We start from the raw sequence: 56,990 nt of genomic DNA, 5'->3' as shown, positions 1-56,990 counted from the left end.
CCGGCCCGCGCCGCGGCAAGTTCTTCCAGATGCTGCCGGCGCCGCTCATCGGCCTGCCGCTCTTCTTTGCGGTGCAGATGCTGCATACCGCGCCCATCCGCCTCGGGCTGCTGCTGGTGCCCGCCACCTTCATGGCTTTCCTGGCCATGGCCTGGGGCAAGCGGGGCATCCCGATCGCCATCGCGGTGATGTTCTCGATGATCTTCTCCATGGCCACGCAGACCCCGCGCGACATGGCCGACGCCATCGAGCGCACCTGGCATTTCGGGCTGGGCGCGGGCCTCTACGTGATCTGGGCCACGCTCGCCAACCTGCTGCTCAACGGGCGCTTTCGCACCCAGTCGATGGCCGATGTGCTGTATTCGCTGGCCGCGCTGATGCGCACCGAGGCGGGCCAGTTCCTGCCGCACGACGACACCCGCGACGTGCGCGACACCCCCGCGCCGGTGCTCGGCCAGCTGCTGCGCGAACAGGCCGCGCTGGCCGACCAGTTGCAGGCCACGCGCGACATCGTGCTCGAATCGCCCCGCACGCCGCGCCGACAGCGGCTGGCCGCCATGCTGGTGATCGTGCTCGAAATGCGCGACCAGCTGCTCGCGAGCGAGCTCGACCTCGACACCCTGCGCGCCCACCCCGCGCATGCCGCGGCACTCATCGAAATGCGCGAGGTGCTTGAAGAACTCGCCGACGAGACCATCGCGCTGGCCGATGCGCTGCTGATGCGCCGCCACCCCGCCGCGGTGGCGGACCGGCGCCCTCGGCTCGCGGCCATCCATGTGTCGGCCGACGACACCGCCAACACCCACAGGGGCGGCGGCCACATCGGCCCCACCGCCGCCATGCTGGCGCGCGGGCTGGCCAGCCGCATCGGCCACATCAACGACGAGGTGCTGCGCCTGTCGGCCATGGCCCGCGGCGACGTCGAGCCCAACCTTGCCGTGGTGCGCGCCAACTGGCAGATGTTCGTGAGCCCGACCGACTGGTCGTGGCGCCCTTTCTTCACGCTGTGGCGCTGGGACCAGCCGCCGCTGCGCCACGCCATCCGCGCGTCGCTGGCCATCGCGGCCGGCTATGCCATCGCGGTGTCGATGCCGTGGGGCTCGCACGACTATTGGATTCTGCTGACCATCGTGGTCGTGCTGCGCGGCAGCCTCTCGCAGACGCTGGAGCGCCGCAACGCGCGCGTGGCCGGCACGCTGCTGGGCTGCGTGCTCGCGGTGGGGCTGCTGTCGGCGCATCCGTCGGCGCTGGCGCTGCTGGCCATCGTGACCGTGGCGCAGGCCATCGCGCACAGCTTCGCGGTGCGGCGCTACCTCATCACCGCCGTGGCCGCCACCGTGCTGGGCCTGGTGCAGGCCCACATGCTGAACGTGGGCGTGGCGCCCATCTTCGCGCTGTTCGAGCGCATCGCCGACACGCTCATCGGCGCCGCGCTGGCCTGGGGCTTCTGCTACGTGCTGCCGTCATGGGAGCGCACGCAGATTCCGGCGCTGGTGGCGCGCGTGCTCACGGCGCAGGCGCGCCATGCGCGCCTGGCGCTCGGCCTGGGCCAGTTGCAGGCCATCGACAGCAGCCCCGAGCTCGAATGGCGGCTTGCGCGCCGCGAGGCCTACGACAGCCTCTCGGCGCTGGTGCAGGCCACGCAGCGTTCGCTCTCCGAACCGCGCGCGGTGCAGCCGCCGCTGGAGCCGCTCGAACACCTGCAGGCCCACAGCTACCAGTTGCTCGCGCAACTCAGCGCGGTCAAGTCGATGCTCGTGCTGCGGCGCGACCGCCTCACGCCGGGCGAGGTCGAGGGCCCCATCAGCCGCACCTCGCAACGAATCGAGGCCGCCATCGGAACTATGCCGACCACCGGCCCCTCTCACCCCGAGAGCAGCGGTTCCACCGCCGTCGGCGGACCGATTCCCCTGCCCGACCCGTTCGACAACGACATCAGCCCCTGGCTGCTGCGCCGCCTCGATCTGGCCACGGCCCTCGCCACGCAGCTGCGCGACGACGCGGCCCGCATTCTTCAACCACTGAACGAAACCACAGCACAAGCAAAGACGACCACCGCCTGATGATCAAAGAGATACTCGCCCACCCCTGGTTCGGCACATGGGTTGCCGCCCTGATCGCAGTTCCCCTTTCTCTTCTCGCGCACCGTATCGGCGGCCTTGTGTTGAGGCGGGTCACCCGCCCCGCCCCGACGATCCATTCGATGGTGGTCAGTTGCAATTCCGCGGCGCGGTTCGTGCTGCCGCTGCTGGCGCTCAACGTGGTGTGGCAGGGCGCGCCCGACAACCTGCAGTTCATCGGCAACGTGCGCCATCTCACCGGGCTGCTGCTGATCGCCGCGACCACCTGGCTCGCGGTCAGGGCCATCAGCGGCTTCGCCGAAGGCGTGCTGGCCCAGAACCCCTCGGACGTGGCCGACAACCTGCATGCGCGCCGCGTGCTCACGCAGACCCGCGTGCTCGCGCGCACCGCCATGACGGTGGTGCTGGTGGCCGGCGGCGCGATGATGCTCATGACCTTCCCCGGCGCGCGCCAGGTCGGCGCCAGCCTGCTGGCCTCCGCCGGCGTGATCGGCATCGTGGCCGGCCTGGCCGCCAAGCCGGTGTTCAGCAACCTCATCGCCGGCCTGCAGATCGCGCTGGCGCAGCCGATCCGCATCGACGACGTGCTGGTGGTCGAAGGCGAATGGGGCCGTGTCGAGGAGATCACCGGCACCTTCGTCGTCATCAAGATCTGGGACGAACGCCGGCTGATCCTGCCGCTCACCTACTTCATCGAGAAGCCGTTCCAGAACTGGACGCGCCACTCGTCGCAGCTGCTGGGCGCGGTGTTCATCTACGCCGACTACGGCATGCCGTTGGCGCCGCTGCGCGAAGAGGTCGAGCGCATCGTGAAGTCTTCGCCCGAATGGGACGGCCGCTTCTTCAACCTGCGCGTGACCGACGCCACCGAGCGAACCATGCAGATTCGCGTGCTGTGCACCGCCGCCACCTCGGGCCTGGCCTTCGACCTGCGATGCAACGTGCGCGAAGGGCTGATCGACTTCATGCAGCGCGAGTACCCGCAGTTCCTGCCCAAGATGCGCATCGAGAGCGAAGGTGCGCAGGAGCGACAGCAGCAGCCGATGCTGTAAGCCTGTTGCCGTTGTTCAGGGCGCGATCACGCCGACGGGGTACCTTGCTCCGCGAATGTCCCCCGGCCTGCGGCCTCCTCCTTTATTTCGCTGCGCAGGACGGCCATTCAAGCAGCGTGAACGCCCGCAGCAGCCATTCGACCGGGCCATAGGCAAAGCGCTTCATCCACCAGCGGCTCAGCAGCAGTTGCACCGCGAAAATGGAGAACGCAAACCCGAAGCTGGCGAGCGGCCCGACCGAGCCCATCAGCCGCAGTCCGTAAGCCAGGAAGATCCACGCGCACACCAGCGACTGCAGCAGGTAGTTGGACAGCGCCATGCGCCCCGCCGGCGCGAGCCACGCGACCAGCGCCCGCCCGCGCGGCGTCTGGAACAGCAGCACCAGCCCCGACGCATAGGCGGCGGTGAGGAAAGGCGCGGTGAGCAGTCCGAGCGCAAGGCCGACCACCTCGCGGCCGCCGTCGCCGGAGCGCGTGGTCGAGAGGGCATAGAACATGGCGCCCGGCACGCCGATGAGCAGCCCGCAGAAGAACAGGCGCTTGAACAACGTGCGGTGCGCGCCCGCATTCGCCAGCAGGCCGCGCCGCCCGGCGATGAAGCCCGCCAGGAACATCGCCAGCGCCGTCGGTGCCTGCGCGAATGCGAGCACCACCCACACCTGCGCCAGCTCGCGCACATGCTGGGCGATGACCGTGGCAGGGGTGCCCCGGTAGGCGTCCAGCGCCGCGAAGGCCTCGGCATGAAGACTCAGCGTGTCGGCATCGAAGCCCGTGCGCGTCATCAGGTAGCCAAGGCTGGCCCACAGCAGCGATGTGAGCAGCACCAGGCTGACCGCCCAGAACGCCATGACGCCGTCGCCGCGACGCCGCAGCAACAGCAGCACGCCGCCGATCACCGCGTAGGTCGTGAGGATGTCGCCGTGGTACAGCACCACCGCATGCAGCAGGCCCAGCACCCACAGCCCCGCCAGCCGACGCAGCATGCGCGGCGTGAAGGGCCTGCCGTCTCGTTCGGCCGACTGCATCTGCAGCGTGAAGCTGTAGCCGAACAGGAACGAGAACAGCAGGTAGAACTTGGTCTCGAACAGCAAGGAGCGCGCGAACAGCGCCGCACGCTCCACCGCCGACTGGGCCATCGGGTCGGACAGGCCCAGGCCGTAGAACGGCGACGAGAAGCTAGCGATGTTCACCACCAGAATGCCGAGCAGCGCGAAGCCGCGCAGTGCATCGACCAGCGGCTGCCGCTCGTGGGACGGAGGCACCGTGCTCATGCCGCCTCCACCGGGCGCAGGCTCACGACGGGCTTGCGCTTCTGCACGATGCCGTGGATGGTTTCCATCAAGAGCCGCGCGCCCTCGCCCGGCTCGCCGCTGCGCCGCACCGTGAGCCCCACCGGGCCTTCGGTGCTGCTGGTGTCGATGGCCACGCGCTCGAGTTCGCCACGCGCCACAAAACCTTCGACCGCGCCCTGCGGCGCGAACCACACCGCATCGGAGCGCTGCAGCAGCCCGATGGCGAAGCTGGTGTCGGTCGCCTCCACCAGCCGGTTGGGCAGGGCCACGCCCTGCGCAATGAGAAAGGCGTCCGCCGTATGGCGGATCAGCGAGCCCGACACTGGCAGCACCAGCGGATAGCCCGCCAGCGCATCGAGCGCCGGCTTGCGCCGCGAGGCCAGCGGATGCCCCGGCCGCACCACCAGCAGCAAGGGTTCGCTGTAGAGATGCTCGAAGGCGAGGTCGGCCATGGCCGAGGCCTGCGCGAGCCGGCCCAGCACGAGGTCGATTTCACCCTGGCGCAGCTGCGTCATCAGCTGCGCGTTGATGCCGCTCACCACCCGCACGCGCAGCGCCGGATGCGAGGCATGCAGCAACGCGACCGCCTCCGGCAGCAGGTTGGCCACCATGTTGGGCAGCGCGCCGACGGCCACGTGCAGCTGGTCGGCCTCGGGCATGTCCATGGCCAGGCCCAGGCCTTCGCTCAGCCCGCGCAGCGCCGAGACCGCATGGCGCACCAGCACTTCGGCGGCCGGCGTGAGCTCCACACCGCGGCGGCGCCGCAGCAGCAGCGGGCGGCCGATGATTTCTTCCAGCTCCGCCACGGTCTTGGACACCGCCGGTTGCGTGAGCGACAGCGCCTTGGCGGCGCGCACCAGGTTGCGCTCCTGCGCCACCATCACCAGGCATTGCAGGTGGCGCAGCTTCAGGCGCGCAAAGTTCATGGCTGACATCGGTCTTCCCTTGGAGCGACGGGCTTGCAAATATAACCAGCCGGAATACCTGGCAGAAGAGCTTTCAGTTGTGCGGGCCCCGGCGCCGGCCTAGAGTTGCCTCAGACAAGGAGACAAGCCAAGACATGACCACCGTTTTCAAGAACGCCCTGGGCGGCGCGCGCCGCCGTTTCGCAGCAGTTGCCGCCTGCGCGGCGCTGCTGCCGCTGGGCTTCTGCGCCACGGCGGCGCAGGCGGCCGACGCCCCCTACCCCGCCAAGGCGGTGAAGCTGCTCACCAACTTCCCGGCCGGCGGCCCCATCGACATCCTCGCCCGCGCGCTGGCCGACGCGCTGCAGAAAGACCTGAAGCAGCCCTTCATCGTCGACAACCGCCCCGGCGCGGGCGGCAACATCGGCGCCGACCTGGTGGCCAAGAGCCCGGCCGACGGCTACACGGTGCTGCTGGGCATCGACACCACCTTCACCATCAACCCGCACCTGTATGCGTCGATGCCCTTCGCGGCCAAGGACCTGAAGCCGCTGATGATCTTCAGCTCGTCGGGCCTGAGCTTTGGCGTGGCGGGCAACGTGAAGGCGAAGACGCTGCCCGAGTTCATCGCGCAGGCCAAGGCCGAGCCCGCCACCTTCAGCTCGGCCGGCAACGGTAGCCCGGGCCACATCGCCGCCGAGATCTTCGCGAACGAGACCGGCGCCAAGATCACGCACGTGCCCTACAAGGGCAACGCGCCCGCCGTGCTGGCGCTGATGGGCGACGAGGTGCAGGCCGGCATCCTCGCCACGCCGGGGCTGCTGCCGCAGGTGCAGTCGGGCAAGCTGCGCGCCTTGGCCGTGACCGGCCGCCAGCGCTCGCCCCTGCTTCCGCAGGTGCCCACCGTGGGCGAACTGGGTTTGAAGAACCTGGAGTTCGAGGTGCTCTACCTCGCGATGGTGCCGGCCGCCACGCCCGAGCCGGTGATGCAGACGCTGCGCGCGTCGCTGCAGAAGGCGATGGCGCTGCCCGAGGTCAAGTCGCGCCTTGCCACGCTCGACATGGTTGCGCTCGGAGAAACCGGCGCCGCCGCCAGCGACCACCTGACCGCCAGCCTTGCGCGCTACGGCCGCATCGTCAAGGCCACCGGCATGAAGGTCGACTGAACAGGGGCATGAGCGCCACACCTGGGTAAACCAGGGCAATGGTTGATTTGAACAATCGAATGCAGCGTCTTCAGAATCGTCCGCAACCGCGGACCTCGCGGTCACACTCATTGGCCATTGCCTGAACCGAAGAAGACAAGGACCTGCACATCATGCTGCCGACCCACTCCCTCACCCGCCGCGCCACCCACCGCCTCGTCGGCATGCTGGCCGTAGCCGGCTTCACGGCGGCTTTTGCCACCGGTGCCGCCGCCCAGGCCAAGCTGGACACCCCGCTGCACATCGTGGTCGGCTATGCGCCTGGCGGCGCCACCGACCGCGTGGCGCGCGTGGTGGCCGACAAGCTCGGCACCAAGCTGGGCGTGGCGGTCATCGTCGACAACAAGCCCGGCGCGGGCGGCCGCCTCGCGGCGCAGCAGGTGAAAGTCACCCCGGCCAACCAGAACGTGCTGATGCTCGCCAACCCCGCCGTCATGGTGGTGGCGCCGCTGGTCTTCAAGGACAACAACTACGACCCCGACCGCGACTTCGTGCCCGTGTCGCACGTCAACGACTACGACTTCGCGCTCGCCGTGTCGCCCACCCTCCCGGTGCGCGAACTGAGCCACCTGCTCGCATGGATGCGCGCCAACCCCGACCAGGCCAACGTGGGCGTGCCCGCCACCGGCAGCCTGCCGCACTTCTTCGGCCTCATGGTGGGCGAGAAGGCCAAGGTGCAGACCCAGGTGATCGGCTACCGCGGCTCCGCGCCGCTGCTGAACGACCTGATCGGCGGGCAGGTGCCCATTGCCGTCGACACCGAAGACGTGGTGCTGCCGCAGCACACGGCGGGCAAGCTGCGCATCCTGGCGCTGTCGGGCGCCAAGCGCTCGCCGTTCGCGCCGAACATTCCCACCTTCAAGGAAGCCGGCCTCGACCTGGCCGCCACCGGCTGGAACACCTTCTTCGCGCCGACCACCATGCCCAAGGCCAAGGTCGAGCAGCTGGCCACCGCCATCCGCGAAGTCATGCAAGACCCGGACACGCAACGCAAGTTCAAGGACTCCGGCATGACGCCCGTGGTCAGCACCCAGGCGCAGACCGTGGCCATGCTGAAGGCCTACCGCACGCAGTGGGCGCCCGTGGTCCAGAAGTCCGGCTACCAGCCCTGAAGAAAAAGAACTCCAGGAGATATATGACCAGACCCAACATCATCTTCATCGTGGCCGACGACCTCGGCTATGCCGACCTCGGCTGCTACGGCGGGCGCGACGCCGCGTTCGGCCCCGTGTCGCCCGTGCTCGACGGCCTGGCCGCCAACGGCCTGAAGCTCACCCAGGGCTATGCCAATTCGCCCGTGTGCTCGCCCACGCGCTTCGGCATGATCACCGGCCGCTACCAGTACCGCCTGCGCGGCGCGGCCGAAGAGCCCATCAACAGCAGGAGCCGCGGCAGCACCACCCTGGGCCTCCCCACCGACCACCCCACCCTGCCCTCGCTGCTGAAGGCCAGCGGCTACCAGACCGCGCTCATCGGCAAATGGCACCTGGGCTACCCGCCCAGCTTCGGGCCGCTGCGCTCGGGGTACGACGAATTCTTCGGGCCCATGTCGGGCGGCGTCGACTACTTCACGCACTGCGACTCCACCGGCCGCCACGACCTGTGGTTCGGCGAAGAAGACAAGGTCGAAGAGGGCTACCTCACCGACATCCTCTCCAGGCGCGCAGTCGACTACGTCGACCGCATGGCAGAACTCCAGAAGAAAGAGGACGACGCGCCCTTCTTCCTGAGCCTGCACTACACCGCGCCCCACTGGCCGTGGGAAACCCGCGACGACGCCGCCAAGGCGCCGAACATCAAAGACAACCTGTTCGACCTGGCCGGCGGCAACATTCATGTGTACCGCCGCATGATCCATCACATGGACGAAGGCATCGGCTGGATCATGGCCGCGCTGGAAAAGCACGGCATGGCCGACAACACCCTGGTGGTGTTCACCAGCGACAACGGCGGCGAACGCTTCTCCGACAACTGGCCGCTGGTGGGCGGCAAGATGGACCTGACCGAAGGCGGCATCCGCGTGCCATGGATCGCCCACTGGCCCGCCGTGATCGGCAAGGGCGGCGAGAGCCCGCAGCTGTGCATGACCATGGACTGGTCCGCCACCATGCTCGACGCAGCCGGCGTGGCCGCGCACCCGGACTATCCGCTTGACGGCGTTTCGCTGATGCCCGTGCTCAAGGACGCGTCGAAGAGCTTCCGCCGCCCGCTGCACTGGCGCATGAACCATCGCGGCCAGCAAGCGCTGCGCGACGGCGACTGGAAGTACCTGAAGGTGGACGGGAACGAGTACCTGTTCAACATCCCCGGGGATGAACGCGAGCGAGCCAATCTGGCGAAGAAGGAGCCGGAGAGGCTGGCTGCGATGCGGGCGGATTGGGCGGCTTGGAATGCGACTATGCCGGCTATTCCGGAGGATGCGACTGTGAGCCTTGGGTACTCGACCAAAGACATGCCGCAGAGATGAACGACGGCAGCGGCGGCAAGCTGCCCCGCTGCCCTTGCGTCGCGACCACTTGGTGGGAAGTGGTCTACGACCCGGCCTTCCCGCCGGAAGACTGAAGCGGATAGGACGCCAGCACCTCGTGCCACACAGGCCGCGTCTTCAGCCACGACCGCACGAACAGAAACTCGCGCACAGGCCAGCGAACAGGCGGCATGGCCGGCGCGGCGGCGCCTGATGCCTTGCGGGCGATGGTGATGTGCGGCGCCCAGTCATCGTGGCGCCCTGATAGCCACGGTGCGAGCTGACGCACGACGCCTTGTTGCAACCGGTCGAGCGCGGCGTTCGGCTGTGGGCGCACGATGGCAATGCCGTTGTGCGGCCAGACGCCGGACCAGTCCAGCAATAGATCGAAGCCCTCTTCCGTTCGCAACTCGCCCAATGCCTGGCGAATGGCTTCGACGGCGGCATCGCCTTGCGGCGAGATGTGGCACAGCGTCATGTGGAACCGGTTCGGTTTCGGCAAGCTGGGCTTTGGCTGCGTGCGCCAGACCCACTGCGCGCGGTGCTCGGCGATGGCGGCCTGCACCGCCTCGTCGGGCTTGAGCCAGGCGTAGATCATTGGCACTTCCAATCGCGCGCGGCGCGCGGCATCGGCGGGTGTGAAGGGCTCTGTGTGCATAGTGTGTGTGATTGGACATCGGGCAGGGGCACCATGCTTGCCCACACCGCATTCCGCAGAAGTCCATGCACGGTCGTCGGTTCCTGCACGGGCCGCGCGTCATTGCGGCGGCGGCACGCGTACAAGCAATTCGAAATCAATTGACGAAAGCGCTCGGAAGCCAGATTTGCGTTAGGGCTGAGTCGCTGCAATTAGAGCGTCCATGTGCGGCTTGTCCTTTTCCGTGATTGCATCGATCAGGTCTCTGGCCGCATGCTCCAGATCAAAGATCAATTCGTTGTTACCTGCAAGCCGATCAAGCGTATTGCCATGGCTGAAATAGTGAAAGATTTTCAGAATTCGCTTCGCCCGCTCGGCGCCAAATAGAACTTCTGCGCGTTCGTCGACCAACTCTGTATCTTTTGGGCCAGGAAGTCTTGAGTAGGTGTATAGCTCGACGAAACGCCTCATGGCATTCGGAAGCAACATCAGCACGTCGTGAGTAGTTTTGTCAGGTGCTTGATTAAACCGGTGAATGACTTCGAAAAGGAAGTGGTATTCGGATTGATAGCGTGCTAGTGACGCCGGCATGTTCTCCAGCGTTGATGATTTTTCAGCAATTCGCTTGATTAGAAAGAGCCGTGCCCCCTGTTTGCTTGCTATGGGCTTAATTTCCCTAAGTAAATTGAAAAACTCAAAATTGTGCGTGGAAACGAAGAGCTGCTTGCAAGTCGTTTGCCAAGGCGCGTTCTTATCTTGCTGCATAAAGAACAGCGCTCTTATAGAAGCAGTCACCTGAAAAATATGATTGGCATCTAAGCTCGAAATCGGATCGTCGATGTAGACGACAGTCTCTTTAAAATCTGCAGGCTTTATTTCTTGCAGTTTTGTAAGAAAATATGAGAAGGCAATAGCGGTTCGCTCACCCTCGCTCAGATTTTTTGCAATGGTTCCGTCTCTTCGAATCAGTTGAAAACGATCTTGGCCTGTTGACTCTTTGACAACTTTTATTTGAACAGCCTCGCTGCCTAGCATCAAAGCCAAACGTTCATTGATCTTCTCTCTGCCTTGTTGGGCTTGACTAATTTCGGCTTGAAGCCTATCGATTTCTTGCCGAAGCTCAGCCACATAGGCGTTGAGCCGGTCGTGTCGCTTGAGCTGTCGATCCTTTTTCACATCAAGACCAGCGGCATCCTGTTCATTAACGAACTGCTGCACGTAGTGATACTTTGCCCTGCGCAGGGAATCAGCTCTAACTCTCGTGAAGTTTGAGGCTAGTTCATTGTTTTTTTTGATAATTGCATTGACCGCCGCTGCTGAGTCCTTGATCGCACCCTCCAAGCCTTGGGCCAATGGCGTAGGCACCATGGCTTTGCGCGAGTCATTAGCCTTGCACTGAACTTCATCGACAAGTTTCTTGACCGCCTGATTGTAGGCATTGATGGCGATGGGCAATGCCTCGATGGCCTCGCTGTAGCTGTCTCGAAATTGCTGATTGAGTTCGGAAGATTTAGGCCACGCCAGTAGGAATTTCGCTGCCTTCACTCGATCAAGCAGCCCCTCGACCTTTGCGGCATGATCCGCTAAATCTTTTGAGAAATGAGTGCGAAGTGCCTCAAGACGGGCTTGTGATAATTCGCTGCCACAGAACTCACAAATCTCGGCGTGAGCATGCAGATGCAAACCGCTCTGCACCCAGCGCTCAATGGCCGGATTTTCCTCAAGATGCTTCAGGGTATGGGAAAAGCTGGGTGTAGCAGCGAGCACCTTTACAGCTTCTTCGTGCAATTCCTCAATCGCTAGGGAGGCATGAATTTCATCAACAGTGCTTGGTTTTCGTGAGTCAGGGGTTAATGCCAGCTCAATGGCATCAGAGATTTCTTTCTCCGTTAATAACTGAGAGTCGAGAACGCTTACCGCCTGAATATCATGCCCCAAGTGCGCGGCCGTATAAGGATCAACTTTTAGGCGCTGACGGATGAACTTGGCAGTCTCTGTTTTGGCTTGGGAAATGCGGGATTTCAGGCTCTCAAAATCTTCACTCAACTTACGCCGAACTGAATCAGAGCGCTTTATTCGTTCGCTCAACTTTTCTATCTTTCGTTGCGCTTCCTCCGATTCTTTGCCGAGCAGCAGGATTGGGTTGAAACTCCCTCCATCAAAATGCAGATTAGTCCTTACGAAATCGGAATTGAAAACGCGAACTGGGATGCTGCAATGACTGAAGTTTTTTTCAGTGATCGCATCTTTGTCCGTACCTATAGAAAATTCGCATCCTGGTAAGTCGAGGTTGGGCGTCTTTGCCTCAAGCAAAGCGAACAGTCTGGAGAGAGTGGTCTTTCCAGAGTAGTTCCATCCGTAAATCAGATTTTTTAATCCAAACTCTTGGGTGCCCGCAGGTTTGCTGTAGTTTTGATAGACCCCGAGCCCTTTAATCTTTTCAATGCTCTTAAGCATGCATCCTCCGTGATCTTGATACGAGGGGTAGGCCTTGGATGAAGCGCTCGACCTTGCCATGATGGGCATGGTTGTCGAACAGATATCAAAGCGAGATTGCCCACAGCAAACGTTCTGGAGCGAAGCACTGCGTATCAGGGCATCTTGGTGCGCGTGAGAGCAAATTTGCGATCGCCGTGGTAACCATCGTCGGCGCACATTAGCGGGAAGGAAAGTTATAGAGCATCCCGTCTTTGTGGGATGCCCCAGGCCGCTAGTCGATCCGGCCCCTACCCCCTACTACTCAACTCCAACAACACCTCCGCCTCCCGAGCCAGATCAGAGGCAATCCAAAGCATGTGATCCCGATGCTTCTCCCCCGCCTCCTCGAACCACCCGTTGCCATCGCCATAACAGCACCACAGCAGCGAGTTCAGCTGCGCCAGTTTGATTTCAAGCAGGTCTCTTGCCTCGTCGGCTGTCGGGGTGGTGGTCGCCGTGGGCTTGGTGGTGCCGCGTGTGCGGCGGGAAGATTTGGGCGCAGAACGCCCGGCCATAATTCGCTCAGCCATTTGGTGTGCTTTCTCTGAAAAGTAACGCACGTCATGTGGTCAGACGGTCAGGGTGTTTCCGCACCCTGGCCGTCGCCTTTTGTGCCTCACGTTCGCACCGATGCACCAAGGGAGCACCGGCAACCCGCCGTGAGGTGGGCGGTCAATCAGTTCACTTGATCAGTCGTTCGGGGAGTTCCTTTTCACGGTGTTCGTCGCCCACAAGGAGGGGCGTCTTGCGGCAGGGGCATTCACTGTAGAGAAGCGAAGCCGCGCAAGAGAAAAGATTTCGTCGAGGAATTCTCGAATCAACGAGATATCTGCCGGGGCGCTGCGGCAAGACACAAAGCCATGACAGTTGGGCACTGTCACTGACAAAAAAACGGCGCTTCAAGAGCGCCGTTTCGGTCAGATCAAAGAAAAGGGCAACACGGCAGCATCAATCAAGGCCGCGCGCCATCAGCAATCAAGCCGGATCAAACCCCGGCGCCGAATTGATCTCCGTCGGCTTGTAGATCTTGTGCTGCGCCACGCCGCTGCCCGCATCGGTCACCACCAGCAGGCGCCACAGCGGCTCGCGCACGGAGCAGTCGCTTTCTTCCTTGCTGAGCTTGAAGCTGGGCACGCCGGGCGCGGTGCCCTTGACGACCACGCGCAGCAGGGTCTGGCCCTTGGCGTTGGACACTTCGAGGTCGAAGCCCTTGCCGGTCATGTTCTCGGCCTTGTAGCCGTAGCCGGTGAAGTGCTTGGCGACGTATTCGAGGGCCGCTGCCTGCACCTGTTCGGGCGACGCCTTGTTGTCGCCGCCGCCTGCCGCGCCCGCATTGGCCGTGGTCGAGATGGGCTGCGGCACGTTGCCGCGCGCCCTGGCGGCCTGCACTTCGGCGTCGGTGGGCGTCCAGCCGCTCGGGCCGCGCACGAGCACGGCCAGCTTGTGCTCGGGCTCCCAGCTGGCGACGTGCCATTCGTCGTCGTCGCGCACGCGGGTGGACACCTTGGCGTCCTTGTTGCTCTCGACTTCGAGGATGGCGATGCGGTTGGTCTGCACCACGGCGCGGAAGCCGCTGCCGCTGTCATAGCTGCGCTTGAGCAGCGCGAGCCGGTCTTTGGCGCGCTGTATCTGTTGTGCGTTGCGTTCGCCGCCGCCAGCGCGGTGGTGCACGTCGAGCGACTCCAGGTAGAACCAGCGCCCGTTGGCCGCCACGTTCACCCATTCGGCCCAGATGGTGGCGATGATGTTGTCGCCGGTGGCCAGCCAGGCATGCTCGAAGGGCTTGTCGCGAGCGTCGAACACACCCATTTTTGCAACGATCTCGACCGGTGTGAGCCGTGGGCCCGAGAGCCGCATCTCGTCGATCACAGTGAGTACGCGGGGGTCGACTTCCTTGTCCATTCAGTGGAATTCTGGTGAGTTTGAGGGGGTGGGGAGTATGCCGCATCGACCGGCAGGGCAGCCGGTGGATGCGGGCATGGGTGCATCAGGCGCCGCTTCAGCCGGCGAACGGCACGCTGCGGTAGGGGCTGCGCGCATCGCTGAGCAGCATGCGGTTGGTGCGAAGCAGATGCTCTTCGCGCGCATCGGAGTACTTCCAGATGAGCCCGCCCGCTATGTATGCGGCGCTCACCTGCGACCAGCTGGAGTAGGCCTCGCGCACCTTGGTGGCCAGGCCGCCGGCAAAGCCCGCGAACTCGGCGCGCTCGATGTAGCCGAGCTGCACCGCCCAGCGCGAGAGGCTGGCAAGGCGCACGGCGTCCCACGCGACCAGGTCGGGCACGTCGGCCGCGGAGACCTGGAAGTGCTTGCGCAGGGCCTCGACCCAGCTCGGGCTGCCGGTCATCAACGCCGACAGCTCCTGCGTCGACTTGCCGCTCTGCGCGGCGAGCTGGCGATAGTCGAGGCTCTTGCGCGCCTTGATCTGGAAGAACGCCGGGAAGAAGGCCTCCATGGCCATCCGCAGCAGCATGGGCGTTTCCCGCGTGGCGGTGTCGATGGCGGCCACGGCATTCCACAGCGGGCGGTAGGCCGAGCGCTGGCCCTCGTCGACCAGCCAGCGGGCAGTCTGCTCGAAGCTGGCGCGGTCGTGCACGCTCCAGACGTCGGCGATGCCTTCGCGCAGCACGTCGCTGTCTTTGCCGGTAGCCACCGCGTTCACAAAGTCGCCGTTGAAAGCAGACAGCGGCGCACTGAGCGTGACCAGCCATTGCTCTTGCCCCGTGAGCACCTCGGCGGTGTCGAAGTGAAGCTTGTCGTTGTCCATCAGCGCGTGGCCGAGGGTATCCATCATCCCCATTGAAACTCCCTGTGATCGAAGCCAAACGGACCGGGTTGGCGTGGCGGGCACGCCGCAGCCCAACGAGCGGCAGATGTTAACCAGAACGGACTGTCGGACGTCCGATGAATTGTTCGCTCCCGTCCGCCCGGACGAGGCCGCACCTCGGTGTCGGGTATCGATTTGACTTTGCTTTAGATATATCTAAAATAATTTCAGACATACATCGAAAAGGATGCCCACCATGAGACATTTCGACTTCGGCCACCACCACTGCCACACCGCGCGCGGCGAGCATGAAGACGGCCTGTCCGGCGGTCGCGGACACCGTGGCGGGCGCGGCGGCGGCGCCGGCGGCCGCGTCTTCGGCCACGGCGGCCTGCGCTTCGTGCTGCTGCAACTCATCGCCGACAAGCCGGCCCACGGCTACGAATTGATCAAGGCCATTGAAGACCGCCTCGGCGGCAGCTACGCGCCGAGCCCCGGCGTGGTCTACCCCACCCTCACGCTGCTCGAGGAGCTGGGCTACCTGAGCGTGGAAACCGCCGACAACGGCGGCCGCAAGCGCTACAGCATCACCGCCAGCGGGCAGGAATTTCTCGCGGCCAACCGCGAGACGGCCGACGCCATGATGGCCCGCATGAGCGGCGGCGTCGACGGCGCCGGCCCGCGCGGCGGGCGCCCGCCGCAAGTCACGCGCGCCATAGAAAACCTCAAGCTCGCCATGCGCATGCGCCTGTCGGGCACGCCGCTGACCGAACAGCAGGCGCACGACTTTGCCGCCGTGCTCGACAGCGCCGCACAGCAGATCGACAAGATCTGAGCCACCACCACCGAATCTCAACCCGCCCTGTTCCCACAGGATTCATGCAATGACTGACTTCAGTACTTCGCCAACCGCCTCCGCACCCGACCGCACGCCGCGCCGAGTGCGGCATGAACTGCGCTTCCGCCAGCTCACGGTCAAGACCGTGGAGCGCGTGACGCCGCACCTGATCCGCGTGACGCTCACCGGCGACGATCTCGCGGGCTTCCACAGCCCCGGCTTCGACGACCACGCCAAGATCTTTTTTCCCGATGCCGCCACCGGCAAGCTCACGCTGCCGACCGCCGGCCCCGAAGGCCCGGTGTGGCCCGCGAGCGGCCGCCCCACCATGCGCGACTACACGCCGCGCCGCCACGACGCCAAGGCCGGCACGCTGGAAATCGACTTCGCGCTGCACGACGCCGGCCCCGCCACGCAATGGGCGGAGCAGGCCAGGCCCGGCGACATCCTCGGCGTGGGCGGCCCGCGCGGCTCGTTCATCGTGCCGACCGAATTCGACTGGCACCTGCTGATCGGCGACGACACCGCCCTGCCCGCCATCTCGCGCCGCCTGGCCGAACTGCCGGCCGGCGCACGCGCGGTGGTGCTGGCGGAGGTCGACAGCGAAGCCGACGAGCTGCCCTTCGAGACCCGCGCCGAACTCACGCTGCACTGGGTGCACAGGCGCGGCGCCGAGCCGGGCACCAGCCCCGTGCTGCTCGACGCGCTGAAGGCCGCGAAGCTGCCTGCCGGCGACTTCCATGCGTGGGTAGGCTGCGAATCGGCCATCGCCAAGGCGCTGCGCGCGCATCTGGTGGGCGAGCGCGGCGCAAATCCGAAATGGACGCGGGCCTCGGGCTACTGGCGCAAGGGCGCGGCGGCGACGCACGACACCCACGACGAGTGAGTTGCTTTGCTCCTTCCCCCGCTGGGGGAAGGCCGGGATGGGGGCAAGCGGCGTTAGATAAGCCGCTGGCCATTCATAGGCCGCCGAGCCCCCACCCCAACCCTACCCCAGCGGGGGAGGGAGAAAACTCAGAGCGAGTTGCTTTGCTCCTTCCCCCTCTGGGGGAAGGCCGGGATGGGGGCACGCGGCGTTCGACAAGCCGCTGGTAGTTCATAGGCCGCCGAGCCCCCACCCCAACCCTCCCCCAGCGTGGGAGGGAGAAATTCAATGCGGCACTTCCGCCGGGCCCGACGCCGCCGCACTCCGCTTGGGGCTTCGAATCAGCAGCAGCAGCGGAATTGCCAGCACCGTGATGATCATCATGATCGCGAAGTCTTCCAAATAGCCGACCAGCGCCCCCTGCCGCGTCACTTCGGCATTGAGCAGCGCCAGCCCGGTCATCGTGTCCGGCGACATCATCTGCGGCAGCGTGGAAAGCGCCTGGTTGCCGGGCGCCACGGTCGAGGCGATCTGCGCATGCGCCTTGCTGGAGCCTTCGGTCAGCAGCGCCTGCACGATCGAGATGCCCACGCTGCTGCCGATGTTGCGCAGCAGGCTGAAGATGGGCGTGCCCTGGTTGCGCAGCCGCGGAGCCAGCGTGGCGAAGGTGGCGGTCGACAGCGGCACGAAGGTGAAGCCGATGCCCAGCCCCTGGATGAAGCCCGAGACCACGATCAGCGTGCTGTCCATCTGCAGCGTGAGCCGCGTCATCTGGTAGAGCGAAAACGCGGTGAGGCTGAAGCCCACTGCCATGATGGCGCGCACGTCCACCTTCTGCACCAGCCGCCCGACGATGATCATCGCGATCATGGTGCCGACGCCGCGCGGCGCCGTCACCTCGCCGGTGTAGACCACCGGGTAGCCCATCAGGCCCTGCAGGAAGTTGGGCAGCAGCGCCATCGTCGCGAACAGGATCATGCCGACGATGAAGGCGAAGAGAAGGCCGGTGACGAAGTTGCGGTCTTTCAGCAGGTCGCGGTCGAAGAAGGAAACGCCCTGCACCGTCCACGTGTGGACCACGAAGAAGCCGAAGGCCACCAGCGCGGCGGCCGCTTCGAGCTTGATCTCCCACGAGTCGAACCAGTCCAGCTGCTCGCCCCGGTCCAGAAAGAGCTGCAGCATGCCGATGGCCAGGCTCAGCGTCACGAAGCCGAAGATGTCGAGCTTCTCGCCCTTCGGCCGGCTCTCCGGCAGATACCGCGCAATGCCCCAGAAGGCGAAGATCCCCACAGGCAGGTTGATGAAGAACACCCAACGCCAGTCGAAGTTCTCGGTGAGCCAGCCGCCCAGCAGCGGCCCCAGGATCGGCCCGACCATGATGCCCGCGCCCCAGATCGCCATGGCCTGGCCGACCTTCTCGCGCGGGTTGATGTCCAGCAGCACCGCCTGCGACAGCGGCACCAGCGCCGCGCCGAAGATGCCCTGCAGCAGCCGCGCCGCCACGATGCCGACCAGCGAGGTCGCGAGCCCGCACAACGCCGAAGCCACGGTGAAGCCGATCACCGAGATGATGAAGACCCGCCGCCTGCCCCAGTGCCCGCAGAGCCAGCCGGTCAGCGGCAGCGCGATGGCCGAGGCCACGATGTACGAGGTCAGCACCCAGGTGATCTGGTCTTGCGAGGCCTGCAGGCTGCCCTGCATGTGCGGCAGCGCCACGTTGGCGATGGTGGTGTCCAGCGCCTGCATGATGGTCGCCAGCATGATCGAGATGGTGATCATGCCGCGGTGCGGCACCGTGGTTCCTGGCGCGACGCTCATGGCTTCTGCCCTCCGCCAGAGGTGATGTCGACCAGGCTGCCGTGCACCTTGCCGAGCAGGCCCAGCAACTGGGCACGCTCGGCCTGCGACAGCACCGACATCACGCGGGCGTTGAGCCCGTCGCTGATGCTCAGCGCGGCGTCGAGCGCTTCTTCGGCGCTGGGCTCCAGGTGGATCTTGTTGACGCGGCGGTCGGTCGGGCTGGGTTCGCGCCTTATCCAGCCTGCCGCGGCCATGCGGTCGCACAGGCCGGCCACGGCCATCGGCGTGAGGTCGAGGCGCTGCGCGAGTTCGGCCTGCGACAGCGGCTCGTCTTCGTCATGCATGGCCAGCGCGCCGAGCAGGCGGCATTGGGCGCTGGTGAGTCCGATGCGTTCGCGCGCGAGGCGGTCGAACTCTTCGCTGTAGAGCTTGCCCACGCTCTTGACGAGGAAGCCGAAGCGCTGGGTGAAGTCCCTTTTCATAAGGGACTCGATTATCTACATGTTTATTAGTTTGGCATTAGCGAGCGCCGGCACCCGTCAGAGCCAGCCGGCGCGCCTGAAGCGGTAATACAGGTAGCTGCAGGTGCTGACGATGAGCGCCAGCGCCACCGGGTAGCCGTAGCGGAATTTCAGCTCCGGCATGTGCTCGAAGTTCATGCCCCAGATGCCGGCAAACGCGGTGCACACCGCGAAGATGCTGGCCCAGGCGGCGAGCCGCTTGGTGACTTCGCTCTCCTCGATGGTCACCATCGACAGATTCACCTGTATGGCGGTGGCGATGGTGTCGCGCACCGCGTCGATGGAGCCATTGATGCGGCCCAGGTGGTCGCCCACGTCGCGGAAATATTCCTGCGAGCTCATGCAGATCTGCGGCACCCGCCCGCCGTGCATCTTGCCGGCCGCCTCCAGCAGCGGCGCCACGGCGCGCTTCAGGGTCATGCTGCGGCGCTTGAGGTCGTACAGCTGCTTGATCTTGTCGCGCGCCGCGCCGCCCTGGCCGAAGATCTGCTGTTCGATGGCCTCCAGCTCCACTTCCAGCGCGTCGATCACCGGAAAGTAGCGGTCGACCACCGCGTCCATCAGCGCATAGAGCACGAAGCCCGCGCCGTTGCGCAGCAGCTCGGGTTCGCGCTCGCAGCGCTCGCGCACGCCCAGGAAGCCCTGTTGGCTGCGGTTGCGCACCGACAGCACGTAGTTCTTGCCGACGAACACGTCGACCTCGCCCACGTTGGTGCAGTGCTCGCCCTCGGGCGATGGCTCCACCAGGTGCATGACCACGAACAGCGAATCGCCGTATTCCTCCACCTTCGGGCGCTGGTGGCCGTGGTGGGCGTCTTCCACGGCCAGCGGGTGCAGGTTGAATTCCTTCTGCATTTCGCCGAGCTCGGCGTCGGAGGCGTCGCTGAGCGCCACCCATACGAAGCAGCCCGGCCGGGAGATGTAGTCGCTGATGTCCTCGACCGAGATGTCGGCAAGCTTGGAGCCGTTTTCATAGGCGACGCAATTGATGAGCATCGGTACTCCCGCAGTTCACGTTGGTGCAATCTGCGCATGGTGCCACGAGGCGCCGGCAGTGGCTTGCAGCGCGCGTGCCACAGCCGATTCAGGTTGGTCGGCTAGAGTTCGCGCTCGTCCGCCTGGCAAACGGACATATAAATAGATGAGGGGGGAGGATCATGGAAACGAGTTCGTACGGGGAATCGATCAAGTGAAGCGGGACGTTGGCCTTGCAAAGGCCCTGCTTCTGGCCGTCATGGTTTCGGTGTCGACTGCCACGGCCTGGCAGCTCTGGGTGGTGCGCCACCAGACGCTCGCCGCGGCCGACACCAACAATCTCAACTTGGCGAAGGCGCTGAACATCTATGCCGAAGGCGTCTTCACGCAAAGCGACATGCTGCTGCAGGGCGTGGCCGACACCCTGGTTTCGGAAGACGACGCGCACGGGCACCTGCAGCGCGTGCAGTCGCTGATCGAGCACCAGAAGCGCATGCTCGACCAGCTCGACGGCGTGGCCGTCCTCGACGCCCAGGGCAACTGGCTGCTGTACTCCAAGGGGCAAGTCCCGCCGGGCACCAACAGCGCGCAGCGGCCCTACTTCACGCACCATCGCGACACCCGCTCCAACGAGATCTTCATCAGTCCGCCGCTGCGCAACCCGTTCTCGGGGGAATGGGGAATCACGGTCAGCCGGCGGCTGGAAGACCGCGAGGGCAGATTCGCCGGCGTCGCGGTCATCGGGCTGGGCCTGGCAAATTTCCTGCGCGCCTTCGGCACCATCGCCCTTGGCAGCAGCGGCACCATCAGCCTGACGACCAACGCCGGAAAGATGCTGGTGCTCTATCCCTACCGCGAACAGGACATCGGGCTCGATTTTTCCAAGTCGGCCAACTTCCAGCGCCACTTTGCCGGCACGGTGGGCACGGCCTCGTTCCGCTCCAGCCTGGACGGGCGGCAACGGCTCTACGCCTTCCGCAAGAGCGACCGCTACCCGGTGCTGACCACGGTCACGCTGCGCCACGACGAGGCACTGCAGGCCTGGCGGCAACAGGCACTGCTCACGGTCGGCGTCGTGGGAGCCCTGCTCGCGGCAATGGCGGCGGTAGGCTGGCGGCTGATCATCAACATCGGCCGGCGTGTCAGCGCCGAGGCCTCGCTGAGGGCCGCGCGCGAAGACCTGCTGCAGGCCAACCGCCGGCTGGCCGTGCTGGCCACGCAGGACCAGCTCACCGGGCTGGCCAACCGCCGCAGCTTCGACGAGGTGCTGTCTCAGGAATGCCGCCGCGCGGTGCGCGAAGGAACCAGCCTCGCGCTGCTGCTGCTCGACCTGGACTACTTCAAGCGCTTCAACGACGAATACGGCCACGTGGCCGGCGACCAATGCCTGAGGGCGGTCGCCGACGCCTTGCGGCAATGCGTCAGGCGCCCGGGCGACCTGGTGGCGCGCTACGGCGGCGAGGAACTGGCGGTCATCCTGCCCAACACCGAGCTGCCCGGCGCCCTGGCCGTCGCCGACCAGCTGCTCGCACATGTGCGCGAGCTGGACATTCCGCATCGCGCCAGCCCGCATGAACGGGTCACCGTGAGCATCGGCGCTGCCACGCTGTGGGGCACGCAGGCCAGCGGGCCCGAGCAGCGGCTCATCGAGGCCGCCGACAGCGCGCTGTACAGGGCCAAGGAAATCGGGCGCAACCGCGCGATGGGGCATGAAGAGCCATTGGATGGCCGGGCGCCCGGCTGAGGCCGGCAGCAGCCCGGCGCGGCGCGCACCGAACGTAAAATGCCCCGGCATTCCGCCCGTGCACATGCGGGCTCCGGCGCCGCGCTCCCCCATGCACTCCCCCAGCAAGCCCCCCAGTTCCGCGGAGGCAGGCCGCCGCTCCATGGCGCCCGGCACTGCCGCCCCCGCGCGCCGGTGGCACGGATCGCAAGTTATTGATTGAAATGAACAAGTCAGACGTCTCTGCGCACACGCCCATGATGGCCCAGTACCTGGGCCTGAAAGCCGACCATCCGGACACCCTGCTGTTCTACCGGATGGGCGACTTCTACGAGCTCTTCTGGGGCGACGCCGAGAAGGCCGCGCGCCTGCTCGACATCACGCTCACCCAGCGCGGCCAGTCGGCCGGCCAGCCGGTGGTGATGTGCGGCGTGCCCTTCCACGCGGTCGACACCTACCTCGCGCGGCTCATCAAGCTGGGCGAATCGGTCGCCATCTGCGAGCAGGTGGGCGAGGTCGGCGCCAGCAAGGGCCCGGTCGAGCGCAAGGTGGTGCGCGTGGTCACGCCCGGCACGCTGACCGACGCCGAGCTGCTCAACGACAAGAGCGAATCGCTGCTGCTGGCCGTGCATGCCGGCTCGCGCAATACATGCGGGCTGGCCTGGCTCAGCGTGACCGGCGCCGAACTGCGGCTGGCCGAATGCCCGGCCGACGCGCTCGAAGCCTGGATCGCGCGCATCGCGCCCAGCGAATTGCTCTACAGCGCCGAGGTGACGCCGGCCTTCGAGCAGCGCCTGAAGGCCGCGCGCGGCGCCACGCCCTTCACGCTGTCGATCCGCCCCGCGTGGCAGTTCGACGGCGGCTTGGGCGAGCGCAAGCTCTGCGAGCAGATGGGCAGCAACAGCCTGGCCGCCTGGAACGCCGAATCGCTGACCAACGCGCACGCCGCCGCCGCCGCGCTGCTGGGCTATGCCGAGCACACGCAGGGCCGCGCGCTGTCGCACGTGCAGCGCCTGTCGGTCGAGCGCGACGGCGACCTGATCGAGCTGCCGCCCACCACGCGCCGCAACCTCGAACTGGTGCAGACGCTGCGCGGCGAAGAATCACCCACCATGTTCTCGCTGCTCGACACCTGCATGACGGGCATGGGCAGCCGGCTGCTGAAGCGCTGGCTGCTGTCGCCCCGGCGCGACCGCTCCGAGGCCCAGGAGCGGCTCGAAGCCATCGGCGCGCTGCAGGCCACGGTGCTCGGCGCCACGGCCGCGCCCTGGCGCACGCTGCGCGAGCAGCTCAAGAACACCAGCGACGTGGAGCGCATCGCCGCGCGCATCGCGCTGCGGCAGGTGCGCCCGCGCGAGCTGCTGGCGCTGCGCCTGGGGCTGGCCAAGGCGGAGCAACTGGCGCCGCTGCTGCCCGGCGGCGCCGCGCTGCTGGCCCGGATCACCGAGCGCCTGGCGCCGCCGCCGGGCTGCGCCGACCTGTTGGCGAGCGCCATCAAGCCCGACCCGTCGGCGCTGGTGCGCGACGGCGGCGTCATCGCCACCGGACATGACGCCGAACTCGACGAGCTGCGCGCCATCAGCGAGAACTGCGACGACTTCTTGCTGAAGCTCGAAGTCAGCGAACGCGAGCGCACCGGCATCAGCAACCTGCGGGTGCAGTTCAACCGGGTGCACGGCTTCTACATCGAGGTGACGCAAAGCGCGCTCTCGAAGGTGCCCGACAACTACCGCCGCCGCCAGACGCTGAAGAACGCCGAGCGCTTCATCACGCCGGAGCTGAAAGCCTTCGAGGACAAGGCCCTGAGCGCGCAAGACCGCGCACTGGCCCGCGAGAAGTGGCTCTACGAACAGCTGCTCGACGCGCTGCAGCCCTCGGTGCCCGCGCTTACGCAGCTGGCCGGCGGCATCGCCACGCTCGACGCGCTGTGCGCGCTGGCCGAGCGCTCGCACACGCTGCACTGGCGCGCGCCGAGCTTCGTGTCGCACCCGTGCATCGAGATTTCGCAGGGCCGCCATCCGGTGGTGGAGGCCCGGCTGGCCGAAAAGTCTTCGGGCGGCTTCATCGCCAACGACACGCAGCTCGGGCCGCAGCAGCGCATGCAGGTCATCACCGGCCCCAACATGGGCGGCAAGTCGACCTACATGCGGCAGGTGGCGATCATCGTGCTGCTGGCTTCCATCGGCTCGCACGTGCCGGCGGCCGCCTGCCGGCTGGGGCCGATCGATGCCATCCACACCCGCATCGGCGCGGCGGACGACCTGGCCAATGCGCAGTCGACCTTCATGCTCGAGATGACCGAGGCCGCGCAAATCCTGCACAGCGCCACGGCCCAGTCGCTGGTGCTGATGGACGAGATCGGCCGCGGCACCAGCACCTTCGACGGGCTGGCGCTGGCCGCGGGCATCGCGGCCCATCTGCACGACCGCAGCAAGGCCTTCACCCTCTTCGCCACCCACTATTTCGAGCTGACCGAGTTTCCGGCCACGCACCACGGCGCGGTGAACATGCACGTGAGCGCCACCGAGGCAGGCCGCGACATCGTGTTCCTGCACGAAATGCAGCCCGGCCCGGCCAGCAAGAGCTACGGCATCCAGGTGGCGCGGCTCGCGGGCATGCCCGCGGCGGTGGTCAACCATGCCCGGCAGGCGCTGGAAGCGCTGGAGTCGCAGCATGCGCAGACCCGCGCCCAGGTCGACCTGTTCGCGCCGCCCCCGGTGGCCGAGACGCCGCTGGTCAGCGCCGTAGAATCCGCGCTGGCTGCGCTCGACCCTGACGCCATGAGTCCGCGCGAAGCCCTCGATGCCCTGTATGCCCTTCAAAAATTGAACAAACGTGAACTCGGTGCCGCGTGATCGGGCACCGTTCATGCAAGATGAACTCATGACTTACTGCGTAGGCATCAAACTCAACGCCGGCCTGGTGTTCCTGTCCGACTCGCGCACCAACGCGGGCGTGGACCACATCAGCACCTTCCGCAAGATGATCGTCTACGAGCAGCCGGGCGACCGCGTCATGGTGCTGCTGTCGTCGGGCAACCTGAGCATCTCGCAGTCGGTGCGCGAAATCCTGCAGATCGAAGAACTGCGCGAGACCCGCGAAGACGGCTCGCCCGGCGACCCCATCACCATCTGGAACGCCAAGAGCATGTTCGACGCCGCCCGGGTGCTGGGCTCGGCGGTGCGCCATGTGTACGACCGCGACGCCGAGGCGCTCAAGCACGCGGGGCTGGACTTCAACGTCTCCTTCATCTTCGGCGGGCAGGTCAAGGGCGAGGGCATGCGCCTGTTCCTGGTGTATGCGGCCGGCAACTTCATCGAAGCCACCACCGAGACGCCCTACTTCCAGATCGGCGAATCGAAATACGGCAAGCCCGTGCTCGACCGCGTGCTCACCCCCGAGACCCCGCTGGACGAAGCCGCCAAGTGCGCGCTGGTGTCGATGGACTCGACCATGAAGTCGAACCTGTCGGTCGGCCTGCCGCTCGACCTGGTGGTGTACGAGGCCAACAAGCTCGAGACCGACCGCGTGATCTGCATCGACGCCGACAACCCCTACTACCGCATGATGCACAACAGCTGGGGCCAGAAGCTGCGCGAGGTGTTCGACAGCATCGAAGACCCGGTGTGGGACGACGGCCACACCGAGCATCCGCTGAAGATGCCGGCCACGCGCCACAGCCCGCTGCGCAAGATCTCGACCCCCGACGAAAAGCTCATCTGAACGAGGCCATGGCCATGCCGCCCGTCGTGTTCTCGCACGGCAACAGCTTTCCCGCCAGCACCTACCGCGTCGTCCTCGACAGCCTGCGCAATCGCGGCTTCGAGGTGGACGCCATCGAGAAATTCGGGCACGACCCGAAGTACCCCGTGACCGACAACTGGCCGCACCTGGTACAGCAGCTGGCCGACTTCGCCAAGGCCCGCGCCGACCGCGCGGGCGGCCCGGTGTTTCTCATCGGCCATTCGCTTGGCGGCTTCCTGAGCCTGATGTGCGCGGCGCGGCATCCCGAGCTGGCGCGCGGCGTGGTGCTGATCGATTCGCCCATCCTCGGCGGCTGGCGCGCGAACACGCTCAACATGGTCAAGCGCACGCCGCTCATGAAGAGCATTTCGCCCGGCGCGGTCAGCCGCAAGCGCCGCAACAGCTGGGAGCACCGCGAGGCGGTGTTCGAGCACTTCCGCAGCAAGAAGGCCTTTGCGAAGTGGGACGAGCAGGTGCTGCACGACTACATCGACCACGGCACCTTCGACAGCGACGACACCCGCGCCCTGAGCTTCGACCGCGACGTCGAGACCGCCATCTACAACACGCTGCCCCACACCCTGGGCGCACTGCTGCGCGCGCACCCGCTCAAGTGCAAGGCCGCCTTCATCGGCGGTCGCCAGTCGGCCGAGATGAAGCGCGTGGGCATGGCGATGACCCAGCAGGTCACCAAGGGCCGCATCACCATGCTGGACGGCTCCCACCTGTTCCCCATGGAAAAGCCGCTGGCCACAGCCGCGGCCGTGGAAGCCGCGCTGCGCAACCTGCTGTGACCCGCGTCGTCAGCCCTTGGTGACGTGCACCCCGGGCCGCTGGCCCGCATTCCACTTGCCGCCGAGCGCCCGCTCGATCTGCGCGGCCAGCTGAAGCAGCAGCCCGTCGTTCGCCTGCGCGGCCTGCGCCTGGATGCCCAGCGGCAGGCCGTTTTCCTGCGAGGCCATCGGCAGCGAAATGCCCGGCATGCCGCAGAGATTGGCAAGCGGCGTGTACGCGAAGTTCTTCCACAGGTTGGCGAACCAGTCGTAGACCGACGGGTTGGTGCTCGTCGTCAGGTACTCGCTGGTGCCGACCTTGGGCGTGGGCAGCGCTGTCACGGGCGTCAGGATGATGTCCCACTGCTGGAAGAAGTTGCCGAAGGCGCGCGAGGTGGTGTTGAACACCGCCTGCATCTTCGATCGCTCGGTGTACGAGGTGTGCAGGCCCGCTTCCCAGATCTTGATGTTGATCGGCTCCAGCAGTTCCGCCGGCGGGCGCTCCAGCCCCAGGCGGTGCAGGTGGCCGTCGATGACCTGCGCGAAGTTGCTGATGTAGCAGGTGGTCTGGGCCGCGAAGGCGGTCTGGAAGTCGACCTCGGGCAGCGCCCATTCGACATGGTGGCCCAGCCCTTCGAGGAACTTGCCCACGCGCTCCAGCTCGGCCACGAAATGCGGCGTGGCGCGGAAGTCGCCCCACTCGTGCGACAGCGCGATGCGCAGGCGGCCCGGGTCTTTCTTGATGAGTTCGCTGTACGGCTCGGCCGGCGACCAGAAGGGCATGAACTCGCCCGGTGCGCCGCCGCGCGCGTTGTCCACGAAGGCGGCGGTGTCGCGCACGGTGCGGCTGTGGCAGCCCTGGATCGACACGAGGCCCGACAGGTCCGACAGCCCCGGTGCCAGCGAGAACACGCCGCGCGACACCTTCAGGCCGATGTTGCCGTTCACGCCCGCCGGAATGCGGATGGAGCCGCCGCCGTCGGTGGCGTGCGACAGCGGCAGCACGCCCGCCGCGACCACCGCCGCGGTGCCGGCGGACGATCCGCAGGTGGTGTATTCGAGGTCCCACGGATTGCGGGTGACGCTGATGGAGTTTTCTGCCGAGCTGCACACGCCGAACTCGGGCGTGGTGCTGCGGCCGACGATGTTGAGGCCGGACTTGCGCAGTTGCTGGGTGAGGAAGCTGTCGGCCGCGGGGCGGTGGCCCTGCATCATCATGGAGCCGAATTCCTGCAGCCGGCCCTTGAGGGTGGGGCCCAGGTCTTTCATGAGGTACGGCAGTCCCGCGAACACGCCTTCGGGGTTCATGCCGTCCTTGAGCGGATCGGCCACCACGTCGTCGAACACTTCGACGACGGCATCCAGTTGCGGGTTGAACTTCGCGATGCCGGCGGCGGCCTGCGCGGCAAGTTCCGCTGCGGTCACCTCGCCTTTGCGTACCCGTTCGGCCAGGCCGATGCCGTCATGCGAGGCCCATTCTTCCCAGCTCATTGCCAAAGTCATTTCTTCGTTCTCCGTTTGTGTTCAAGATGAGGTTGTTGGTTAAGGGCGCGTGCGCAGGCCACCGGGTACTCCCCTCCGCGAATGTCCTCCGGCCTGCGGCCTCCCCCTTTATTTCGCTGCGGGGAGCACCCGGCGCCCTGCGCACAGGGCACGCTGCTGGTGTGTGGCTGATCAACGACCGCTCTGTCCAACGATCACGCCGATGGGGTGCCTTGCGCAGCGAAATAAAGGAGGAGGCCGCAGGCCGGGGGACATTCGCGGAGCAAGGTACCCCGTCGGCGTGATCGCTCCCCGAACAACGATGCGAAACATCGACAGCAAGGTACATCAAGCCCACCCGAACCCCAGTCGCAGAAGCATCAGCGTACCCGTGCCGACAAGGATCGTCCCGGTCACGTCGTTTCGCCGAACGAGGTAGTAGGTCAATGCGGCGGCCACTGCAAAGAGCCGCGCATCGTGCCAGTCGGCCAGCATGCGGCCGTTGCTCAGGAACACGTCGGGCACCACCATCGCTAGCAGCGCCGCCACCGGCGCATGGCGCAGCCCGCGCCACAGCCAGCCCGGCAACTTCGGCTCGCTGTCGGGCAGCAGGAAGAAACTGCGCGTGAGCACCGTCACCCCCACCAGCGCGCCCACGGCCAGCCACACGTACACATCGTGCCCCAGGTGCATCAGCGCGTACCCCACCGGCGGTCGGCCAAGGTGCCGGCCGCGAAAGCCGTGGCAATAGCCGCCACCACATTCAGGCCCATCGGCCATGAGGCCGTGGCCAGCGCCACCATGCCGGCCGCCAGCGCGGAGCAGCGCACCGCGCGGTCGGTGAGCATCGGCAGCGCGAGGGCCAGCAGCGCTAGCACGCCGATGAAGCGCAGGCCCCATGCGGCGGGAATGGCGTCGGCCAGGAAGATGCCTGCGAGCGACGCCACATGCCACGCCGCCCAGTTGGTCAGCGCAAGGCCGAGGAAGTAGCCCTGCTGGCGCGTCGTCGTGCGCCCCGAAGGCGGCGGCTGCGGGTGGCGCTGCACGAACTGGGCATACACCGGGTCGCCCGCAAGGTACGACAGCAGCACGCGCTGCATCCTGCGGTGGCCGCCGAAATAGCGGCGCCAGTTCACGCTGAACACCACGAAGCGCAGGTTGAGCACGCACGCGGTCGCCACGATCACCCACAGCGGCGCCCCGGCCGCGATGAGCGGCAGGCAGGCCAGCTGCGACGCGCTCGCGAACACCAGCAAAGACATGGCCAGGATCACGCCCAGCCCGACGCCGCTCTTGGCCATGGCCACGCCCGCCACCAGCCCCATGGCCATGGTGCCGAGCGCTGCACCCGCGATGTCGCGCCGCCCTTCGGCGAAGGCACCGCGCCAGACGGGATCGGCCATCGATGCGCGCCAGGCGCTCCAACGGCTCACCGTGCGCTCGCGAGTTCCGCACGCGGCGCGGCCGCCAGCAGCCGCCGCGTGTAGTCGTTGGCCGGCGCGCCGAACACCTGCCCCGTGGGGCCCTGCTCCACGATGCGGCCCTGGCTCATCACGATCACGCGGTCGCACAGTTGCGCCGCCACGCGCAGGTCGTGCGTGATGAACAGAATGCCCAGCCCCAGGTCGCGCTGGATCTCGCGCAGCAAATCAAGGATCTGCGCCTGCACCGACACGTCGAGCGCCGACACGGCCTCGTCGGCCACCAGCACCTGCGGCTGGCAGGCAATGGCGCGCGCAATGGCCAGGCGCTGGCGCTGGCCGCCGGAGAACTGGTGCGGATAGCGGTCGAGCGCGGTGCGCGGCAGCTGGATGCGGTCCATCAGCTCCTCGGCGGTCTGGCGCGCATGCAGCTTGCTCAGCCCGAAGTTCATGGCGCCCTCCACCATCGACGAGCCCACCGTGCGGCGCGGGTTGAGCGAGCGGTTCGGGTCCTGGAACACCACCTGCACCCGCGAGCGCAGCGGCCGCAGCCGGCCCTCGGGCAGGTCGCGCACTTCGGCGTCGCCCCAGAGGATGCTGCCCGCGCTGGGCGAAATCAGCCGGATCATGCAGCGCGCGAAAGTCGACTTGCCCGAGCCCGATTCGCCCACCACGCCGACCGTCTCGCCGCGATGCACGGCCACGCTGGCGTCCTGCAGCGCGGTGTTGTGCTTCGCGCGGCCGAGCCAGTCGCGCCGCGTGTAGATCTTGCCGACGCCTTGCCCCGCCAGCAGCGGCTTGCCGCCTGGGAGTTCGCGCGCGGGCGGCGGGGTCATGCCGGGCACCGCGTCCAGCAGCATGCGGGTGTAGGCCTCGCGCGGGTTGCGCAGCACCTGTTCGCACGGGCCCTGCTCCACCAGCGCGCCGCGGTGCATGACCATCACGTCGTCGGCGATCTCGGCGACCACGCCCATGTCGTGCGTGATGAAGAGCACGGCGCTGCCCTGCTCGGCCTGCAGCTCGGCGATGAGCTTGAGGATCTCGGCCTGCGTGGTCACGTCCAGCGCGGTGGTCGGCTCGTCGCAGATCAGCAGGCGCGGCTTCAGGATGATGGCCATCGCGATCACGATGCGCTGGCGCTGCCCGCCCGAGAGCTGGTGCGGATAGCTGCCGTGGATGCGCGCCGGGTCGGGCAGCCGCACGCGCTCGAAGATCGAGAGGATGTGCGCCTTGCGCTCAGCCGCGCCCCACGCGGTGTGCGTGCGCAGCAGCTCGTCGACCTGCTCGCCGCAGGTGAGCACCGGGTTCAGCGCGGTCATCGGCTCCTGGAACACCATGCCCATGCCGGTGCCGCGCAACTGGCGCAGCCGCTTGTCGGAGGTGAAGCGGCCGTTGTCGACCAGCTTCTCGCCCGAAAGAATCACGTCGCCGCCCGCGAGCACCAGGCCCTTGGCCAGCAGCCCCATCACGGTGGTGGCCAGCACCGACTTGCCCGAGCCGGACTCGCCCACGATGCACAGCGTGCGCCCCGCCTCGATGCGCAGGTCGAGATGCTCGATGGCATGCGGCCGGTCGGCATCGGAGGGCAGCGCGACCCGCAGGCCGCGCACTTCGAGAATGGCGGCGCTTCGATTGGAATCAGTCATTGGATCGGCGCCTCACACGCGCTTGGAAAACTTGGGATCGAGCACGTCGCGCAGGCCGTCGCCCAGCATGTTGATGGCCAGCACCGTGGGCACCAGGAACAGCGCGGGAAACAGCACGTTGCCGGGGCTCTGCGAAAACTGCACGCGGCCCTCGGCCATGATGTTTCCCCAGGTCGGTACGTCCGACGGCAGGCCCAGGCCGAGGAAGCTCAGGATCGCTTCGGTCAGCACGGCCGAAGCCGCGATGAAGGTGCCCTGCACGATCAGCGGCGCCAGCGCGTTCGGCAGGATGTCGCGCCACAGGATGGTCGCGTCGGCCGTGGCCAGCGCACGCGCGGCCTCCACGAAGGGCTCGTCGCGCAGGCTCATCACCAGCGCCCGCACCAGCCGGGTCACGCGCGGCACCTCGGGCACCGCAATGGCCAGGATCACGGTCGGCAGGCTGGCGCCCAGCACCGCCACCAGCGTGATGGCGAGCAGCACGGCGGGGATGGCCATCACGCCGTCCATCACGCGCATCAGCACCGCATCGACGGCGCGGAAGTAGCCGGCCAGCATGCCCAGCAGGCAGCCGAAGGCAATCGCGACGAAGGCGGTGAACAGGCCCACCGTCATCGAGATGCGGGTGCCGTAGAGCACGCGGCTCCACACGTCGCGGCCCACGCTGTCGCTGCCCATCCAGAAGGTGTGGGCGAACTGCGCGCCGTCGGGCATGGTCACCTGCCCCGCGGTGCCCGCGCCTACCGAAATGAAGCTCGGGTCCATGGCGGAAGGATCGAAGGTACCTAGCCAGGGCGCGAACACGCCCAGCAGCGCCAGCACGGCCAGCACGACGACGCCGCCGCGCACGGCGGTGTTGCGCCAGAGTCTTTTCAGGGTGCTCATGTCAGTCACTCACTCAATCAATAGCGGATGCGCGGATCGATGAAGAGATAGCTCAGGTCCACCAGCAGGTTGACGGCCACGTACACCACCGCGAAGAACAGCACCACGCCCTGCAGCACGGGAAAGTCGCGGTTGAGCACCGCGTCGACCGTGAGCTGGCCCAGGCCCGGAATCGCGAACACCGTTTCGGTGACCACCACGCCGCCCAGCAGCAGCGCCGCGCTCACGCCGATCACCGTGACCACCGGCACCGCCGCATTGCGCAGCGCGTGGTGCTTGAGCACTTCCAGCTCGGTGATGCCCTTGGCGCGCGCGGTGCGGATGTAGTCTTCGGTCAGCGCTTCGCTCACCGCCGCCCGCGTGACGCGCGACAGCAGCGCCACGTAGGTGATGGCCAGCGTGAGGCACGGCAGCACCAGCTGGTTCAGCCACGGCCCCACGCCGTCGGCGATGCGCCGGTAGCCCTGCACCGGAAACCACTGCAGCTTCATCGCCAGCAGGTAGATCAGCACATAGCCGACCACGAACACCGGCACCGAGAAGCCGGCCACCGAGAACGCCATGACCGCCTTGTCGAGCCAGCCGCCCATGCGCCATGCGGCCAGCGTGCCCAGCGGCAGCGCGATGGCCACCGCCAGCAGCAGCGTGCCGCCGGCCAGCGAGAGCGTGGGCTCCATGCGCTGGCCGATGAGCTCGGTCACCGGCTTGTTCAGGAAGAACGAGAAGCCCAGGTCGCCGTGCAGCACGCCGTTGCACCAGATCGCGAACTGCTCCCACAGCGGGCGGGTCAGGCCCAGTTGAACGCGGATGCGGTCCAGGTCTTCGTTGGTGGCGCTGTTGCCGCCGATCACGGCCGCCGGGTCGCCGGGGGTGAGGCGCACGATCATGAAGATCGCGAGCGCCACCACCAGCAGCACCGGCAGCGTGGCGAGCAGGCGCTTGCCGAGGAACGTGAGCATGGGCTTATTGCTTCTTGATGTTCCAGTACACCTGCGCGCCGGCCGGCACCAGGCCGCTCACGTTCTTGCGCACCGCGGCGGGCTGGTTGTACTGGCCGACAGGCACGTGCGTGGCGGTCTCGAAGGCGCGCAGCTGCGCGGCCTGCGCCAGCTTCTTCTTGTCGGCGTCGGTCTTGGCCTGGGCGAACTGCACCTTGATCTCTTCGAGCTTGGGGTCGTTCTGCCAGCCGAACCAGCCCTTGTCGCCGCTGGCGTTCATCATGGCCATGGTGATCGGGTTGAGGATGTCCGAGGCGGTCCACGAGGTCATGAACGCGCTCCAGCCGCCGGCCGAGGGGGCATCCTTCTTGGCGCGGCGCGCCACCAGGGTGGACCAGTCCATCGACTGCATGTCGACCTTGAAGCCGGCCTGCTCCAGCTGCTGCTTGGCCACCAGCGGCAGCTTGCCGATGGTCGGGTTGTCGGTCGGGCGCATCAGCACCACGGGCTCGCCCTTGTAGCCGGCCTCCTCGAGCAGGGCCTTGGCCTTCTGCGGGTTGGCCACGCCGGTGTAGTCGCCGGTCTGCTCCGATTCGAACAGCGTGCCGCACGGGAACATGCTCTTGCAGTAGCGCGTGAGGCCCGGCGTGCCCACCTGCGTGCGCAGGAAGGCTTCCTGCCCCAGCGCCAGCAACGCGGCGCGGCGCACCTTCTCGTTGTTGAACGGCGGCTGCAGGAAGTTGAAGCGCAGGATGAACTGGTTGCCCGCGGGCTGCGCGTCGATCAGCTTGATGTCGGGGTTGGTGCGCAGCGTGGCGTATTGCTCGAAGGCGGGCTGCTCGAGGATGTCGGCCTCGCCGTTGAGCAGCGCATTCATCTGCGTCTGCGCGTCGCGGATGATGAGCCACTCCACGCGGTCCACGTACACGTTCTTGCCGCCGGCCGTGCCCGAGGGCGCCTCGGCGCGCGGCTTGTAGCGCATGTTCTTGGTGAACACCACGCGCTCGCCGGGGCGGAACTCGTCGGCCTTGAAGACGTAGGGCCCGGAGCCGATCGACTCCTTGATCTGCGTGTCGCCCGAGGTGTCGGCAATGCGCTTGGGCATGATGAACGGCACGTTCGACGAGGGCTTGCCCAGCGCTTCGAGCACCAGGCCGAAGGGCTCCTTCAGCACGATGGAGAAGGTCTTGGCATCGGGCGTCTCGTAGCGCTCCGTCACCTTGGCGAGCTGCGCGCCGAAGGTGTCGCGGCTCGCCCAGCGCTTGATGGAAGCGACCGCGTCCTCGCTGGTGACGGGCTTGCCGTCGTGGAACTCCAGCCCGTCGCGCAGCGTGAAGGTCCAGGTCTTGTTGTCGGGCGACACCTTCCACTTGTCGACCATCTGCGGCTTGATGTGGCCTTCGAGGTCGGTGGCGAACAGCGTGTCGTACACCATGTAGCCGAAGTTGCGCGTCACGTAGGCCGTGGTCCAGATCGGGTCGAGCACGGTGATGTTGCTGCTCGGAATGATCTTGAGCGTGGTGGTCTGCGCCACGGCGGGAACGACGGCCGCGCCGGCCAGGAGCACGGCTGCGCCCCATCGGGCAAGGCGGCGCGACAACACGGCGCGCGAAGGCGAAAAGAGCTGCGGTTGCATGTGATTTCCTGAAGACGGCAAGGGCTCCATTGAGTCCTCTGACAGGACAAATGCATATATACAGTTTGAATCGTCTGTAGTAGAACAGTCGCTCGCCTGCCCCGTGTTTGTCCCCTTGTTGGGGTTTTTCGTGCACACGAAGCGTGCACGCCTTGCCGTGATCACTGTCAATCCTTCGCTGCCCGCGCCCCTGGTTCGCCAGCTCTACGACGCCCTGCTGGCGCAGATCGCCTCCAGCGCCATGAAGCCCGGCGACAAGCTGCCTTCGGTGCGTGCGCTCGCCACCGACTGCGGCGTGAGCACCATGACCGTCACCAACGCCTACCAGCGGCTGGTGGCCGAGGGCCATGTCGAGGCGCGGCGCGCCAGCGGCTACTACGTGGCCGAGGCCGAGCGTTCGGCCACGCGGCGCAAGCCTTTCCTGGGGCGCACCTCGGTCGACTCGCTGTGGCTGCTGAAGCACGTGTACGAAGACGACCGCACCCTGCTGAACGCGGGCTGCGGCTGGATCCCGCCCGAGATGCTGCATATGGACGGTGTGCGCCGCGCGCTGGCCGCGCTGTCGCGCAAGCCGGGCACCGGCATCGCGAGCTACGGCACGCCATATGGCTACCTGCCGCTGCGCCAGCAGATACAGACGCTGCTCGCGCAGCAGGGCATCGAGACCGCGCCGCACCAGATCGTGCTGACGCACGGCGCCTCGCAGGCGCTGAACCTGGTGGCGCGCTGCCTGCTGCAGCCGCGCGACGTGGTGCTGGTCGACGAGCCCGGCTCCACCAACCTGTACGCGATGCTGCGCTCGCTGGACCTGAAGCTGGTGGGCGTGGAGCGCACCGTGAACGGCCCCGACCTCGCGGCGCTGCAGGCGCTGGCGCAGCGCCACGGCGCCAAGGCCTTCTTCACGTCCGGCAACCTGCACAACCCCACGGGCAGCCAGTGCACGCCGGCCGTGGCGTACCAGATGCTGCGGCTGGCGGAGCAGCTCGACTTCCACATCGTCGACAACGACGTGATGGCCGGCCTGGAGCCGCCGGGCGCGGCCACCCCGCTCGCGAGCCTCGACCGCCTGCGCCGCGTGATCCATGTCGGCAGCTTCTCCAAGACGGTGTCGCCGGCGCTGCGCGTGGGCTTCGTCGCCTGCAGCGAGGAGTTCGCCGAGAAGATGATCCTGCAGAAGATGGTCAACAGCCTCACCACCTCGGAGCTCACCGAGCGGCTGCTGCACGGCGTGCTGGTCGAAGGCCGCTACCGGGCCCACGTGGCAAAGCTGGCCGAACAGCTCCAGGCGGCGCAGCGCACCGTGTGCGACCGGCTGGAAGCGGCCGGCATGCAGCTGTTCACGCGGCCGGCGGGCGGGCCGTTTCTGTGGGCACGCTTCGAGCGCGACGATGTCGACATGCGCGCGCTGGCGCAACGCGCCATTGCCGAGAGCTTCCTGCTGGCGCCTGGCGACCTCTTTCGCACCGATCTGCGGCCCACGCCGTGGCTGCGCTTCAACGTGGGCTACGCCGACGACCCGAAGCTGTACCGCTTCCTGGCGCAAGAAGCGAAAAGGCTGCGCTCCAAGGCCAAGGCGGACCCGGCCTGAGGCAGACGCGGCAAACCCGGAAAAGGGGTTGCCCTGCCTAGAATCGCGCGGGTCATGAAGAAGCCCGAATCCGAATTTCCCTCCACGCCCGCGCTGGCCGACGCACTGATCGTCGATCCCTTCTATCTCGCGATCTCCGTCGATTTCGAGCACGACATGGCTGCCCGCAAGGCGGTGCTGGCCTCCTACTTCGGCTACTCGCTGGGCGAGGCTGAGCGAACCGGGCGCTGCCTGGCGACGGAAGACGGCCGGCTCGGCGCGGCCGCCTGGCTGCTGCCGCGCGCGGAGTCGGTGGACGCGGCCGAATCGGCGGCGAAGAACGAATTCCTCCTGGCAACGCTGGGCCCGCGAGGCCACCACAACTACCACCGCATCGTCGAATTCATGGCCGCGCGTGCGCCGGCCGTGGTGCCGGAAGGTGCCTGGTACCTGTCGATCCTGGGCGTCTCTCCCGCCGCGCAGGGGCGCGGACTGGGCGCCCGGCTGCTGGCGCCGACGCTGGCCGAGGCCGACGCGGCGGGCGTGCCCTGCTTCCTGGAAACCTTCACGCCGCGCAGCGTGGCGTTCTACGAGCGGCTGGGCTTTCGCACGGCGGCGCGGCACCTGGAGCCGGTCACGAGCTCGCCGTACGCGATCATGTGCCGCCTGCCCGGGACATACTTGGCGCCCAGCACGGAAAATGGCTGACCCGTTCCAACCCTCGCGCCGCGCCGGCCGAAGAGCCCTCGAATGTCCCGAGCCCCTGTCGAAGACGCAGAACCTGTCTCGCTGAGCCCCGCCCTCATCGTCGAGGACGACCCGGCCATGCAGGAGCGCCTGCGCCACGTGCTGTCCACGCTCGGCTGCAACGGCAACCGCATTGCGGCTGCCGACAGCGTCGCGGGGGCGCGGCAACTGCTCGGCGAACATGAGTACGGCGTGGTGCTGGTGGACATCGGCCTGCCCGACGGCAGCGGCGTGGAACTGATCGGCTGGCTGCGGGCGCACCACCCGGGCGTGCCGGCGGTGGTGATCTCGGCCTGGCGCACCGAGGAAATCATTTTTGCGGCACTGCGCGCGGGCGCCATCGGCTACCTGCTGAAGGAGCGCGACGACGTCGAGCTGGGCATTGCGCTGCGCAGCATCCAGCAAGGCGGCGCGCCCATCGACCCGAGCATCGCGCGCCACATCCTCGGCTGGCTCGCGACGCAGCAGCCACCGGCCGACGCACAGGCCAGCGCCCCCGGCGAAGCGGCGCCGGCCGCGCTGACGCGCCGCGAGCACAAGATCCTCGAGCTCGTGTCGCAGGGCCTGAGCAACCGCGACATGGCAGAGTCGCTGTCGATCTCCAGACTGACCGTGGAATGCCACACCAAGAACATCTACCGCAAGCTGGCCGTCAACTCGCGCACCGAAGCCGTCTTCCAGGCGCGGCGGCATGGCTTGCTGCGCTGACGGGCGCGCTGCTCCTCTTCCTTCTTGCAGCCCCCGCGGCCTTTGCCCAGGCCGGCGCGGAGGCCCCCGCGCTGCGCGTGGAGGCCGTGCGCGGCAACGGCTGGAACGACACAGCCCCGCCCGCCGAGGGCTGGACGCCCGTCACCCTGCCCGACAGCTGGGCCGCGCGCTGGCCGGGCTTCGACGGCGTGGTCTGGTACAGGCTGACCTGGGACCAGCCCGCGCAGGTGCACGAAGCCGGCCTGCTGCTGCACTACCTGAACATGGCCGGCGAGGTGTCGCTCAACGGCACGCCGATCTCGCGCGACGACAGCCTGGTCGAGCCGCTCACGCGCGCCTGGAACACGCCGCGCTACTGGCTGCTGGCGCCGCCGCTGCTCAAGCCCGGCACCAACACGCTGCTGGTGCGGGTGTCGGGCCTGTTCGCCTACCAGGCCGGGCTGGGGCCTGTGAGCCTGGGCACGCCGGCCGCAATGCAGGCGGATTTCGAGCGCGAGCGCCTGATACGCCGCGACCTGCAGGTGCTGGGCCTGGCGGTGAGCGCGGCGGCCTCGGCCTTCTTCGCCGCGCTGTGGCTGCTGCGCCGGCGCGAGACGGCCTACGGCTGGTTCGCGCTGATGTCGGTGCTGTGGCTGCTGTTCGGCTACAACCAGATCGCGACCAGCCCCTGGCCCTTTGCCAGCAACCATGGCTGGCAGGCGCTGAACGTTTCCCTGCTGCTGGTGTTCGGCGTGTCTTACGTGGTCTTCGCGCTGCGCTTCTGCGGGCGGCGCATGCCGCGCCTGGAGGGCGCGGCGCTGCTGCTGGCGATGGCCGGCGTGCTCGACCTGTGGCTGGCGCCCGGTGCCGACCTGATCGCGCACCGCGCCGTCTGGACCCTGGTGGGCGGGCTCACGGTCATGGCCGTGAACGGCACCGCCATCGTGCATGCCCTGCGCCACCGCGACAGCCCGATGCGCCCGCTCGCCCCGTTCATGGCGGTGTCGGCGCTCACCGATGCGCACGACCTGCTGGTGTTCACGCAGATCATCGACAGCAACACCTACTACACGACGATGTCCTCGTACATCCTGCTGCTGGGCATGGCGCTGACGCTGGCCGCGCAGTTCGTGAAGAGCCTCGAGCGCATCGAGAACTTCAACACCGAACTCATCGAGGAAGTGAACGCCGCCAAGGCCGAGCTGGCCGCCACGCTGGCGCAGCAGCATGCGCTGGAGCTGACGCATGCGCGCATCGGCGAGCGTGTGAACCTGGTGAGCGACCTGCACGACGGCCTCGGCGGCATGCTGGTGGGCAGCATCGCGAAGCTGGAGCGCACGCCCGGGGACCTCGGCGCGCCCGAGCTGCTCGCCATGCTCAAGCATCTGCGCGACGACCTGCGGCTGATCATCGACGCCACCGGCCGCGACGACGGCGCCCGCGCGCTGGGCGAGCTGCTGGCGCCGATGCGCTACCGCAGCACGCAGCTGCTGGAGGCCAACGGCATCGACTGCCGCTGGAGCGTGTCGAACATCGAGACGCTCGAGCTGCCCGCGTCACAGAGCCTCGACCTGATGCGCTTCCTGCAGGAGGCGCTGACCAACGTGCTCAAGCACAGCGGCAGCCGGCGCGTGGACGTGAGCGTGGCGCGCGCCGGTGCGGAGCTTCGGCTCAGCGTGCGAGACGACGGCCGGGGCTTTGCCGTGGAGAACATAGAAAGAGTCGCCGGTGCTGGCCTGCGCAGCCTGCATGCCCGCGCGCGGCGGCTCGGGGCGCAGCTGCAGCTGCAGTCACGGCCCGGCGAAACGCAGGTGCTGCTGCGCATGCCGCTGGCCGCGCAGGCCTGAACGGAACTGCCTCAGTCGGCCCAGACCACCGTGCCGGTCCACGCCGTGGCGAGCACGACGATGCCGAACACGATGCGATACCAGGCGAACGGAACGAAGTTGTGGGTGCTGATGTAGCGCAGCAGCCAGCGCACGCACAGCCACGCACTCACGAACGAGAACACCAGCCCCACGGCGAACAGCGGAATGTCGGCCACCGACAGCAGCGCGCGCTCCTTGTAGAGGCTGTACACGCCCGCGCCGATGAGCGTCGGGATGGCCAGGAAGAAAGAGAAGTCGGTAGCCGCCTGCCGCGACAGCCCCAGCAGCATGCCGCCGATGATGGTCGAGCCGCTGCGGCTGGTGCCGGGGATCATCGCGAAGCACTGCACCAGTCCGACCTTGAGCGCATCCCAGGGCGTCATGTCGTCCACATGCTCGATGCGCACCGAGCCCGGCGGCCGCTTTTCGGCCCAGAGAATGATGAAGCCGCCGATGATGAAGGTGCTTGCCACCACGGTCGGGATGAACAGGTGCGCCTTGATGACCTTGCCGAACAGCAGGCCCAGCACTACTGCCGGCAGGAAGCCGATGAAGATGTTCAGCGCCAGCCGCTGCGCCCGCGGCTGCCGGGGCAGCGCGACCACGGTCGACCTGATCTTTTCCCAGTAGACCAGCACCACCGCGAAGATCGCGCCGGTCTGGATGGCGATGTCGAAGACCTTGGCCTTGTCGTCGTCGAAGCCGAGCAGCGAGCCGGCAAGAATGAGGTGGCCGGTCGACGAGATCGGCAGGAATTCGGTCAGCCCCTCCACGATGCCCATGATGGCGGCCTTGACCAGCAAAACGATGTCCACGCGTACTCCTTGAAAGAGCCGCAATTATCACGATGGCGCCGGCGTCCGGCGTTCAGGTGCAGGTCAGCATACCTAGTTCAGGTGATATGCCGCGGCGCCGCGTTGACCCATAGTGGAAACCGCCCGGACGGGTTGATCCGGGGGAGTTTCACCGATGCCCACCTCCACCCTCGCGGACCGCCTCGAAGAGCATGTCTCGACTGCCGAAGACCATGGCGAGGACCGCCGCAAGAACGCGCGGGACATCGAGGAGGAGCAGTGCGCATCGATGCGGCGGGTGGTCCGGGCCACCGGTGCCTCGGCCGGCGAGTTGCGCCAGCTGATGCAACGGCTGCGCGAGATCGACCGCGCCGGCCACGGCACCGGCATCGTGGCGCAGGGGCACATTGCCGCCGACCGCATGGAATCGGTCATGCAGGAGCTGGACCTGGGTGACGGCATCGCCGCCGGACAGCGCACCGACGCGGCCCAGAGCATCGACTTCTGGCTGCTCGAGCCGCTGGACCCGGCGCACGACAAGAAGTGGTACGCCCGCTGGAAGTTCTGGAGCTTCATCCTCGGCGCCGCCGCGCCGGAGGTCTCGCTCACCCTTCAGGGGCTGGCCCTGCGCCCGACCGAGCCCGGCGACGCGCATGCCGACCTGGTGGCCAAGGCGCGCAAGGTGCTCGAGAGCTGGCGCCGCACCTCCGAGGCGCTGTTCTGGGGCGCCTTCGAGTGCTATGTGCGGCAGCAGTCGTTCTCGCTGGAGACGCAGGCCTACCTGCTGCGCTGCATTGCCGCCGTCTTCGCGGGCGACCCGATGAAGCTGTCGAACGCGCAGAGCGAGGAGCTCACACGCATCCTCGCCGACACGTACTGCGACGCGCTCGGCACGTCGGCGACCATGCCTTCGGCGGACATATACCGGCGCCTGTCGCAGGGCCTGGAGGGCACCGACCGCGAGAGCCTGGTCACGCGCCGGCTGGGCCGCGGCGATGCGGCGCAGATCGCGATGACGGCGCTGTTCTCGGTCATCGAAAGCACGCGCGCCTCACGCTGATGAGCGCCGGCGCAGCGCGCGCACCGCGCTGTCGACGGTAGTCAGCACCGGCAGGCCGCTGGCCGCTTCGCAGGCGGCGCGCGCCCGCGCCATGCTGAACTGCGCCACCGCCTCGATGCAGGGCCCGCGTTGACGGAGGCGCTGGTCGAACTGCTGGCCAGCCGCGCGGGCAAGCCGGGTATCCGGCGCATCGACCAGACCGAAGCACAGTTGTTCGAATCGGGGGCGTACCTGGTGCCGCCGGCGGTGCGCGGAGGCTGAAGCCCCGCGCCGACCGGGTCAGGCCAGCGCGCGCACCCGGCCGCTCTGCTTGCCGAGGTGGCGCACCAGCAGGTCGCGGTTGGCGGTGATGTGCTCGCGCATGAGCGCCTCGGCGTCGACGGCTTCACCGCGGCTGAGCGACTCGACGATCTGGCGGTGTTCTTCCAGCGCCCGCTCGGCTTGCGCGCGGTGGTAGAGCGGCAACGACGCGTCGCGGTTGTGCGGGCGCAGATTGCTGTCGAAGATGATCGGCAGCTGGTAGGCGCGGCCTACCGCCTCGCTCAGCCAGCGGTTCTCGGCCAGCATGAGCAGCTTGCGGTGGAAGTCGAGGTTCAGGTCGTGCCAGCGCGTGGCGCGTTCGTCGCTCCAGCCGTCGGAGCGCATCACCTCGTGCTGCTCTGCGAGCATGGCCACCAGTTGTTCCAGCGCGGAGCCGTCCAGCCCGCGCTCGCCGACGATGCGGCAGCCCATGCCTTCGAGGTTGGCGCGCACGCTGAAGGCGTCGAACACGTCCTTGGCGTTGAAGCGGCGCACCTGGAAACCCTTGTTCGGCAGATAGACCAGCAACCCCTCGTCGGCCAGCCGCGCCATCGCGCCGCGCACAGGCGTGCGCGACACGCCCAGCTCGTTGGCGAGGGTGATCTCCATCAGGTGGGAACCGGGTGCGATCGCACCGTCGAAGATGCGATTGCGCAGCGTATCGGCCACGGACAACGCGCGTGTCCGGGAGGTATCTGGGGGGGTCATCGGAAATCGGAAACGGTGCGCCCGGGATCGGGCCGCGCGGATGGTACGGCCCGGTATCAAAGCTTCATATCCCCGATTTCCGTAAAAATCAGTTTTCGGACTTTTTCGATGAACAGGCAAAAATTTATAACATTTACTAACACATTTAAGAATAATCACTGTAGTCGTACTTGGGAAGTACTAAACAGCACCTTTTAGGTGCATTTTTTTATATTTCTGCCCGGCGAAGCCCGCAAAACGGAACCGCGTTCTGAAATGAAGGTCAAAAACTGGCGCGATGCCTTGTCGCGACAGGAGTAACAGCCATGAAACAAGTCAAGCATTGGCAGGATCCAGTCAACGCCGTCGCCGGCGCGTGGCTCATCGTCTCGCCCTGGGTCCTGGGCTTTTCGGACATGCAGTCCGCGATGTGGACGATGGTGGCGACCGGCATCCTGCTGGGCGCCGTGGCGCTGGGCGCGACCTTCGTGCCGCGACAGTGGGAAGAATGGACCGAGGTCGCGCTGGCGGCCTGGCTCGCGGTGTCGCCCTGGCTGGTCGGGTTCCGCGGCTCGGAAACGGCCTTGATCAACGCAGTGCTCGTGGCCGCGGTGATCCTGGTTCTGGCGCTGTGGGTGCTGGTGACCGACAAGGACTATCTCGGCCATGCGATGGACCGTCCGGCGCACTGACCGGCGACGCGTCATCGGAACGTGACCCGGCGCCTCCCCCGACGGGGGCCGGGTGATCAGGCGATCACGGCCTGGCGGCTGAGGCCGGTGAGGCGGCAGGCTGCCCTGGCTGCGCCTCGCCTTCCATCCAGCCCGCATGCCAGCCGCCGCCGAGCGCCTGGATCAGCGAGACGGCAGCAAGCTGCCTGTTGAGCTGCACCTGCACCAGAGTGCGCCGCGCGTTCAGTGCAGCCACCTGGGCAGTCACCACGTCGGTGTAGGCCACCAGGGCCGAGCGGTACTGGTTGAGCAGGATCTGCTCGGTCTTGTCCGCGGCCGCGGAGGCCTCGCGGTACATGCCTTCCTGCTGCGCCAGCGTGGCGCCCGCGGTGAGCTGGTCTTCCACGCCCTGGAACGCGGCGAGCACGGTCTGGCGATAGCGCGCCACGCTGGCGTCGTAGCTGGCCTTGGCCGCGTCCACGTTGGCCGAGATGGCACCTGCGTCGAACAGCACCTGCGCCGCCGAGAGGCCGAGCGACCAGAGCGAATTCGACGCATTGAACAGGTCGCCGACCCGGCTGGCGCTGCCGCCGACTGCCGCGCTGAGGTTGAAGCTCGGGAAATAGGCCGAACGCGCGATGCCGATCTGCGAATTGGCCGAGGCCACCGAGCGCTCGGCGGACGCGATGTCGGGCCGGCGCTGCAGCAGGGTCGAAGGCACGCCGGTCGGAATGCCGGGCACGGTCTGCTTCCACGCCGCGGGCGGCAGGCTGAAATCGGCCGGCACCGCGCCCACCAGCATCGCGATGGCGTGCTCGTAGGTGGCCCGGTTGCGCACCAGCGACAGGCGCGTGGCGCGGGCCGTGGCCAGCTGGCTCTGCGCCTGCAGCACGTCGGACTGCGCGGCGATGGCGGCGTTGTAGCGGTTGCTGGTGATGGTGTAGGCGCGCTCGTAGCCTTCGATGGTCTGGTCGAGCAGCCCGATCTCCACGTCGGCCTCGCGCAGCGAGAGGTAGTTGGTGGCCAGGTTGCCGATGGCCGACAGGCGCGCCGATGCCAGGTCGGCCTCGCTGGCCTGCGCATTGGCCGACGCGCTGTTCACCGACTCGCGCAGCCGGCCCCAGACGTCGGGTGCCCAGGTCGCGTCGAGCGTCGCGGAGAAAGCGTTGGAAGGACTGGTGCTGCCCGTGTCCGAGCGCCTGCCGGATCCGTTGAGCGACACCTGCGGGAACAGCCCCGCTCGCTGCCCGCGCACCAGCGCCTGCGCATTGGCGTAGTTGGCGACCGCCGCGGCGATGTTCTGGTTCGACACCTGCACCCGCGAGGCCAGCTCGTCGAGCGTCGGGTCGCCGAACAGCTTCCACCACTCGCCGCGGTCCAGCGCGTCGGCCGGCGCGGCGGGCAGCCAGCCTTCGGCGGCCTTCTGCTCCTTCCAGTCGTTGGGCAATGCGGTCACGGGCTGGTGGTAGAGCGGGCCGACCGAGCAGCCCGCGAGCAGCGCGGCCAGCGCGAGCGCCGAAAGCGAAAGGCGGCCCGGCGCGCGGAAAGGAGAAGAAGGAAGCAGTGCTTTCATGGCGATGGTCTCAGGCGGTCGTGGCACGGCTCAGTTCGTGTTCGTGGGCGCTGCGGCGGCGCAGCTTGTCCAGCAGCAGGTAGACCACCGGCGTGGTCAGCAGGGTCAGCATCTGGCTGGCGATCAGCCCGCCGATGATGGCCACGCCCAGCGGCCGGCGCAGCTCGGCGCCTTCGCCGAAGCCGATGGCCAGCGGCAGCGCGCCCAGCGCGGCGGCCATGGTGGTCATGAGGATGGGGCGGAAGCGCAGCAGGCAGGCCTCGCGCACCGCCTCCAGCGGGCTGAGGCCGCGCGAGCGCTCGGCCTCCAGCGCAAAGTCGATGATCAGGATGGCGTTCTTCTTGACGATGCCGATCAGCAGGAACACGCCGATCAGCGCAATGATCGAGAACTCCATGCGGAACATCAGCAGCGCCAGCACCGCGCCTACGCCGGCCGAAGGCAGCGTCGACAGCACGGTGATCGGGTGCACCAGGCTCTCGTACAGGATGCCCAGCACGATGTAGATGACGACCAGCGCCGCCAGGATCAGCATGGCCTGCTGGCTCTGCGACTGCTGCGCGCTCGCCGCCGTGCCCGCGAACGCGCCGCGCACGTTGGTCGGCATGGCGATGTTGGCCTCGGCCTTGGCGATGGCTTCGCGGGCGTCGCCCAGGTTGGCGCCTTCCACCAGGTTGAACGAGATGGTGGTCGCCAGTTCGCCGTCCTGGTGGCTGACCGAAGTGGCCACGGAGCTTTCATAGAACTTCGCCACCGCGGACAGCGGCACCAGGGACGTGGCCGTGTTGCTCAGCACGTTGCCCGACGAGGCATTGCGCAGCGCCGGATTGGCCGACACCGGCACCGAGGTGCTGGACGCGCTCGAACCGGAAGCCGCGGCCGTGCCCGTGCCCGTCTTGCTGCCCGACTGCGCCGAATTGGAAGTCGTGGTCGGCGCCGCGACCTGCGTGGTCACCGCCTGCCCCGCCACCACCGTGGTCCTGGTGGCCGGCACATACACGTCGCTCAGCGCATTGGGGCTGAGCGTGTAGCGCGGCGCCCATTCCATGATCACGTGGTACTGGTTGAGCTCGGTGTAGATGGTCGCCACCTGCCGCTGGCCGAAGGCGTTGTACAGCGCGTTGTCCACGGCGGTGGAGGTCACGCCGAGCCGGTTCGCGGTGTTCTTGTCGACCTGCGCCATGGTCTCGACGCCGTTCTCGGTCTGGTCGGTGTCGATGTCGGTCAGCACCGGCTGCAGCTTCATTTCGTCGGCCAGCTTGGAGGCCCAGGTGCGCAGGTCGGCCAGGCTGTCGCTCTTGAGCGTGTACTGGTAGGTCGAGTTGCTGGAGCGCCCGCCCGAGCGCACGTCCTGCACGGTGCCCAGGAACACGCGCAGGCCGGCCACCGCATTGAGCTTGGGCCGCAGCCGCGCGATCACGGCCAGCCCGCTGTCCTTGCGCTGGCTGGCCGGCTTCAGGTTGACGAACATGAAGCCGCCGCCCGCCCGGCTGCCGCCGGTGAAGCCGACCACGGTGTCGACCGCCTCGTCGGCGCGGATGATGTCGACCACCTCGCGCAGCTTGGCGGCCATGGCCTTGGACGAAATGCTCTGGTCGGCGCGCAGGCCGCCGTTGAGCTGGCCGCTGTCCTGCTGCGGGAAGAAGCCCTTGGGCGTGGCGCTGAACAGGTACACGTTGAGCCCGACCACCGCCACCAGGATCAGCATGACCAGCCCCTTGCTGTCCAGCGCCCAGTCGAGGCTGTGCTCGTAGCGCTTGAGCACCCAGTCGTAGCTGCGCGCGGCCATGCGACCCAGGCGGCCCTGCGGCTTGTCCTTGTCGTGCTCGCCGCCGGGCTTGAGCATCCAGGCGCACATCATGGGCGTGGTGGTCAGCGAGATGACGAGCGAGATCATCACCGCCGCCGACAGCGTGACCGCGAACTCTCGGAACAGACGCCCCACCTGCCCGCCCATGAACAGCAGCGGAATGAACACCGCCACCAGCGACACGCTGATCGACAGCACGGTGAAGCCGACTTCCTTGGCGCCCAGCAAGGCCGCCTTCATGCGCGTCATGCCCGACTCGATGTGCCGGCTGGTGTTCTCCAGCACCACGATGGCGTCGTCCACCACGAAGCCCGTGGCCACCGTCAGCGCCATCAGGCTCAGGTTGTTGAGGCTGAAGCCCAGCAGGTACATCACCCCGAAGGTGCCCAGCAGCGCCGCCACCGTGGCCACCGCCGGCACGATGGTCGCGCGCACGCTGCGCAGGAACAGGCTCACCACCAGCACCACAAGGATGACGGAGATGACCAGCGTGAGCTCGACTTCGCGCAGCGAGCCGCGGATGGAGTTGGTGCTGTCCGAGGCCACCTGCAGCGTGACGTCGGGCGGCAGCTGCGCCTGCAGCTCGGGCAGCAGCGCGCGCACGCTGTCGACCGTCTCGATGATGTTGGCCGAGGGCTGCCGCGTGATCAGCACGATGATCGCGGGCTCGCCGTTGAACAGGCCCAGCGTGCGCGTGTCTTCCACGCCGTCGAGCACCTCGGCCACGTCCTGCAGCCGCACCGCCGCGCCGTTGCGCCATGCGATGACCATGGGCGCGTAGTCGCTCGCGCGCAGGGCCGGTGTCTGGGTGTAGATCTGCAGCTTGCGGCCCTCGCCCTGCACCATGCCCTTGGGCCGGTTGGCGTTGGAGGCCTGGATGGCGGCGCGCACGTCCTCGGTGCTGATGCCGTAGCGGTTGAGCGCGAACGGCAGCAGCTCGATGCGCACAGCGGGCAGCGAGCCGCCGCCGATTTCGACGTCGCCCACGCCCTCCACCTGCGACAGCCGCTGGCTCACGATGTTGGAGACCGCGTCGTAGATCTGGCCCGGCGTCTTGGTCTTGGAGGTGAGCGCCAGGATGATCACCGGCGACGAGGCCGGGTTCGCCTTGCGGTAGGTCGGGTTGCTGCGCAGCGTGGCGGGCAGGTCGACCCGGCTGGCGCTGATGGCGGCCTGCACTTCGCGCGCGGCGCCGTTGATGTCGCGGCTCAGGTCGAACTGCAGCGTGACGCGCGAGGTACCGACCGAGCTGGTCGAGGTCATCTCGTTGACGCCCGCGATGGTGCCCAGGTGCCGCTCCAGCGGCGTGGCCACGCTGGTGGCCATGGTCTCGGGGCTCGCGCCCGGAATGGACGCGTTGACGGAAATGACCGGGTAGTCGACCTGCGGCAGCGGCGACACCGGCAGCACGAAGAAGGCGGCAATGCCGGCCAGCGCCACGCCGATGGTGAGGAGTACCGTGCCGATGGGGCGGCGCACGAAGGGCAGCGAGAGGTTCATCGCTGCGCTCCTTGCGTTGGGCTGAGGCCGGAAACGCTCCGCTCCTCGGCGCAGCCAGAAGGGCGTTGAAAACCGGACGCGCCATTCCTGCGCTCGGCGCGGAAGCGCAGCCGCGCAGCGGCTGTGCCACATGGGGCCGAGCGAAGCAAAGGCCCGAGTGGGTTCCCCTCCCCTCTGGCTGCGCCGAGGAGCGCAGCGTTTCGCGGACAAGGGCTCGCAGCTGTTTGAGCGAAGCGAGTTCTGCGAGACCCCGCGAAACACGAGCACCGCAGGTTGCCCCGTAGCGCAGCGCAGGGGTCGCAGACAGCGGGGTCGCCTTTTCTTTGCTTACTTTCTTTTAACGAAGCAAAAGAAAGTGAGTCGCCCGCCGGGGCGAGTCCCGGCCCCGGAAAAACAAGCCGGCAAGCAGCCAAACGGTTCAAGCCGCTTCCTCCTCGATCGTGCGCCGGGTGCTTCCCCCACCCAGCCGGTCGAACGCAAGATAGATCACCGGCGTGGTGAACAACGTGAGCAGCTGGCTCACGATCAGGCCGCCGAAGATGGCCAGGCCCAGCGGGCGCCGCAGCTCGGCGCCGTCGCCGAAGCTCAGCATCAGCGGCACGGCGGCGAACAGCGCGGCCAGCGTGGTCATGAGAATGGGCCGCAAGCGCAGCAGCGCCGCCTGGTGGATCGCCTCGCGCGCCGACTTGCCCTGATTGCGCTCGGCGTCGATGGCGAAGTCGATCATCATGATCGCGTTCTTCTTGACGATACCGATCAGCAGGATGATGCCGATGATGCCGATCACCCCCAGGTCGTTGCCGGTGATCATGAGCGCCAGCAGCGCACCCACGCCGGCCGAGGGCAGCGTCGAAAGAATGGTGAGCGGATGCACATAGCTTTCATACAGCACGCCCAGCACGATGTAGACGCACACCACCGCCGCCAGAATGAGCCAGAGCTGGTTCGACAGCGAGCGCTCGTACGCGCCCGAAGCGCCCAGGAAGCTCATGGTGATGCTGCTGGGCAACCCGATTTCCTTGGCCGCCGCGCGGATGGCGTCGACCGAGGAGCCGAGCGACACGCCCGGCGCGGTGTCGAAGTTCAGCGTGCTGGCCGGGTACTGCGCCACGTGCGTGATCTGCAGCGGCGCCTGCTGCTCGCTGATGTTGGCAATGGCCGAAAGCGGCGTGGCCGTGCCCGAGCCGGCAATCAGGCTGAGCTGGCCCAGGCTCTGCGGCGTGTTCACCATGCCCGGCATGGCCTCGAGGATCACCCGGTACTGGTTGGTCTCGGTGAAGATGGTCGAGACGATGCGCTGGCCGAAAGCGCTGTAGAGCGCGTCGTCCACCGTGCTCGCGGTGATCGACAGTCGCGCGGCCGTGTCGCGGTTCACGTTCACGAAGGCCGCCAAGCCCTGCGCGCCCGCGTCGCTGCTCACGTTGCGCACCTTGTCGGAGGTCTGCAGCCGCGCCACCAGCTTCGTCATCCATTGGGTGATGGCGGCGCTGTCCACGCCTTCGAGCGACACGCGGTATTCGGTCGGGCCGGTCTCGGCGTCGATGGTCAGGTCCTGCGTGGGCTGCAGGTAGAGCGTGACGCCGGCCACGCCGCGCACGCGCTCGCGCAGCCGGTCCATGATCTTCTGCTGGTTGTCATGGCCGGGCTTCAGGTTGATCAGCATGCTGCCGGTGTGCAGCATGGTGTTGTTGGCCGCGTCCACGCCCACGAAGGAGCTGAGGTTCTCCACGTCGGCGTCCTCGAGGATGGCGTGCGCCGCCTGCTGCTGCAGCTGCGCCATGCGGTCGAAGGACACGTCCTGCGCGGCCTGGATGCGCGCCTGCAGCTGCCCGGTGTCCTGCGTCGGGAACAGGCCCTTCGGAATCGAGAGGTACAGCACCACCGTGAGCACCATGGTGAGCAGCGCGACCAGCAGCGTGAGCGGCTGGTGGTCGATCACCCAGTGCAGCGAACGGTCGTAGCGCACCATCACGCCGTCGAAGAAGCGCTGCGCGCGCGCGCCGAGGCCCTGGCTGGCGGTGTCGCGCTTCGGCTCGTGCTTGAGCCAGCGCGCCGACATCATCGGCACCAGCGTGAGCGACACCACCGCCGAAATCAGGATGGTGATGGCCAGCGTCACCGCGAACTCGCGGAACAGCCGGCCCACCACGTCGCCCATGAACAGCAGCGGAATCAGCACCGCGATGAGCGACACCGTCAGCGAGATGATGGTGAAGCCGATCTGCGTGGCGCCCTTGAAGGCGGCCTGCAGCGGTTTTTCGCCCTCCTCGATGTAGCGCGCGATGTTCTCGATCATCACGATCGCGTCGTCCACCACGAAGCCGGTGGCAATGGTCAGCGCCATCAGGCTCAGGTTGTTCAGGCTGTAGCCCAGCAGGTACATCAGCCCGAAGGTGCCGATGAGCGAAATGGGCACCGCGATGCTGGCGATGACGGTGGCGCGCAGGCTGCCCAGGAAGGCGAAGATCACCAGTACCACCAGCACCACGGCCAGCACCAGCTCCATCTCGACGTGCTCCACCGAGGCGCGGATGCCGGCCGTGCGGTCGCTCAGCACGGAGATGTTCAGCCCGGTGGGCAGGCCGGCCTGCAGCTCGGGCAGCTGCGCCTTGATGGCGTCGACCGTGGCGATCACGTTGGCGCCGGGCTGGCGCTGCACGTTCATGATGATGGCCGGGGTCAGCCTGGTGCTGCCGTCGACCTTGCTGCCGGCCCAGGCGCTGAGCTGTGTGTTCTCGGCGCTGTTGACCACCTGGGCCACGTCGACCATGCGGATCGGCGCGCCGTTCTTGTACGAGACGATGAGGTTCTTGTAGTCATCGACCGTGAGCAGCTGGTCGTTCGAATTGATGGTGTAGGAGCGCTTGGGGCCGTCGAAGCTGCCCTTGGCGCCGTTGGAGTTGGCCGCCGCGATGGCGGTGCGCAGCGTGTCCAGCCCGATGCCGTTGGTGGCCAGCGCCTGCGTGTTGGCCTGGATGCGCACCGCCGGGCGCTGCCCGCCGCTCAGCGACACCAGCCCCACGCCGGAGACCTGGCTGATCTTCTGCGCGAGCCGGGTGTTGACCAGGTTCTGCACCTCGGTGAGCGGCAGCGTGTCGGAGGTGATGGACAGCGTGAGCACCGGCGCGTCGGCCGGGTTGACCTTGGCGTACACCGGCGGTGCCGGCAGGTCGGCTGGCAGCAGCGAACCGCCGGCATTGATGGCGGCCTGCACCTCCTGCTCGGCCACGTCCAGCGTCTGGCCGAGCGAGAACTGCAGCGTGATGATCGACACGCCGGCCGCGCTGGTCGAGCTCATGCGGTCGAGCCCCGACATCTGGCCGAACTGGCGCTCCAGCGGCGCGGTGACGGTGTTGCTCATGACCTCGGGGCTGCCCCCGGGGTAGAGCGTCTGCACCTGGATGGTCGGGTAGTCGACCTGCGGCAGGGCCGACAGCGGCAGGAAGCGGAACGCCACCAGGCCGGCCAGCACGATGGCGACCATCAGCAGCGAAGTCGCCACCGGTCGAAGAATGAACGGGCGTGAGGGACTCATCGGTCGCGGCGCTTGCGGTCGGTCGGTCTGTCTGTTGGAGCGCTATCGGTCAGCGCATCGTGCCGCCGGGCGCGGCGGGCGGCGTGCCCGGCTGCACCGCGGGCGCGGCCGGAGGCACCGAGGGGGTGGCCGAGTCGGTTGAAGCCGGCCGCTGCCGCGTGCCCGCGCCTTCCGCGCCGCCCGCGCCGCCTTCTCGCCGGCCACCTCCGCCAGCACCGCCGCGCTCGCCGCGATGCCCGCGGCGCTCCCCGGAGGCCGCGCCCGCCGGCGGTGCCGCCGGCCGGTCGACCGTGGTCTGCACCCGCGCGCCGTCCTTCAGGCGGTCGCCGCCCTCGGTCACGACCTGTTCGCCGGCCGCGAGGCCGGAGGTGATCGCGACGTTGTCGACGCTCGACTCGCCGCGCGTCACCGTGCGCTGCGCCACGGTGCTGTCGTCCTTCAGCACGTACACGTAGTCGCCGTTGGGCCCGTGGCGCAGTGCCGTCACCGGCACCACCACCGCGCCGCTCACGGTGCGCAGCAGCAGCCGCAGGTTGACGAACTGGTTCGGGAACAGCGCGTTGTCGGCATTGGAGAAGCGGGCCTTGGCCTTGACGGTGCCGGTCGCGGTGTCGACCAGGTTGTCGAGCGTGGCGAAGGTGCCGGTGGCGAGCCTGCGCGTGCGCGTGCGGTCGAAGGCGGTGGCGTCGAGCTTCGCGCCCTGGGCCAGGCGATCCTGCACTTCGGGCACGCGGTCTTGCGGAATCGCGAATTCGACGTCGATCGGCGCGATCTGGGTGATGGTGGCGATGCCGTTGGTGGCGCCGGTCGAGATGTAGTTGCCCGCGTCCACCGGCCGCAGGCCGATGCGCCCGCTCACCGGCGCGGTGATGCGGCTCCAGGTGAGGTTGAGCTTCGCGGTGTTCTCGTTGGCGCGGTCGATGGCCACGGTGCCTTCGAGCTGCTTGACCAGCGCGGCCTGGGTGTCGACGTCCTGCCGCGCGATGGAGTCCTGCCCGAGCAGGGTCTGGTAGCGCGACAGCGTGACGCGCGCCGCCGCCAGCTGGGCCTCGTCGCGCTGGCGTGCGCCGCTGGCCTGCGCCAGCGCGTTCTGGAACGGCTGCGGATCGATGGTGGCCAGCACGTCGCCCTTCCTGACCATCTGCCCTTCCTGGAAGAGCACCGCGGTGAGCACGCCCGACACCTGGGGCTGCACCACCACGTTGGCCAGCGGCGTGACCGTGCCCAGCGCCTCGAGCTGCACCGGGATGTCGGCCTGCCTGGCCGTCGCGATGCCGACCGTGCTGACGGCCGCGCCGCCGGGGCCGCCGGGACCGCCGCCACCGCCGCCGCGTGCACCCGGGCCACCCGCACCGCCCGGGCGCCCGCCAGGGGCCGCGCCCGGCGCACCCGCGGGCGTCTTCGCGCGCTGGATCAGGTACCACGCACCGCCCCCCAGGGCCGCGAGCAACAGCAGCGTCAGCAACGCACCGACCCAGCGACGCCTGCGCACCTGTGGATGTGTGGGAGACACGTTGGCGGGCAGGGGCTCGGGTGGTTTTTCTTGTTCCATGGGCTGTGCGTGCGAAGGGGGCGAGGTTCGACCTAGAGTACAGCGCGGAATGGTAGCCGCGGAGTTTGCTGCGCCGTAAAGCGTCGGTAAAGCTGCCGCCCGCGCCGCAGTTCACGCCCGCCTGACGCAGTTCGCGCCGCCGCCCGGCATTTCGTCGCACGCCGGTGGCCGGCAGGGGTCGGGCCCGGCAAAGTCCGCTCCATCGATTCTTCTCCCGCCCTTCGGCTTTTCTTCATCTTTCAACGGAGCGCCACCATGCTGATGCAAGTCATCCTCCATACGCCCAAGTGGGTGTTCGCCGTTTTCTTCCTCCTGCTCTGGCTCGGCGCCAGGCAACTGCTCACCAACGAAGTGAGCCTGTCCCGGGTCACGCTGATGCCCGTCGCCATGGGTGGCCTGTCGCTTTACGGCGTGATCTCGGTCTTCGGCGAATCGTTCGGCGCGCTGCTTGGCTGGGCCCTGGCCGCTGCCGTGCTGCTGGCGCTGGTGCTGCAGCGCCCGCTGCCCGCGGCCACCCGCTACGACGCCGCCGAGCGCCGCTTCCACGTGGCCGGCAGCCCGGTGCCGCTGATGCTCATGATGGGCATCTTCCTGACCAAGTACGTGGTGGGCGCGGCCCTGGCCATGCACCCCGAGCTGGGCCACCAGGCCGCCTTCGGCATCGTGGTGCCGACGCTGTACGGTGCCTTCACCGGCGTCTTCGTGGCCCGCGCGGCACGCCTGTGGAAGCTCGCCATCCGTACTGACGCCATGTCGGCCGGCGTGCGCGCCGCCTAATATCGGCAACCGGCCCCAAGGAACTGCCACCATGAACGCGCTCTTGCTCATTCTCAAGATCTCCGTCACGGTGGTGCTCGTCGCCTCCATCGCCGAAGCGCTGGTGCTTTCCCTGCGCAACGGCTGGCGCAGCTACGACTGGAAGGCGTCCGGCGTCTCGGTGGTCGACTTCCTGGTTCGCGAATACCCGCTGCGCTGGCTGTTGCCGCTGGCCTTCTGGACCGGCGCCATGGACTGGTTCTATGCCCACCGCCTGTTCACGCTGCCGATGGACCACTGGACCGGCTGGGCCGCCTGCTTCATCGGCCAGGAGTTCTGCTATTACTGGTACCACCGCGCGGCGCACCGGGTGCGCTGGTTCTGGTGCACCCATGCCATCCACCATTCGCCGAACCAGCTGAACCTGTCGGCCGCCTACCGCTTCGGCTGGACCGGCCGCCTCACAGGCACCCTGGCCTTCTTCATGCTGGCCCCGCTGCTGGGCATGCCGCCAAAGGTGATCCTGCTGATGCTCACGCTGAACCTGCTGTACCAGTTCTGGATCCACGCGACCTGGATTCCGCGCCTCGGCCCGCTGGAATGGTTTCTGAACACGCCCTCGGCACACCGCGTGCACCATGCGTCGAACCTGGAATACCTCGACGGCAACTACGGCGGCGTGCTGATCGTGTTCGACCGGCTGTTCAGCACCTACATTCCCGAGCGCGCCGACCTGCCCTGCCGCTACGGGCTGGTGAACCCGATCACCACGAACAACATCCTCGAGATCGAGTTCACGCACTGGCGCTCGCTGTTCCGCGACCTGGCCTCGGCGCGATCGGTGCGCGCCTTCGTGGGCTATCTCGTGAAGCCGCCGGGCTGGAAGCCCGACGGCCCCGGCGACACCACGGAAGAACTGAGACGGCGCGCGGCCCTGCAGGCAACGCCTTCGGCCCCGTCGGCCACCCCTGATTTCATTCCTGTCCAGTACAACAAGGAGCTGTCATGAATCCCTCCTCCGACAACACCCGGCCCTCCGACGTCGAACGCCTCGCCCGCCGCCGAGCCGGCGCCAAGATGGGCTGGTACATCCACGCTTTTGTCTATGTGCTGGTGAATGTGGGCCTGGTCACGATCTCGGCCGCCAACGGGCGCAGCTGGGCCATGTATCCGCTCATGGGCTGGGGCCTGGGGCTGTTGATCCACGGCGCGGTGGTCTGGTTCATCGCGCCCGGCGGCGGCTTCTACGACCGCCTGGTGGAACGCGAACGCCGCGCGCTGGGCGCCGGGGACCGCGGGTGAGCCTGGAGCAGGCGCCGCCACTTCCCCGGTTCGGGTTGGCAAACCTGCGGGACATGCTCCGGCATGGCCTGATCACCGCCGTCTTCTGCTGCCTCATTGCCACGGCGCTCACCATCACCGAAGGCGGCGGCTGGGCCGCGCACCTGGTCTATTCGCTGTCGATCGGCACGGTGAGCTGGCTGTTCATCGACTGCGGCCGGCTTCTGCTCACCGGGCACCATGAAATCCACTGGCCCGGCGGCCCCTGGGGCCTGCTGCTGGTGGTGGCGGGCGTGTTCGTGGGCTTTTTCGTCGGCAACCTCATCGGCGACGCATGGGTCGGCGCGCCCGCGTTCGACTTTCTCGACATCCGGGGCCACAAGCTGGCCACCGCCGCCGTCATCACCATCGTCGCCACGGTCTGCATGTGCTTCTTCTTCTACAGCCTCGGCAAGAGCAAGCACATGCAGAGCCAGATCGAGGTGGCCCAGCGCAACGCCACCGAGGCACGGCTCAAGCTGCTCGAAACGCAGCTGGAGCCGCACATGCTGTTCAACACCCTGGCCAACCTGCGGGTGCTGATCACCGTCGACCCGGCGCGCGCCGTGGCCATGCTCGACCGGCTCAACAGCTACCTGCGCATGACGCTCAGCGGTTCGAGGGCGCTGTCGCATCCGCTGTCGGCAGAATTCGAGCGGCTGGCCGACTACCTCGAGCTGATGTCCGTGCGCATGGGCGAGCGCCTGCGCTACACGCTCGACCTGCCCGAAGCATTGCGCGACGTTCCCGTGCCGCCGCTGCTGCTGCAGCCGCTGGTCGAGAACAGCATCCGCCACGGACTCGAGCCCAAGGTGGAAGGCGGGGAAATCACCGTGCGTGCGCGCCAGGAGGCAGGCCAGCTGGTCATCGAAGTGATCGACACCGGCGTCGGCCTCGATGGCGCGCCGCCCTCCGAGGGCAGCAGCTTCGGGCTCGAGCAAGTGCGCGAGCGCCTGGCCACCGTGTATGGCGCGCAAGGCGCCCTGCGTCTGGCGCCCGGCGGCACCGGCGGCACCTGCGCAACTTTGAATTTCCCCCTGCCCGTTTGAGATTCCAGGATGACCCCGACAGCCCTCATTGCCGAAGACGAGCCCCTGCTCGCACAAGCCCTCAAGGCCGAACTGGCCGCCGCCTGGCCCGAACTGCAGGTCGTCGCCATCGCGGGAGACGGCCGCAGCGCCGTGCGCGAGGCGCTGCGCCTGCTGCCGCAGGTGCTGTTCTTCGATATCCGCATGCCCGGCCTCGACGGCCTGGGCGCCGTAGCCGAGCTTGCCGACTGCTGGCCCGCCGACCAGGCGCCGATGCCGCAGCTGGTGTTCGTCACGGCCTATGACGAATACGCCGCGCGCGCCTTCGAGGCCCAGGCCATCGACTACGTGCTCAAGCCGGTGCAGCCGCAGCGGCTTCGCAAGACCGTGGCCCGGCTGCAGCAGGCGCTGGCCGCCCGCCAGCCCGCGCCCACGCCCGCCGTGGCCGACGAGGCCCTCGAGCGCACCCTCGCCCAATGGCGCCAGGTGCTGAGCGCCGCGGGCGCGGGCGCCGAAGCCCTCGCGCCGCCGGCCGCCCCGCTGCGCATGATTGCCGCCAGCGACGCCGGCGGCAGCACCGTGCGCATGGTGCCCATCGACGAGGTTCTGTATTTCGAAGCAGCGGACAAATACCTGCGCGTGCTGACCGCCACGCACGAATACCTGATCCGCACGCCGCTGAAGCAGCTGCTGCCCCAGCTCGACGCCGACACCTTCTGGCAGGTGCACCGGGCGGTGGTGGTGCGCAGCGCGGCCATCGAGTCGGTGCACCGCGACGAGGCCGGCAAGATGCACCTCATGCTGCGCGGGCGCGCCGAGAAGATACCGGTCAGCCGCCTTTACGCCCACCTGTTTCGCGCCATGTGAAAAGCCGGCCTCCGCCGCACCCATGAAAAAAAACCGGCCCTCGCGAGGGCCGGTTTTTCATTCAGTCACAAAAGCCGTTGCTAATTAGCGCCAGTGGCCATGACCGCGGTAGTAGCCACGACCGTAGTAGCGCGGGCCGTAATAGGCCGGCGGGCCGTAGTAGACCGGGGCCGGACGGTAATAAACCGGCGGCGGGTTGTAGTACACCGGGGCCGGCGGCGCGTAGTAGACGGGTGCCGGCGGCACGTACACAGGGGCCGGAGCCGGGTAATAGCCCGGGTTGCCCACGCCGACAGCCACGCCTGGCACGCCGACGCCGATCGACCAGCTCACGTCGCTGCGAGCGCTGGCCGAGGTGGCCGCAAACAGTGCACCGGCTGCCACGACACCTGCGGCGGCCCATTTGAAGAAAGTAGAACGTGTGAGGCTCATGATGTGGACTCCTTGTTTGGGGCGCTGCGTTCGGGTCTGAACCGCCCATGTACGTATTGAACGCGGCAAATGCAAACGGGGTGCACCCGCCAATGTGAAGAGAGTT

At 67.4% G+C, this 56,990-nt stretch carries 47 protein-coding genes and 1 pseudogene (1 of these 48 only partly in view); 23 read left to right on the top strand and 25 right to left on the bottom strand.

Annotated features, from left to right (window positions below):
* Together WIX39_RS13640 and WIX39_RS13635 are read left to right on the top strand one after the other, a co-directional pair.
* Window positions 1-2,063: the 3' portion of an FUSC family protein gene (locus WIX39_RS13640; protein WP_409195223.1), read on the top strand. The gene continues 190 nt to the left of window position 1, outside the view; the window shows 2,063 of its 2,253 coding nt (coding positions 191-2,253); the start codon falls outside the window, past its left edge; it ends in the stop codon at window positions 2,061-2,063.
* Window positions 2,063-3,133 carry a mechanosensitive ion channel family protein gene (locus WIX39_RS13635; protein WP_409195222.1) on the top strand — a complete coding sequence of 357 codons (1,071 nt, stop codon included), beginning with the start codon at window positions 2,063-2,065 and terminating at the stop codon, window positions 3,131-3,133. The genes WIX39_RS13640 and WIX39_RS13635 overlap by 1 nt, the downstream gene beginning before the upstream one ends.
* Before the next feature lie 82 nt (window positions 3,134-3,215).
* On the opposite strand, the gene WIX39_RS13630 is transcribed toward WIX39_RS13635, so the two are convergent.
* Together WIX39_RS13630 and pcaQ are read right to left on the bottom strand one after the other, a co-directional pair.
* Window positions 3,216-4,403: a DUF418 domain-containing protein gene (locus tag WIX39_RS13630; RefSeq protein ID WP_409195221.1), complete on the bottom strand. Its 1,188-nt coding sequence runs from the start codon at window positions 4,401-4,403 to the stop codon at window positions 3,216-3,218.
* Complete coding sequence (pcaQ, locus tag WIX39_RS13625) at window positions 4,400-5,359, bottom strand: pca operon transcription factor PcaQ (RefSeq protein ID WP_285412444.1); 960 nt, start codon at window positions 5,357-5,359, stop codon at window positions 4,400-4,402. The genes WIX39_RS13630 and pcaQ overlap by 4 nt, the downstream gene beginning before the upstream one ends.
* Before the next feature lie 125 nt (window positions 5,360-5,484).
* Between pcaQ and WIX39_RS13620 the strand changes: the two genes are divergently transcribed.
* The 3 genes from WIX39_RS13620 (at window position 5,485) to WIX39_RS13610 (ending at window position 9,001) form a co-directional block, all read left to right on the top strand.
* Window positions 5,485-6,495, top strand: coding sequence for a Bug family tripartite tricarboxylate transporter substrate binding protein (locus WIX39_RS13620; protein ID WP_409195220.1), 1,011 nt, complete (start codon window positions 5,485-5,487; stop codon window positions 6,493-6,495).
* A 152-nt stretch (window positions 6,496-6,647) separates the two neighbouring features.
* Window positions 6,648-7,646 carry a Bug family tripartite tricarboxylate transporter substrate binding protein gene (locus tag WIX39_RS13615; RefSeq protein ID WP_285412446.1) on the top strand — a complete coding sequence of 333 codons (999 nt, stop codon included), beginning with the start codon at window positions 6,648-6,650 and terminating at the stop codon, window positions 7,644-7,646.
* A gap of 23 nt (window positions 7,647-7,669) precedes the next feature.
* The gene (locus tag WIX39_RS13610; protein ID WP_409195219.1) at window positions 7,670-9,001 is read left to right on the top strand and encodes a sulfatase family protein; all 1,332 of its coding nucleotides are present in this window, start codon (window positions 7,670-7,672) and stop codon (window positions 8,999-9,001) included.
* Window positions 9,002-9,065: 64 nt separating this feature from the next.
* On the opposite strand, the gene WIX39_RS13605 is transcribed toward WIX39_RS13610, so the two are convergent.
* From WIX39_RS13605 to WIX39_RS13585, 5 genes are all read right to left on the bottom strand, one after another.
* Window positions 9,066-9,599, bottom strand: coding sequence for a 2'-5' RNA ligase family protein (locus WIX39_RS13605; protein WP_409195218.1), 534 nt, complete (start codon window positions 9,597-9,599; stop codon window positions 9,066-9,068).
* Window positions 9,600-9,830: 231 nt separating this feature from the next.
* Window positions 9,831-12,095: an AAA family ATPase gene (locus WIX39_RS13600; RefSeq protein WP_409195217.1), complete on the bottom strand. Its 2,265-nt coding sequence runs from the start codon at window positions 12,093-12,095 to the stop codon at window positions 9,831-9,833.
* Window positions 12,096-12,364: 269 nt separating this feature from the next.
* Window positions 12,365-12,646: a hypothetical protein gene (locus tag WIX39_RS13595; protein ID WP_409195216.1), complete on the bottom strand. Its 282-nt coding sequence runs from the start codon at window positions 12,644-12,646 to the stop codon at window positions 12,365-12,367.
* Between the two features lie 445 nt (window positions 12,647-13,091).
* On the bottom strand, window positions 13,092-14,018 hold the full coding sequence (locus WIX39_RS13590) for a hypothetical protein (RefSeq protein ID WP_409195215.1): 927 nt from the start codon (window positions 14,016-14,018) through the stop codon (window positions 13,092-13,094).
* Window positions 14,019-14,115: 97 nt separating this feature from the next.
* A complete protein-coding gene (locus WIX39_RS13585) occupies window positions 14,116-14,910 on the bottom strand; it encodes a DUF1266 domain-containing protein (protein WP_409195214.1) in 795 nt (264 codons plus the stop codon).
* A 229-nt stretch (window positions 14,911-15,139) separates the two neighbouring features.
* Between WIX39_RS13585 and WIX39_RS13580 the strand changes: the two genes are divergently transcribed.
* Window positions 15,140-15,718 (top strand): PadR family transcriptional regulator, encoded by a 579-nt coding sequence (locus WIX39_RS13580; RefSeq protein ID WP_409195213.1) that lies wholly within the window; start codon window positions 15,140-15,142, stop codon window positions 15,716-15,718.
* 49 nt (window positions 15,719-15,767) lie between these two features.
* Window positions 15,768-16,607: a siderophore-interacting protein gene (locus tag WIX39_RS13575; protein WP_409195212.1), complete on the top strand. Its 840-nt coding sequence runs from the start codon at window positions 15,768-15,770 to the stop codon at window positions 16,605-16,607.
* Window positions 16,608-16,871: 264 nt separating this feature from the next.
* On the opposite strand, the gene WIX39_RS13570 is transcribed toward WIX39_RS13575, so the two are convergent.
* The 3 genes from WIX39_RS13570 to WIX39_RS13560 are packed head-to-tail and all read right to left on the bottom strand — an operon-like array spanning window position 16,872 to window position 19,903.
* Window positions 16,872-18,404 carry a DHA2 family efflux MFS transporter permease subunit gene (locus tag WIX39_RS13570; protein WP_409195211.1) on the bottom strand — a complete coding sequence of 511 codons (1,533 nt, stop codon included), beginning with the start codon at window positions 18,402-18,404 and terminating at the stop codon, window positions 16,872-16,874.
* Window positions 18,401-18,868 (bottom strand): MarR family winged helix-turn-helix transcriptional regulator, encoded by a 468-nt coding sequence (locus WIX39_RS13565; protein WP_409195210.1) that lies wholly within the window; start codon window positions 18,866-18,868, stop codon window positions 18,401-18,403. The genes WIX39_RS13570 and WIX39_RS13565 overlap by 4 nt, the downstream gene beginning before the upstream one ends.
* 57 nt (window positions 18,869-18,925) lie before the next feature.
* The gene (locus WIX39_RS13560; protein ID WP_081266508.1) at window positions 18,926-19,903 is read right to left on the bottom strand and encodes a magnesium and cobalt transport protein CorA; all 978 of its coding nucleotides are present in this window, start codon (window positions 19,901-19,903) and stop codon (window positions 18,926-18,928) included.
* A gap of 193 nt (window positions 19,904-20,096) precedes the next feature.
* On the opposite strand from WIX39_RS13560, the gene WIX39_RS13555 reads away from it, so the two are divergent.
* The 4 genes from WIX39_RS13555 to WIX39_RS13540 all read left to right on the top strand — a co-directional run bounded on the left by WIX39_RS13555 (window position 20,097) and on the right by WIX39_RS13540 (window position 26,143).
* Window positions 20,097-21,626, top strand: a complete 1,530-nt coding sequence (locus tag WIX39_RS13555; RefSeq protein WP_409195209.1) for a diguanylate cyclase — start codon at window positions 20,097-20,099, stop codon at window positions 21,624-21,626.
* A gap of 203 nt (window positions 21,627-21,829) precedes the next feature.
* On the top strand, window positions 21,830-24,460 hold the full coding sequence (gene mutS / locus WIX39_RS13550) for a DNA mismatch repair protein MutS (RefSeq protein WP_409195208.1): 2,631 nt from the start codon (window positions 21,830-21,832) through the stop codon (window positions 24,458-24,460).
* 28 nt (window positions 24,461-24,488) lie between these two features.
* Entirely contained in the window at window positions 24,489-25,328 is an 840-nt protein-coding gene (locus tag WIX39_RS13545) for a proteasome-type protease (protein WP_081266505.1), read from the top strand.
* An 8-nt stretch (window positions 25,329-25,336) separates the two neighbouring features.
* Window positions 25,337-26,143: an alpha/beta fold hydrolase gene (locus tag WIX39_RS13540; protein WP_172839786.1), complete on the top strand. Its 807-nt coding sequence runs from the start codon at window positions 25,337-25,339 to the stop codon at window positions 26,141-26,143.
* A gap of 9 nt (window positions 26,144-26,152) precedes the next feature.
* Here the strand turns inward: WIX39_RS13540 and WIX39_RS13535 are convergent, their stop codons facing one another.
* From WIX39_RS13535 to WIX39_RS13505, 7 genes are all read right to left on the bottom strand, one after another.
* Window positions 26,153-27,625 carry an amidase gene (locus tag WIX39_RS13535; protein WP_409195207.1) on the bottom strand — a complete coding sequence of 491 codons (1,473 nt, stop codon included), beginning with the start codon at window positions 27,623-27,625 and terminating at the stop codon, window positions 26,153-26,155.
* Window positions 27,626-27,952: 327 nt separating this feature from the next.
* Window positions 27,953-28,312, bottom strand: coding sequence for an AzlD domain-containing protein (locus WIX39_RS13530; protein WP_285415190.1), 360 nt, complete (start codon window positions 28,310-28,312; stop codon window positions 27,953-27,955).
* On the bottom strand, window positions 28,297-29,037 hold the full coding sequence (locus WIX39_RS13525) for an AzlC family ABC transporter permease (RefSeq protein ID WP_409195206.1): 741 nt from the start codon (window positions 29,035-29,037) through the stop codon (window positions 28,297-28,299). Before WIX39_RS13525 ends, WIX39_RS13530 begins: the two co-directional genes overlap by 16 nt.
* Window positions 29,034-30,671, bottom strand: a complete 1,638-nt coding sequence (locus tag WIX39_RS13520) for a dipeptide ABC transporter ATP-binding protein (RefSeq protein WP_409195205.1) — start codon at window positions 30,669-30,671, stop codon at window positions 29,034-29,036. Before WIX39_RS13520 ends, WIX39_RS13525 begins: the two co-directional genes overlap by 4 nt.
* A 12-nt stretch (window positions 30,672-30,683) precedes the next feature.
* Window positions 30,684-31,556: an ABC transporter permease gene (locus WIX39_RS13515; RefSeq protein WP_081266502.1), complete on the bottom strand. Its 873-nt coding sequence runs from the start codon at window positions 31,554-31,556 to the stop codon at window positions 30,684-30,686.
* 17 nt (window positions 31,557-31,573) lie between these two features.
* Window positions 31,574-32,515, bottom strand: a complete 942-nt coding sequence (locus tag WIX39_RS13510) for an ABC transporter permease (RefSeq protein ID WP_081266501.1) — start codon at window positions 32,513-32,515, stop codon at window positions 31,574-31,576.
* A gap of 4 nt (window positions 32,516-32,519) precedes the next feature.
* Window positions 32,520-34,130, bottom strand: a complete 1,611-nt coding sequence (locus WIX39_RS13505; protein WP_081266500.1) for an ABC transporter substrate-binding protein — start codon at window positions 34,128-34,130, stop codon at window positions 32,520-32,522.
* A 157-nt stretch (window positions 34,131-34,287) separates the two neighbouring features.
* Here WIX39_RS13505 and WIX39_RS13500 point away from each other — a divergent pair, with 157 nt between their 5' ends.
* From WIX39_RS13500 to WIX39_RS13485, 4 genes are read left to right on the top strand one after another with little or no spacing between them, the layout of a single operon-like run.
* Complete coding sequence (locus WIX39_RS13500) at window positions 34,288-35,718, top strand: PLP-dependent aminotransferase family protein (RefSeq protein WP_106935047.1); 1,431 nt, start codon at window positions 34,288-34,290, stop codon at window positions 35,716-35,718.
* A 54-nt stretch (window positions 35,719-35,772) separates the two neighbouring features.
* Window positions 35,773-36,405 carry a GNAT family N-acetyltransferase gene (locus tag WIX39_RS13495; RefSeq protein ID WP_106935048.1) on the top strand — a complete coding sequence of 211 codons (633 nt, stop codon included), beginning with the start codon at window positions 35,773-35,775 and terminating at the stop codon, window positions 36,403-36,405.
* Between the two features lie 42 nt (window positions 36,406-36,447).
* Entirely contained in the window at window positions 36,448-37,152 is a 705-nt protein-coding gene (locus WIX39_RS13490; protein ID WP_106935049.1) for a response regulator transcription factor, read from the top strand.
* Window positions 37,062-38,978 carry a sensor histidine kinase gene (locus WIX39_RS13485; protein ID WP_409195204.1) on the top strand — a complete coding sequence of 639 codons (1,917 nt, stop codon included), beginning with the start codon at window positions 37,062-37,064 and terminating at the stop codon, window positions 38,976-38,978. Before WIX39_RS13490 ends, WIX39_RS13485 begins: the two co-directional genes overlap by 91 nt.
* Window positions 38,979-38,989: 11 nt before the next feature.
* On the opposite strand, the gene WIX39_RS13480 is transcribed toward WIX39_RS13485, so the two are convergent.
* The gene (locus WIX39_RS13480; RefSeq protein ID WP_081266496.1) at window positions 38,990-39,814 is read right to left on the bottom strand and encodes an undecaprenyl-diphosphate phosphatase; all 825 of its coding nucleotides are present in this window, start codon (window positions 39,812-39,814) and stop codon (window positions 38,990-38,992) included.
* Between the two features lie 154 nt (window positions 39,815-39,968).
* Here WIX39_RS13480 and WIX39_RS13475 point away from each other — a divergent pair, with 154 nt between their 5' ends.
* Window positions 39,969-40,853 carry a hypothetical protein gene (locus WIX39_RS13475; RefSeq protein ID WP_409195203.1) on the top strand — a complete coding sequence of 295 codons (885 nt, stop codon included), beginning with the start codon at window positions 39,969-39,971 and terminating at the stop codon, window positions 40,851-40,853.
* On the opposite strand, the pseudogene WIX39_RS13470 reads toward WIX39_RS13475, so the two are convergent.
* Window positions 40,845-40,964 (bottom strand): annotated as a pseudogene (locus WIX39_RS13470) (arylsulfatase); the annotation flags it as partial. The gene WIX39_RS13475 and the pseudogene WIX39_RS13470 sit on opposite strands and share 9 nt — an antisense overlap.
* An 18-nt stretch (window positions 40,965-40,982) precedes the next feature.
* On the opposite strand from WIX39_RS13470, the gene WIX39_RS13465 reads away from it, so the two are divergent.
* A complete protein-coding gene (locus tag WIX39_RS13465; protein ID WP_409195202.1) occupies window positions 40,983-41,114 on the top strand; it encodes a hypothetical protein in 132 nt (43 codons plus the stop codon).
* An 18-nt stretch (window positions 41,115-41,132) separates the two neighbouring features.
* On the opposite strand, the gene WIX39_RS13460 is transcribed toward WIX39_RS13465, so the two are convergent.
* Entirely contained in the window at window positions 41,133-41,822 is a 690-nt protein-coding gene (locus WIX39_RS13460; protein WP_409196342.1) for a GntR family transcriptional regulator, read from the bottom strand.
* 344 nt (window positions 41,823-42,166) lie between these two features.
* On the opposite strand from WIX39_RS13460, the gene WIX39_RS13455 reads away from it, so the two are divergent.
* On the top strand, window positions 42,167-42,532 hold the full coding sequence (locus WIX39_RS13455; protein WP_409195201.1) for an SPW repeat protein: 366 nt from the start codon (window positions 42,167-42,169) through the stop codon (window positions 42,530-42,532).
* A 64-nt stretch (window positions 42,533-42,596) separates the two neighbouring features.
* On the opposite strand, the gene WIX39_RS13450 is transcribed toward WIX39_RS13455, so the two are convergent.
* The 4 genes from WIX39_RS13450 to WIX39_RS13435 all read right to left on the bottom strand — a co-directional run bounded on the left by WIX39_RS13450 (window position 42,597) and on the right by WIX39_RS13435 (window position 52,481).
* On the bottom strand, window positions 42,597-44,084 hold the full coding sequence (locus tag WIX39_RS13450) for an efflux transporter outer membrane subunit (RefSeq protein ID WP_409195200.1): 1,488 nt from the start codon (window positions 44,082-44,084) through the stop codon (window positions 42,597-42,599).
* A 10-nt stretch (window positions 44,085-44,094) separates the two neighbouring features.
* On the bottom strand, window positions 44,095-47,394 hold the full coding sequence (locus WIX39_RS13445; protein WP_409195199.1) for an efflux RND transporter permease subunit: 3,300 nt from the start codon (window positions 47,392-47,394) through the stop codon (window positions 44,095-44,097).
* Between the two features lie 418 nt (window positions 47,395-47,812).
* The gene (locus WIX39_RS13440) at window positions 47,813-50,929 is read right to left on the bottom strand and encodes an efflux RND transporter permease subunit (RefSeq protein ID WP_106935059.1); all 3,117 of its coding nucleotides are present in this window, start codon (window positions 50,927-50,929) and stop codon (window positions 47,813-47,815) included.
* A 49-nt stretch (window positions 50,930-50,978) separates the two neighbouring features.
* Window positions 50,979-52,481 carry an efflux RND transporter periplasmic adaptor subunit gene (locus tag WIX39_RS13435; protein WP_205366995.1) on the bottom strand — a complete coding sequence of 501 codons (1,503 nt, stop codon included), beginning with the start codon at window positions 52,479-52,481 and terminating at the stop codon, window positions 50,979-50,981.
* A 255-nt stretch (window positions 52,482-52,736) separates the two neighbouring features.
* On the opposite strand from WIX39_RS13435, the gene WIX39_RS13430 reads away from it, so the two are divergent.
* The 5 genes from WIX39_RS13430 to WIX39_RS13410 are packed head-to-tail and all read left to right on the top strand — an operon-like array spanning window position 52,737 to window position 56,452.
* A complete protein-coding gene (locus tag WIX39_RS13430) occupies window positions 52,737-53,258 on the top strand; it encodes a DUF6622 family protein (RefSeq protein ID WP_285413014.1) in 522 nt (173 codons plus the stop codon).
* Between the two features lie 31 nt (window positions 53,259-53,289).
* Window positions 53,290-54,246, top strand: coding sequence for a sterol desaturase family protein (locus tag WIX39_RS13425; RefSeq protein WP_409195198.1), 957 nt, complete (start codon window positions 53,290-53,292; stop codon window positions 54,244-54,246).
* Entirely contained in the window at window positions 54,243-54,539 is a 297-nt protein-coding gene (locus WIX39_RS13420) for a 2TM domain-containing protein (RefSeq protein WP_081265870.1), read from the top strand. The genes WIX39_RS13425 and WIX39_RS13420 overlap by 4 nt, the downstream gene beginning before the upstream one ends.
* 53 nt (window positions 54,540-54,592) lie before the next feature.
* Window positions 54,593-55,606 (top strand): sensor histidine kinase, encoded by a 1,014-nt coding sequence (locus WIX39_RS13415; RefSeq protein ID WP_409195197.1) that lies wholly within the window; start codon window positions 54,593-54,595, stop codon window positions 55,604-55,606.
* Between the two features lie 9 nt (window positions 55,607-55,615).
* Entirely contained in the window at window positions 55,616-56,452 is an 837-nt protein-coding gene (locus tag WIX39_RS13410; RefSeq protein ID WP_409195196.1) for a LytR/AlgR family response regulator transcription factor, read from the top strand.
* A gap of 84 nt (window positions 56,453-56,536) precedes the next feature.
* Here the strand turns inward: WIX39_RS13410 and WIX39_RS13405 are convergent, their stop codons facing one another.
* A complete protein-coding gene (locus WIX39_RS13405) occupies window positions 56,537-56,884 on the bottom strand; it encodes a hypothetical protein (protein ID WP_081271540.1) in 348 nt (115 codons plus the stop codon).
* Window positions 56,885-56,990: the final 106 nt, after the last annotated feature.

Source organism: Variovorax sp. AB1(2024) (assembly GCF_037482385.2).
In the GTDB taxonomy this organism is placed as follows: domain Bacteria; phylum Pseudomonadota; class Gammaproteobacteria; order Burkholderiales; family Burkholderiaceae_C; genus Variovorax.
This window is presented reverse-complemented; position numbering and strand designations above follow the sequence as displayed.

Excerpts from the sequence above, each read along its gene's own strand:
- WIX39_RS13635 (WP_409195222.1), top strand. The coding sequence starts at position 2,063 with ATGATCAAAGAGATACTCGCCCACCCCTGGTTCGGCACATGGGTTGCC.
- WIX39_RS13630 (WP_409195221.1), bottom strand. The coding sequence starts at position 4,403 with ATGAGCACGGTGCCTCCGTCCCACGAGCGGCAGCCGCTGGTCGATGCA.
- pcaQ (WP_285412444.1), bottom strand. The coding sequence starts at position 5,359 with ATGTCAGCCATGAACTTTGCGCGCCTGAAGCTGCGCCACCTGCAATGC.
- WIX39_RS13620 (WP_409195220.1), top strand. The coding sequence starts at position 5,485 with ATGACCACCGTTTTCAAGAACGCCCTGGGCGGCGCGCGCCGCCGTTTC.
- WIX39_RS13615 (WP_285412446.1), top strand. The coding sequence starts at position 6,648 with ATGCTGCCGACCCACTCCCTCACCCGCCGCGCCACCCACCGCCTCGTC.
- WIX39_RS13610 (WP_409195219.1), top strand. The coding sequence starts at position 7,670 with ATGACCAGACCCAACATCATCTTCATCGTGGCCGACGACCTCGGCTAT.
- WIX39_RS13605 (WP_409195218.1), bottom strand. The coding sequence starts at position 9,599 with ATGATCTACGCCTGGCTCAAGCCCGACGAGGCGGTGCAGGCCGCCATC.
- WIX39_RS13600 (WP_409195217.1), bottom strand. The coding sequence starts at position 12,095 with ATGCTTAAGAGCATTGAAAAGATTAAAGGGCTCGGGGTCTATCAAAAC.
- WIX39_RS13595 (WP_409195216.1), bottom strand. The coding sequence starts at position 12,646 with ATGGCTGAGCGAATTATGGCCGGGCGTTCTGCGCCCAAATCTTCCCGC.
- WIX39_RS13590 (WP_409195215.1), bottom strand. The coding sequence starts at position 14,018 with ATGGACAAGGAAGTCGACCCCCGCGTACTCACTGTGATCGACGAGATG.
- WIX39_RS13585 (WP_409195214.1), bottom strand. The coding sequence starts at position 14,910 with ATGATGGATACCCTCGGCCACGCGCTGATGGACAACGACAAGCTTCAC.
- WIX39_RS13580 (WP_409195213.1), top strand. The coding sequence starts at position 15,140 with ATGAGACATTTCGACTTCGGCCACCACCACTGCCACACCGCGCGCGGC.
- WIX39_RS13575 (WP_409195212.1), top strand. The coding sequence starts at position 15,768 with ATGACTGACTTCAGTACTTCGCCAACCGCCTCCGCACCCGACCGCACG.
- WIX39_RS13570 (WP_409195211.1), bottom strand. The coding sequence starts at position 18,404 with ATGAGCGTCGCGCCAGGAACCACGGTGCCGCACCGCGGCATGATCACC.
- WIX39_RS13565 (WP_409195210.1), bottom strand. The coding sequence starts at position 18,868 with ATGAAAAGGGACTTCACCCAGCGCTTCGGCTTCCTCGTCAAGAGCGTG.
- WIX39_RS13560 (WP_081266508.1), bottom strand. The coding sequence starts at position 19,903 with ATGCTCATCAATTGCGTCGCCTATGAAAACGGCTCCAAGCTTGCCGAC.
- mutS (WP_409195208.1), top strand. The coding sequence starts at position 21,830 with ATGAACAAGTCAGACGTCTCTGCGCACACGCCCATGATGGCCCAGTAC.
- WIX39_RS13545 (WP_081266505.1), top strand. The coding sequence starts at position 24,489 with ATGACTTACTGCGTAGGCATCAAACTCAACGCCGGCCTGGTGTTCCTG.
- WIX39_RS13540 (WP_172839786.1), top strand. The coding sequence starts at position 25,337 with ATGGCCATGCCGCCCGTCGTGTTCTCGCACGGCAACAGCTTTCCCGCC.
- WIX39_RS13535 (WP_409195207.1), bottom strand. The coding sequence starts at position 27,625 with ATGACTTTGGCAATGAGCTGGGAAGAATGGGCCTCGCATGACGGCATC.
- WIX39_RS13520 (WP_409195205.1), bottom strand. The coding sequence starts at position 30,671 with ATGACTGATTCCAATCGAAGCGCCGCCATTCTCGAAGTGCGCGGCCTG.
- WIX39_RS13515 (WP_081266502.1), bottom strand. The coding sequence starts at position 31,556 with ATGAGCACCCTGAAAAGACTCTGGCGCAACACCGCCGTGCGCGGCGGC.
- WIX39_RS13510 (WP_081266501.1), bottom strand. The coding sequence starts at position 32,515 with ATGCTCACGTTCCTCGGCAAGCGCCTGCTCGCCACGCTGCCGGTGCTG.
- WIX39_RS13505 (WP_081266500.1), bottom strand. The coding sequence starts at position 34,130 with ATGCAACCGCAGCTCTTTTCGCCTTCGCGCGCCGTGTTGTCGCGCCGC.
- WIX39_RS13495 (WP_106935048.1), top strand. The coding sequence starts at position 35,773 with ATGAAGAAGCCCGAATCCGAATTTCCCTCCACGCCCGCGCTGGCCGAC.
- WIX39_RS13490 (WP_106935049.1), top strand. The coding sequence starts at position 36,448 with ATGTCCCGAGCCCCTGTCGAAGACGCAGAACCTGTCTCGCTGAGCCCC.
- WIX39_RS13485 (WP_409195204.1), top strand. The coding sequence starts at position 37,062 with ATGCCACACCAAGAACATCTACCGCAAGCTGGCCGTCAACTCGCGCAC.
- WIX39_RS13475 (WP_409195203.1), top strand. The coding sequence starts at position 39,969 with ATGCCCACCTCCACCCTCGCGGACCGCCTCGAAGAGCATGTCTCGACT.
- WIX39_RS13455 (WP_409195201.1), top strand. The coding sequence starts at position 42,167 with ATGAAACAAGTCAAGCATTGGCAGGATCCAGTCAACGCCGTCGCCGGC.
- WIX39_RS13450 (WP_409195200.1), bottom strand. The coding sequence starts at position 44,084 with ATGAAAGCACTGCTTCCTTCTTCTCCTTTCCGCGCGCCGGGCCGCCTT.
- WIX39_RS13445 (WP_409195199.1), bottom strand. The coding sequence starts at position 47,394 with ATGAACCTCTCGCTGCCCTTCGTGCGCCGCCCCATCGGCACGGTACTC.
- WIX39_RS13440 (WP_106935059.1), bottom strand. The coding sequence starts at position 50,929 with ATGAGTCCCTCACGCCCGTTCATTCTTCGACCGGTGGCGACTTCGCTG.
- WIX39_RS13435 (WP_205366995.1), bottom strand. The coding sequence starts at position 52,481 with ATGGAACAAGAAAAACCACCCGAGCCCCTGCCCGCCAACGTGTCTCCC.
- WIX39_RS13430 (WP_285413014.1), top strand. The coding sequence starts at position 52,737 with ATGCTGATGCAAGTCATCCTCCATACGCCCAAGTGGGTGTTCGCCGTT.
- WIX39_RS13425 (WP_409195198.1), top strand. The coding sequence starts at position 53,290 with ATGAACGCGCTCTTGCTCATTCTCAAGATCTCCGTCACGGTGGTGCTC.
- WIX39_RS13420 (WP_081265870.1), top strand. The coding sequence starts at position 54,243 with ATGAATCCCTCCTCCGACAACACCCGGCCCTCCGACGTCGAACGCCTC.
- WIX39_RS13415 (WP_409195197.1), top strand. The coding sequence starts at position 54,593 with ATGCTCCGGCATGGCCTGATCACCGCCGTCTTCTGCTGCCTCATTGCC.
- WIX39_RS13410 (WP_409195196.1), top strand. The coding sequence starts at position 55,616 with ATGACCCCGACAGCCCTCATTGCCGAAGACGAGCCCCTGCTCGCACAA.
- WIX39_RS13405 (WP_081271540.1), bottom strand. The coding sequence starts at position 56,884 with ATGAGCCTCACACGTTCTACTTTCTTCAAATGGGCCGCCGCAGGTGTC.